Origin of the sequence: Microcoleus sp. CAWBG58 (assembly GCF_020883045.1) — a bacterium.
Taxonomy (GTDB): Bacteria; Cyanobacteriota; Cyanobacteriia; order Cyanobacteriales; family Microcoleaceae; genus Microcoleus.
Genome location: NZ_JAHRFA010000015.1, coordinates 22322 through 67732 on the forward strand (window position 1 = coordinate 22322; position 45411 = coordinate 67732).

Annotated in this window: 35 protein-coding genes; 15 read left to right on the plus strand and 20 right to left on the minus strand. The window is 45.3% G+C overall.

Translation table 11 applies throughout. The features are described from left to right. Window positions 1-993: 993 nt before the first annotated feature. The 3 genes from QZ918_RS09070 to QZ918_RS09080 all read right to left on the minus strand — a co-directional run bounded on the left by QZ918_RS09070 (window position 994) and on the right by QZ918_RS09080 (window position 3186). Complete coding sequence (locus QZ918_RS09070) at window positions 994-1215, minus strand: hypothetical protein (RefSeq protein WP_293333746.1); 222 nt, start codon at window positions 1213-1215, stop codon at window positions 994-996. Then, window positions 1212-2981: a S8 family peptidase gene (locus QZ918_RS09075; protein WP_293333749.1), complete on the minus strand. Its 1770-nt coding sequence runs from the start codon at window positions 2979-2981 to the stop codon at window positions 1212-1214. The genes QZ918_RS09070 and QZ918_RS09075 overlap by 4 nt, the downstream gene beginning before the upstream one ends. A gap of 67 nt (window positions 2982-3048) precedes the next feature. After that, window positions 3049-3186: a hypothetical protein gene (locus tag QZ918_RS09080; protein WP_293143760.1), complete on the minus strand. Its 138-nt coding sequence runs from the start codon at window positions 3184-3186 to the stop codon at window positions 3049-3051. Between the two features lie 49 nt (window positions 3187-3235). Between QZ918_RS09080 and QZ918_RS09085 the strand changes: the two genes are divergently transcribed. Both QZ918_RS09085 and QZ918_RS09090 read left to right on the plus strand, forming a co-directional pair. Beyond that, window positions 3236-3652: a hypothetical protein gene (locus tag QZ918_RS09085; protein ID WP_293333752.1), complete on the plus strand. Its 417-nt coding sequence runs from the start codon at window positions 3236-3238 to the stop codon at window positions 3650-3652. A 317-nt stretch (window positions 3653-3969) separates the two neighbouring features. Continuing rightward, window positions 3970-5697 carry a pentapeptide repeat-containing protein gene (locus tag QZ918_RS09090; protein ID WP_293333755.1) on the plus strand — a complete coding sequence of 576 codons (1728 nt, stop codon included), beginning with the start codon at window positions 3970-3972 and terminating at the stop codon, window positions 5695-5697. A gap of 198 nt (window positions 5698-5895) precedes the next feature. On the opposite strand, the gene QZ918_RS09095 is transcribed toward QZ918_RS09090, so the two are convergent. From QZ918_RS09095 to QZ918_RS09105, 3 genes are all read right to left on the minus strand, one after another. Then, a complete protein-coding gene (locus QZ918_RS09095; protein WP_293333758.1) occupies window positions 5896-6345 on the minus strand; it encodes an REP-associated tyrosine transposase in 450 nt (149 codons plus the stop codon). A 13-nt stretch (window positions 6346-6358) separates the two neighbouring features. Beyond that, window positions 6359-6565: a hypothetical protein gene (locus QZ918_RS09100; RefSeq protein ID WP_293333761.1), complete on the minus strand. Its 207-nt coding sequence runs from the start codon at window positions 6563-6565 to the stop codon at window positions 6359-6361. Window positions 6566-7053: 488 nt separating this feature from the next. Further along, the gene (locus QZ918_RS09105; RefSeq protein ID WP_293333764.1) at window positions 7054-9147 is read right to left on the minus strand and encodes a HEAT repeat domain-containing protein; all 2094 of its coding nucleotides are present in this window, start codon (window positions 9145-9147) and stop codon (window positions 7054-7056) included. A 173-nt stretch (window positions 9148-9320) separates the two neighbouring features. Here QZ918_RS09105 and QZ918_RS09110 point away from each other — a divergent pair, with 173 nt between their 5' ends. Next, window positions 9321-9482 (plus strand): hypothetical protein, encoded by a 162-nt coding sequence (locus QZ918_RS09110; protein ID WP_293333766.1) that lies wholly within the window; start codon window positions 9321-9323, stop codon window positions 9480-9482. 2 nt (window positions 9483-9484) lie between these two features. Here the strand turns inward: QZ918_RS09110 and nirD are convergent, their stop codons facing one another. Further along, complete coding sequence (gene nirD, locus QZ918_RS09115; RefSeq protein ID WP_293143783.1) at window positions 9485-9844, minus strand: nitrite reductase small subunit NirD; 360 nt, start codon at window positions 9842-9844, stop codon at window positions 9485-9487. Between the two features lie 150 nt (window positions 9845-9994). On the opposite strand from nirD, the gene QZ918_RS09120 reads away from it, so the two are divergent. Beyond that, complete coding sequence (locus tag QZ918_RS09120; RefSeq protein WP_293333769.1) at window positions 9995-10180, plus strand: hypothetical protein; 186 nt, start codon at window positions 9995-9997, stop codon at window positions 10178-10180. Window positions 10181-10357: 177 nt separating this feature from the next. On the opposite strand, the gene nirB is transcribed toward QZ918_RS09120, so the two are convergent. The 5 genes from nirB to QZ918_RS09145 form a co-directional block, all read right to left on the minus strand. After that, window positions 10358-12910, minus strand: coding sequence for a nitrite reductase large subunit NirB (nirB, locus tag QZ918_RS09125; protein ID WP_293333772.1), 2553 nt, complete (start codon window positions 12908-12910; stop codon window positions 10358-10360). Between the two features lie 39 nt (window positions 12911-12949). Next, complete coding sequence (locus QZ918_RS09130) at window positions 12950-13129, minus strand: hypothetical protein (protein WP_293333775.1); 180 nt, start codon at window positions 13127-13129, stop codon at window positions 12950-12952. Between the two features lie 150 nt (window positions 13130-13279). Next, window positions 13280-13642, minus strand: coding sequence for a four helix bundle protein (locus QZ918_RS09135; RefSeq protein ID WP_293333926.1), 363 nt, complete (start codon window positions 13640-13642; stop codon window positions 13280-13282). Between the two features lie 227 nt (window positions 13643-13869). Further along, a complete protein-coding gene (locus tag QZ918_RS09140; RefSeq protein WP_293333778.1) occupies window positions 13870-14658 on the minus strand; it encodes an ABC transporter permease in 789 nt (262 codons plus the stop codon). 398 nt (window positions 14659-15056) lie between these two features. Next, a complete protein-coding gene (locus QZ918_RS09145) occupies window positions 15057-16037 on the minus strand; it encodes an ABC transporter ATP-binding protein (protein ID WP_293333781.1) in 981 nt (326 codons plus the stop codon). Window positions 16038-16236: 199 nt separating this feature from the next. Here QZ918_RS09145 and QZ918_RS09150 point away from each other — a divergent pair, with 199 nt between their 5' ends. After that, window positions 16237-17046, plus strand: coding sequence for a calcium-binding protein (locus QZ918_RS09150; RefSeq protein ID WP_293333784.1), 810 nt, complete (start codon window positions 16237-16239; stop codon window positions 17044-17046). Here QZ918_RS09150 and QZ918_RS09155 read toward each other — a convergent pair. Both QZ918_RS09155 and QZ918_RS09160 read right to left on the minus strand, forming a co-directional pair. After that, window positions 17030-17194 carry a hypothetical protein gene (locus QZ918_RS09155; protein ID WP_293333787.1) on the minus strand — a complete coding sequence of 55 codons (165 nt, stop codon included), beginning with the start codon at window positions 17192-17194 and terminating at the stop codon, window positions 17030-17032. The genes QZ918_RS09150 and QZ918_RS09155 overlap by 17 nt on opposite strands. A 179-nt stretch (window positions 17195-17373) precedes the next feature. Further along, window positions 17374-18171, minus strand: a complete 798-nt coding sequence (locus tag QZ918_RS09160; protein ID WP_293333790.1) for an SDR family NAD(P)-dependent oxidoreductase — start codon at window positions 18169-18171, stop codon at window positions 17374-17376. Window positions 18172-18449: 278 nt separating this feature from the next. On the opposite strand from QZ918_RS09160, the gene QZ918_RS09165 reads away from it, so the two are divergent. Then, window positions 18450-19364, plus strand: coding sequence for a DMT family transporter (locus QZ918_RS09165; RefSeq protein WP_293333793.1), 915 nt, complete (start codon window positions 18450-18452; stop codon window positions 19362-19364). Window positions 19365-19634: 270 nt separating this feature from the next. Next, window positions 19635-20180, plus strand: coding sequence for a hypothetical protein (locus tag QZ918_RS09170; RefSeq protein WP_293333796.1), 546 nt, complete (start codon window positions 19635-19637; stop codon window positions 20178-20180). Between the two features lie 307 nt (window positions 20181-20487). Here the strand turns inward: QZ918_RS09170 and QZ918_RS09175 are convergent, their stop codons facing one another. Together QZ918_RS09175 and QZ918_RS09180 are read right to left on the minus strand one after the other, a co-directional pair. Continuing rightward, window positions 20488-21564 carry an RNA-guided endonuclease InsQ/TnpB family protein gene (locus QZ918_RS09175; protein WP_293333799.1) on the minus strand — a complete coding sequence of 359 codons (1077 nt, stop codon included), beginning with the start codon at window positions 21562-21564 and terminating at the stop codon, window positions 20488-20490. Between the two features lie 9 nt (window positions 21565-21573). Beyond that, on the minus strand, window positions 21574-22212 hold the full coding sequence (locus QZ918_RS09180) for an IS607 family transposase (protein ID WP_527250392.1): 639 nt from the start codon (window positions 22210-22212) through the stop codon (window positions 21574-21576). Window positions 22213-23066: 854 nt separating this feature from the next. On the opposite strand from QZ918_RS09180, the gene QZ918_RS09185 reads away from it, so the two are divergent. Beyond that, window positions 23067-23921, plus strand: a complete 855-nt coding sequence (locus QZ918_RS09185) for an Hpt domain-containing protein (protein ID WP_293333802.1) — start codon at window positions 23067-23069, stop codon at window positions 23919-23921. Between the two features lie 154 nt (window positions 23922-24075). Here QZ918_RS09185 and QZ918_RS09190 read toward each other — a convergent pair whose 3' ends face one another. Then, window positions 24076-24483 carry a hypothetical protein gene (locus QZ918_RS09190; protein WP_293143813.1) on the minus strand — a complete coding sequence of 136 codons (408 nt, stop codon included), beginning with the start codon at window positions 24481-24483 and terminating at the stop codon, window positions 24076-24078. A 487-nt stretch (window positions 24484-24970) separates the two neighbouring features. Here QZ918_RS09190 and QZ918_RS09195 point away from each other — a divergent pair, with 487 nt between their 5' ends. From QZ918_RS09195 to QZ918_RS09215, 5 genes are all read left to right on the plus strand, one after another. Continuing rightward, window positions 24971-27520 (plus strand): ATP-binding protein, encoded by a 2550-nt coding sequence (locus QZ918_RS09195; RefSeq protein WP_293333805.1) that lies wholly within the window; start codon window positions 24971-24973, stop codon window positions 27518-27520. Between the two features lie 359 nt (window positions 27521-27879). Continuing rightward, the gene (locus QZ918_RS09200; protein ID WP_293333808.1) at window positions 27880-29343 is read left to right on the plus strand and encodes a CIA30 family protein; all 1464 of its coding nucleotides are present in this window, start codon (window positions 27880-27882) and stop codon (window positions 29341-29343) included. 353 nt (window positions 29344-29696) lie between these two features. After that, window positions 29697-30575, plus strand: a complete 879-nt coding sequence (locus QZ918_RS09205; protein ID WP_293333811.1) for a carbohydrate ABC transporter permease — start codon at window positions 29697-29699, stop codon at window positions 30573-30575. A gap of 519 nt (window positions 30576-31094) precedes the next feature. Next, entirely contained in the window at window positions 31095-37361 is a 6267-nt protein-coding gene (locus QZ918_RS09210; RefSeq protein WP_293333814.1) for a hybrid sensor histidine kinase/response regulator, read from the plus strand. Between the two features lie 4 nt (window positions 37362-37365). Beyond that, window positions 37366-38865: a hybrid sensor histidine kinase/response regulator gene (locus QZ918_RS09215; protein ID WP_293333817.1), complete on the plus strand. Its 1500-nt coding sequence runs from the start codon at window positions 37366-37368 to the stop codon at window positions 38863-38865. A 50-nt stretch (window positions 38866-38915) separates the two neighbouring features. Here the strand turns inward: QZ918_RS09215 and QZ918_RS09220 are convergent, their stop codons facing one another. Together QZ918_RS09220 and QZ918_RS09225 are read right to left on the minus strand one after the other, a co-directional pair. Next, window positions 38916-39341, minus strand: a complete 426-nt coding sequence (locus tag QZ918_RS09220; RefSeq protein WP_293333820.1) for a DUF6335 family protein — start codon at window positions 39339-39341, stop codon at window positions 38916-38918. Window positions 39342-39582: 241 nt separating this feature from the next. Then, window positions 39583-39789, minus strand: coding sequence for a hypothetical protein (locus QZ918_RS09225; protein WP_293143836.1), 207 nt, complete (start codon window positions 39787-39789; stop codon window positions 39583-39585). Between the two features lie 165 nt (window positions 39790-39954). On the opposite strand from QZ918_RS09225, the gene QZ918_RS09230 reads away from it, so the two are divergent. Next, window positions 39955-40365, plus strand: coding sequence for a peptide chain release factor 1 (locus QZ918_RS09230; protein ID WP_293178309.1), 411 nt, complete (start codon window positions 39955-39957; stop codon window positions 40363-40365). Between the two features lie 299 nt (window positions 40366-40664). Here the strand turns inward: QZ918_RS09230 and QZ918_RS09235 are convergent, their stop codons facing one another. Then, the gene (locus QZ918_RS09235) at window positions 40665-42176 is read right to left on the minus strand and encodes a hydroxysqualene dehydroxylase (protein ID WP_293333823.1); all 1512 of its coding nucleotides are present in this window, start codon (window positions 42174-42176) and stop codon (window positions 40665-40667) included. A 671-nt stretch (window positions 42177-42847) separates the two neighbouring features. Here QZ918_RS09235 and QZ918_RS09240 point away from each other — a divergent pair. Continuing rightward, window positions 42848-45070: a hypothetical protein gene (locus QZ918_RS09240; protein WP_293333826.1), complete on the plus strand. Its 2223-nt coding sequence runs from the start codon at window positions 42848-42850 to the stop codon at window positions 45068-45070. The last annotated feature ends 341 nt before the right edge of the window (window positions 45071-45411 follow it).

Sequence of the window (45411 nt, forward strand, 5' to 3'; positions counted from 1 at the left end):
GCAAATCCGATTGCATAGCCCTGTATTCATGTCCATCTTCTCTCTCTGTGCCCTCTGCGCTCTCTGCGGTTAAATAATTCCGATCCAACCGGAAACGATATCAAGCCATCAATTTTGACTAATTTCCGAAACTATCCCGAAAGAGGTACGGTGCTACCGGAGACTAAATTAGTAGATGCACCCTGATTAATTAACTCCCAACCAATTTTGGCCTGGGAGTTTTTTTTTGAGCGATCGCACCTCAGAGCAAATCCGATTGCATAGCCCTGTATTCATGTCCATCTTCTCTCTCTGTGCCCTCTGCGCTCTCTGCGGTTAAATAATTCCGATCCAACCGGAAACGATATCAAGCCATCAATTTTGACTAATTTCCCAAACAGTCCGGAACGAGGTAATGTCGCGCCGGAGATTAGATTAGTAGATGCACCCTGATTAATTAACTCCCGACCAATTTTGGCCGGGTTTTTTTTGTGTTAAGGCTGATGCTGAAAAAAAATTGAGGTGATTTTCCGGATTGCGCTGGAATTCTGAGGAAGCTTAATTGGTAGATGCACCCTGATTAATTAACTCCCGACCAATTTTGGCCGGGTTTTTTTTGGCAAAAATTAGATATATAGCATTTATCAGAAAGATGAGGTATGACTGACAGCTTATATAACTACTAAACTCAGAGGGCTCTCTTCCCAACAACGTCCGCGAATCTTTGTGATAACCGCTATATAGCAATCCTAAATGATTCATCAAGATTTGTAGGGGTAGTACCCCCGTGCCTACCCCAGCACATAAGGGCGATCGCGGGGCAAGCGAGCCCCTACAGGCATTACGCGAGAAATGTTGAAAGAAACTAAGTTGTTCAAATAAATTTTCTAAATTTTCCTGAATGTGGTGCTGTCGGAGCGGAGTTTAAATTATGTAGATGCACCCTGATTAATAAACCCCAGCCAATTTTGGCCGGGGTTTTTTTTGAGCGAAAGTTGGAGGGAGTCGATCGACCTACAACAGATCGAAAGACTGCACCTCAAGCACCGGGCCGATCATCGCAAAAGTCATTACATCCTTGCGGATTTCACCTGTGACGCTGACTTTCAGGCTAGCTTTTTTCAACTCAGAAGGAGCATCCTTAAGTTCGTAAGTTTCCCCATCTTCGCCGACTAAAGCCCAAGTGCCCGGGCCTAATCCTTTGCGTTCAATTTCGCCTTTGACTGTAATACTCATGCTGACTGTGCCTCTGTTTTAATTGCCAAACGTGCCAATCCAAAACACAACAAAGCATTGACAATCAAGAATGTTTGTGCTACTAAACCAGTTCCCAATCCCCAAACTGAGGGAGAGAGAATAGCATTGACTGCTAAACAGCTAGCAAAGCCGATCGAAGTTGCGATCGCGATCCACTTCCACTCTCTGTGTCCCAACAGCAAAACAATCAAAATGCCGGGAATCAAAACGCTAGCAAATAAGGGATTGAGCATACTGCTGCCGTTAATTGCACCGCCGAGTTCGGGGATAGAACTACCCATGATTCTCATCGGCCACTGCGGCAAGTCAAATACAAACAAGTTGCGGAGGAAACAGAAGCCAGAACTTCCAGCAATCAAGCCGCCGGAAAAGCCCCAAGTCCAGGCGAAGGGGAAATAATTCCGCAAAATGAAAGCCAGCAGGTAAGAACCGAGCACCATGGCAATTTTTGGCAACAGGGCGACTGCACCGCCGTCAATCCAGAAGCGGGGGCTGAGATAGCCGTTGTCGCGCAGCCAGCGGAAGAAGTCGCGGAAGTTGATTTGTCCGCGCTGGGCTAGCTGAACTGCTGCGCCTGCGTCTAGATGTCCCGAACCAAAATGGTTTAAGGGGTCTTCTGTGACATTTCGCGAGGATTGCAAGAGTATGCTGCGAATTTGGTCTGGTTCTGTGATGCCCGAGGCTTTGATCAGGGCTGCTACGCCGGCGACGTGGGGAGAAGCCATGCTGGTGCCTTGGTAGGCTTCAAAAATTTCGTTGCCGGTTTCTGGGTCGATCGTACTTTGCAGAATTTTGCCTAGTTCTGAACCACCGGGGGCAGAAATGTCAACCCCGGCGCCGAAATTGGAATAATCGGCTTTTTCTTCGTTGGGGCCGAGGGCGGAAACGCCGATGACGTGGGGATAGCGGGCGGGATAGGAGGCGGAACTTTCGCCGGAGTTGCCTGCGGCTGCGATGATGACAACGCCTTTAGAGTGGGCGTAGTCGATCGCCTCTGCCATTAACTGACTTTCGCCGCCGCCGCCTAAACTCATGTTGATGACATCTGCGCCATTGTCTGCTGCAAATTTAATTGCTTCGGCAATGTCGGAAACTGTACCGCCACCGCTGCCGCTTAATACTTTCAGAGGCATTAAAGATGCTTCGTAGGCGATGCCTGCGACGCCGTAGTTGTTGTTAGTTGATTGGGCGACGGTACCTGCGACGTGAGTGCCGTGGCCGTTGTCATCGTAGGCTTCGGGGCGATCGTTTACAAAGTCGTAGCCCGGTACAAACTTGGTTTCTTTTAAGTCGGCAACGGGGGTAATGCCCGTGTCAATTATCGCTACTGTCGTACCGCTGCCTTTGGTTTCGTTCCAGGCAGATTCTACGTTGATGCTGCGAAGATTCCACTGCTTGGTATACATGGGGTCGTTGGGAATCTCGAAAGCGCTGTATACGTAGTTCGGTTCAATGTATTCGGTATCTTTAGCCAAATTTGATTTTCTCAGGGCGTTTAGCAAAGTGCGATCGCCCTTGACAACATACACATTATCTGATGCTGAGAATTCGCTGTTGAGTTGCGGTGCGATTTGGTACTGTTGGGCGAGTTCTTCTACTCGTTTTGCAACATTAGGATTACCGATATCTTCGCGGAAATCCAGCACAATCGAGTCGTAAGTGCCTTGAGTAGCCAGTCCTGGGAAATTTGAAATCGCCCAGCCGAGCCCGATTAAAAATAAGCACAAAAGGAAAAACTTTTTCATGGCCGATCGTCCGTTTAGGGAAGGCTTGTTCACAACAATAACCCAATTTTCAGCGCGATCGCCAGTTTTACGGGTGGCGGCTGCTGGATGACTCGCGCACAGGCGTTTGGTATTTGTCGGCCGTGGCTGTCGATCGAGGGAAAATTGCTGGAGTTTCTAGTTTAAATTTCCGAGCAAGTTTTAGGGGTTCAATCAATTGTATCATTAAAGTAGATGGCAAACAAAACCGGGAGTATTTTCAACAAGGATATTGCATGGAAAGAGGTTTAATGTGGCTGCCGCTGCTGGCACTTTTTATTGCTCTGGCTTGGGCTGGATGGAACGAGTATCAAAAGTTAGAAGCGTATCGGGTCTGGGCGGAACAATTTGCCAAGGCAAAGTACGATATTTATGCTGTACTCGGTCAGCAAGAAGACTGTTTGACTTGGGGGAAACCTACTCGCAGCGGCCCTGTGAATTTGCAAAGTTTTTCTTTGAAAAATGTGCAGTCGCTGCGGCTCTTAGTTAACGGTGCCGTGGTAGATTTAGAATCGCCGCCGAATTCTGGAAAGGCGATTGCCCTAGAATTTTTGTTGAAAGATGCTGCTTCGGTGCAGGTTCCTTTTACAGAAATTCCTCTAGCGACTAAATGGGCAAAGTATTTGCAGCAGGAATTGCAGCGCTTTCTCTAAGATTATTCAATCAGGGCAATTGCTGAATCAGATGATTTTCCGTATTAAATTGGTTTGTAGTGAGGAATGCGAGTCCGCATAAAATCCGAGGACTAAAGTCCTCACTACAAACGTATTAAATTGGTTTGTAGTGAGGACTTCAGTCCGCATAAAATCCGAGGACTAAAGTCCTCACTACAAACGTATTAAATTGGTTTGTAGTGAGGACTTCAGTCCGCATAAAATCCGAGGACTAAAGTCCTCACTACAAACGAGAGAATGGTTATTTTACCAGACTAGAAATAGTTTTTTTCCTTCCCCTTCCCCTTCCCCTGCGAATGCAAATACAGGAATTTTTACAGCGCTACCAAGAGGGAGAGCGCAACTTTGCTCATATTGACCTCAGCGGTGCTAGTTTAAGCGGTGTCAACCTTCGAGAAATAGACTTAACTGGTGCTAACTTGACGGGTGCTAATTTGAGCTGGTCTTTTTTGAGCAATGCTAAGTTAATTGGGGCTTGTTTGCGCCGCGCGGATCTCCGCAGTGCGGGGATGGCTGGGGCGAATCTGACTGGGGCAAATTTGAGCGGAGCAAATCTTGCGAAAGCAGATTTGCGTCTTGGTTGTTTGGAAGCAGCGGATCTTAATTGGGCGGCGCTGTGCGAAGCGGATTTGGGCGGTGCTAATCTTCAAGGAGTTAAATCTGACCAAATTAATTTGGAAAAAGCTAAACTCGACGGCGCGCAGTTGATGATGGCGGAATTGATGGAGGCGAATCTCAACCGCGCGAGTCTTGTTGGTGCTAATTTGACGGGTGCTAATTTGCGGGAAGCGCATTTGGTGGAAGCGAATTTGCGATCGGCAATTTTGAGCGGTGCAAATTTGATTGAAGCTGATTTGAATGGTGCGATTTTGCGATCGGCAAATCTGACGGGCGCTGACTTGCACCGAGCTGTGCTGGCGGGGGCGGATTTGACTGAGGCGGTGCTGGATCGGGCTGATTTGAGTCGAGCGAATCTGGCGGGTGCTTATTTATTGAAAGCGAGTTTTAAGCAGGCGCTTTTGCTGCGAGCTAACTTGCAAGAAGTGTATTTGCTGCGGGCGGATTTGAGCGAGGCTAATTTACGCAGTGCTGATTTGCGGAAAGCTGATTTAAGCGGCGCTTATTTGGTGGATTCGATGTTGGCTGAAGCGGATTTAAGAGAAGCTTGTTTGATTGAGTGCCATTTAATTCGGACGGATTTGGAGGGGGCGCAGCTTACGGGGTGCTGCATTCAAAATTGGCAGGTTCAAGAGGTCGATCTGTCGAAAGTTAACTGTCGTTATGTTTTTACTGACTTTGATTATACTGCAAAAGTTGTGGCAAATCGCTTTCCGGTCGATCGCGATTTTGAGTCTGGGGAATTGGGACAGCAGTATCACGAAGAAAGTTCGATTGTGGAGGTGTGTTTTGGTGAGTTTCCTAATTGGGAGGCTTTGGTATTTACGGTGCGTCGGGTGGAGTTAGAGAGTTGCGAACTTCAGTTGAACATTCAATTTTTTGAGTCTGCCCGAGAGCAAAATTTACTGCGGCTGAGCGCGAACCGTTTGGTGAATGGTAAGATTTTGGGCGATCGCATATTGGCGCTTTATCCAGATATGTTGGAAAAGGTTTTAGCTAAGGGCGCTGAAATTTTGATTTTGCTGGGATTGGCTGTTGCGGATAACGGTTCGCAGCAGGAGTCAGCAACACCGCAGCCACCGAGGCCGCTCCCAAAAGAGGTGTTGCTCAGAAGACAGGAAATCTACGAGCGAATGGTGCGCCAAATTTCGTTTATTTTGATGTCTCAGACGCCGGATAAATTCTCTGAAAGCGTACAGCGGTTGTTGGATTATTTGAAGCAGCAAGGTGTTCCGACAGAGCAGATTCAGAAGAAAGTCATCAGTCAGGCGATCGTGGAGCGGGCCAAGCAAGACGCGGGTTTTCGGGAACAGTTGTTGAGGTGGGAGAAAACGGCGTCGGCGAGTATTCGCTGTTCGATGATGGGGGAAGCGGTGCGATTTGCGATCGCCCTTTTGTGGGAATAAATAGGGAGCATCTCAGTTTTGCATTTAGAGTGCTGTCCCCATTCGCCTATTGTACACGCGAGCGGGGACGCTCGCACTACAAAAAAAGCTTTTTACAAAACTGAGATGTACCCAATGAATATAGGTGTTCTGGGAATGAATATAGGTGTTTTGAGAATAAATTGATCGCGAGCGGGGACAGCACTTTTTGTCGTCAGATTAGCTGTTTTCCCATAAAAAAGGATATTTTTCAGGCGTATCTGACAAGTTAGCTTTGACAGGATTTTGTTTAATATATTCCCAGGTATTGATAAACTGTTGGTGGCTGTTAATAATTTCGGCGTGTCGCCCATCTTGCCAAACTTTACCGATATGCTTCATTACTTTAGGGATTTCTGTAGAACTAAAGCCTTTAAGACTATGCAGCAGGCTTCCAATTGACCAGTTTTGAGAGTTAGACTTTGGAAAAGGCTGAAGCAAAAGATGTACGTGATCTGGCATAATAACGGCAGCGAATAGTTGATATCTTTGGTTGTGAAAGTGCAAGGTAGAATCTAGAACAACTTGTCGAGCTGGTGGAGTTAGTTCTAGTCTTTCCCAGGTAACGAAGGTTATGAAATGGATGTTTTTGGGAAGTGGTAATTGAATAAAATCTTGTTTGAATGACATTGATTTACCTCATTTAATTGCAAATTGGATTGAGTGCGAGGGACGGCGTGGAAAAATTGGCAAAAATCGCCGGAAATCCCACAGTGCGAGCGTCCCCGCTCGCGTGGAAAATAACCCCCGCTCGCAGGTCAAAATTGGCAAAAATTGCCGGAAATCCCACAGTGCGAGCGTCCCCGCTCGCGGGAAAGAATAGCCCCCGCTCGCGGATCAAAATTGGCAAAAATCGCCGGAAATCCTACAGTGCGAGCGTCCCCGCTCGCGTGGAAAAATACCCATCGCTCGCGTGGAAAAATACCCATCGCTCGCGGATCAAAATTGGCAAAAATCGCCGGAAATTCCACAGTGCGAGCGTCCCCGCTCGCGGGAAAGAATAGCCCACTCGCGGGCAAAAATCAACAAAGATTGTCGGAAATCCCACAGTGCGAGCGGGGACGCTCGCGTGGAAAAATACCCATCGCTCGCGTGGAAAAATACCCATCGCTCGCGTGGAAAAATCAACATCAATTCGGTGCAAGAATCAACATCAATCGTGCGGCAAAATCAATATATATAGCCTTTCTTAAAAAGATGAGGTATGACTGACAGCTTATATAACCACTAAACTAAGAAGGGCTCTCTTCCCAACAACATACCTCATCTTTCTGAGCACCGTTATAAATAGCCCGATGCCCGATGCCCGATGCCCGATGCCCGATGCCCCATGACTAATTACCAATCTTGACTCGCCAACCGGCGGCCCGCTAAAGCCCGCACTTGCTCGTCTGCATCGGAAACTGCGAGCGATCGCACCAATCGCAAAGTTTCCTCATTTTCGGGATAATGTTCGATAATTGCTTCGAGTGCTGTAAACCGGGGATTGTAAGCAAAAGAACCTGTTCTATCGTAGGCATCGGTAAGAGCTCTGTGGCGCAAAAACTCAAACATTCCCGGTTCGTCCTTCCATCCCCGAATTAACTCTACCAGAGCGATCGCCCGCACTTGCGAATCATCATCCTGCTCGGCCCTAATTTTCAGCCACTCAAAAGTTTGAGACTCATTTGTCCGCCCCCGGGCTAACTTTTGCAAAGCAATTTTCCTGACAGCCGAACTCTCATCGCCCTCTGCTTTAGCCTCCAACATCCGCAAAGTCTCAGCACCATCGGGCCAATTGCGAGCGAGTTCCTGCACCGCCACCTCACGCACCTCCTCATCCCCAGCCTCAAGCTGTATTTTCAACCAAGACAAGGTTTCCGGATCTTGTGGCCATCCCCGCGCTATTTCTCGCACCAGCACGCTCAGCAAGTGAGAATTGGGCTCCGACTCCGCTAGTTGTTTGAGAAAAGGCAGCGTCTCGCCCCGGTGTCCCCAGACTCTTCCTATCTGTTCCACCGCAGTTTCTCGGACGTTGATGTGTCTGTCTGATTGGGCCAGAATTTTCAACCATTCAAAGACTTCGAGACTGGCTGACGGTAAGGTGGCTGCGGCTGCAACTACCACTTGCCGCACAGTCCAATAATCATCTGAGTTCGCAATTTTTTGCAGCAGGGGCAGTGTCTCTGGGCTGTCGGGCCAACAGGAAGCAATTTGTTGCAAGGCTATTTCGCGCAGTTCGGCGTCGAGATCGCTCGTAGCTATATTTTGCAAAAAAGCCAGAGTTTCGGGCTTAGATGGCCAGCCAGAGGCAATTCCTTGGACTGCCGCCTGCCGGACGGTGGAACTCGCGTCGGACTGGGCGAGACTTTTCAGCAGCGGGTAAATATCTGGTTCGCCCGGCCAGCGCGAGGCCAATTCTTCGATCGCCGCTGTTCGCACTTCTTCGTTGCTGTCGGAGGTGGCTAGGGTTTTCAGCAGCAAGCAAACCTCGTCATCGGCGGGCCAGCCCGCTGCCAATTCCCGCACCGCTACTGTTCGCAGGGTAGAACTTCCTGTCTGGGCAAGGTTTTTGAGCTGGGATACCGTGCCTAAAACGCTGTGCCAACCTCTGGCTATTTCTTGCCACGCTACGACTCGCACTCCCAAATTTTCGTCGGATTCGGCGGCAGTTCTCAGCAGCAGCAAGGTATCTGTGCGATCGCGCCAATGAGAGGCCAACTGTTCCAGGGCGCAGGTGCGGACGGCGGGACTGCGATCGGATTGAGCCAGAACCGCCAGCAGCGGCAAGGTATCGCTGTTAGAGGGCCAACCAGAAGCCATTTCTTCGATTGCAGCCGATCGCACTGCCCAGCTTCGATCGGATTTAGCGAGGTTTTTGAGCATCAGATAAATTTCTGGATCGTCAGGCCAACCGCAGGCTATCGCTTTGACTGCTGTGGCGCGGACTTCGCCGCTGTCGCTGGAGTGTGCTAGTATTTTGAGCCAAGGCAGGGTTTGCGGGTCGTTTTTCCAAGTTTGGGCGATCGCGGCGATCGATCGATAGCGAATTTGATAAGTTTCCTGCAATTCTTCAGCGCTTTGATAAAGAATCAGAAAAACCGTACCGTATTGCGATAACTTTTTTAAAGCGTTTAACAGTTTTTTTTCGGTTGTTTCATTGATGCCATTTTTAACTCTTGATAGGCATTCTGCTGCTAACAATAAATTAATAAATTTTTCTTGTTGACCATTTTGAGTTATCAAATATTCTATAACTTCGCTCGCTGTTTCTTTGTCGAGCTTGGCTGCAATTTCTTGGAGAAATTCGTGCAAAGATTCGTCTCGCCAGTGCTGGCCGAAAACCTGTGTTTGGACTTGGGCCCCAGTCAGTTGACCTGTTTTGAGTTGTACCTCGATTAACTCTGCTACTGTCTGGGGATGATTTTCGGCAACAAGTTTTTTGAACAACATACTGATATCCTACCCCCTAAAGTTTGTTTGCATTGAAAATCTGAAATAAGACGCTCGCGGTTGAAAAGGCTTCTAGAGATACAAAACCCGCTTGTATAGCGGATAGAAAACCGAGTGGTTGAAATTACTCTATCTTCTTTACACCGTGCAGGCGGACGAAAGTTTGACTGTAGATGCGATTTCTACCGCTGTCCGATCCAGATTGTAGTATGCAGCCGATCGACTCTATTTTATATCAAAACTACTGGGTCGATCGCGCCCCAATGCAAAATCCGCCATCACCCAATCGGAATGTTGGGTGTTGGCGGATAAATCTCGAACAATTGGGGGGTTGAATCTAGCTAGCTGCTACTTGAACGCGATCGCCTGCAACCCGAACCCGAAAAGTCGGAATTGTTACCGTTTCATCGTCCAAACACTGGCCAGTAGCCAAGCTAAAATTCTGCTTGTAAATCGGAGAAGCAACTTTGAGAGTGCCGCTGCGATCGCCCACAAGTCCTCGGGACAACACAAAAGCCTTGCTAAACGGGTCGTAATTGCTCAAAGCATACAGTTCATCCCCGTTTCCCACTCGGAAAACAGCCACTTGTTCCCCAGCCACCAAAGCACAAACTCCTGTATTTGGGGCGATCGCATCCAGAGAGCACACATCTACCCAAGTTGTTACTGTATCGGAAACCTGTAATGATTGAACCATTTTTTTTCCTGTTAATTTAATACAATTTCCTTCCCAATTTCCAGTTAAAAACCGCTAAATTGGTTTGTAGTGAGGACTTCAGTCCTCTTAAAACTCCTGCGGACTAAAGTCCTCATTACAAACGTTATCACGGTGAATTGGTTTGTAGTGATGACTTCAGTCCTCCTAACACTTCTGCGGACTAAAGTCCTCACTACAAACCCGATCGCGCTAAATTGGTTTGTAGTGAGGACTTCAGTCCTCCTAACACTCCTGCGGACTAAAGTCCTCAAACCCGATCGCGCTAAATTGGTTTGTAGTGAGGACTTCAGTCCTCTTAAAACTCCTGCGGACTAAAGTCCTCAAACCCGATCGCGCTAAATTGGTTTGTAGTGAGGACTTCAGTCCTCTTAAAACTCCTGCGGACTAAAGTCCTCACTACAAACGTTATCACGCTAAATTGGTTTGTAGTGAGGACTTCAGTCCTCTTAAAACTCCTGCGGACTAAAGTCCTCACTACAAACCCGATCGCTGTTATTTATCCGAAACTCCAGCTATGGCCTTTTCATGCTCGTAAGCAGGGCGAGTTTGTCCCCGTTCCTCGACACGAACAATACTCGGATCTGGCAAATCGGAATTCACAAAATGCTGGAATCGCTGCACCTTTTGCGGGTCTTCAATCGTCGTTTTCCACTCGCATTGATAAGTATTCACCAAATGCTCCATCTGCGCCTCCAACTCTGCACAAATGCCCAGAGAATCCTCAACAACCACCTGCTTTAAGTATTCAATTCCGCCCTCAAGCTTGTTCAACCAAGTAGCAGTACGTTCCAAACGATCCGCCGTGCGAATGTAGAAGACTAAAAAGCGATCGATATACTTAATCAAAGTTTCCTTATCGATATCCGCCGCCAGCAAAACCGCGTGCTGCGGCTTAATTCCGCCGTTACCGCACACGTACAAATTCCAACCATTCTCAGTAGCAATAATCCCAAAATCCTTGCTTTGAGCTTCCGCGCATTCGCGAGTGCAGCCCGACACAGCAGACTTAAATTTGTGAGGAGCTCGCAAACCGCGATAGCGCAACTCAACCTCGATCGCCAAACTCGTTGAATCCTGCACCCCAAAGCGGCACCAAGTGCTGCCAACACAAGATTTGACAGTTCGCAAAGCCTTACCGTAAGCGTGGCCAGACTCAAATCCCGCATCAATCAAGCGGTGCCAAATATGCGGCAACTGATCCACCCGAGCACCAAGCAAATCGATCCGCTGTCCCCCAGTAATCTTAGTATAAAGCCCAAAATCCCTGGCAACTTCTCCCAAAGCAATCAACTTCTCCGGCGTAATTTCTCCACCCGGGATTCGCGGTATCACCGAATAAGTACCGTCGCGCTGAATGTTTGCCAAATAGTAATCGTTGGTATCTTGCAAACCGACGTGAGACTTCTCTAGAATATGGTCGTTCCAAGTAGAAGCCAGCATCGAAGCCACAGCAGGCTTGCAAATTTCGCAGCCGCGCCCTTTGCCGTGTTTGGCGATCGTCTCATCAAAGCTTTTCAGCTCTTGAGAGCGCACCAAATGGTACAATTCTTGACGGGAAAACTCAAAATGTTCGCAGAGATGATTTTTGACCGCAACCCCGGCTTTCTTCATCTCCGACTTAAAGATATCCGTCACCAAAGGCACGCAACCGCCGCAGCCCGTACCAGCTTGAGTGCATTTCTTGACACTGCCGACATCTGTTAAATTGCGATCGCGAATCGCCTCACAAATCTGCCCTTTACTAACATTATTGCAAGAACAAATTTGAGCAGAATCCGGCAGACTCTCCACACCAAAACCAGCAGGTGCTCCGCCTTCGCGCGGTGGCATCAACAAATCTTCAGGATGCGGTGGCAAAGCAATTTCATTTTGCATGAATTGCAGCAAAGTGCCGTAAGCAGAAGCATCTCCGACGAGAATCCCGCCTAAAATCCGGCTACCATCTTGATTTAAAACTAATTTCTTGTAAGTGCCTTGGAAATTGTCAGCAACAACAATCTCTTTAGCACCGGCAGAATGTGCAAAAGCATCACCAAAACTCGCCACATCCACACCCAAAAGTTTCAGTTTTGTGGACATATCCGCACCAGTGAAAGTGCTAGTGCTGTCATCCGCAGCGCTGCTCAAAATATCCGCTGCTACGCCCGCCATTGTATACCCAGGAGCAACTAAGCCGTAGATGCGATTTTGATAAAGCGCGCATTCGCCGATCGCATAAATATCAGAATCCGAAGTTTGGCAGCGATCGTTAATCGTAATACCGCCCCTTTCTCCCACTTCAATCCCGCAACCTCGGGCAATTTCATCCCGAGGGCGAATACCAGCAGAAAACACAATCATATCCGTTGCCAATTCCGAACCATCAGCAAACAGCATTTTAGTAACTTTGCCATCTTCGCTGACAATTTCAGTGGTAGATTTGCTCGTGTAAACCGAAACCCCCAACTCCTCAATTTTGTTGCGGAGAATCGCACCACCAACCTCGTCAACTTGCACGGGCATCAGCCGCGATGCAAACTCAACCACATGAGTTTTCAAACCCATATTTTGCAGAGCATTAGCGCATTCTAAACCCAACAAACCGCCGCCAATTACTACACCTGTTTTGCAATTTTTAGCATAATCTGACATCGCCTCCAAGTCATCAATTGTCCGGTAAACAAAAGTGCCGGCCGCATCTTTGCCTTTAATGGGCGGTACGAAGGGATAGGAACCCGTGGCGAGAACAATTTTGTCGTAGGGAACCTCTAAACCGTTAGCTGAAGAGACAGTTTTTTGTTCGCGATTGATGGCGACTGCTTTGTCACCGATATGAATTTGAATGCCATTTTCTTGATAAAATCCTGGTGCAACTAGAGATAAATCTCCCGCAGTTTTGCCAGAGAAAAATCCGCTGAGGTTTACGCGATCGTAAGCAACCCGTTGCTCTTCACAGAAAGTAATTAAATTCCAGCGTTTGGCAGCATCCGAACTCACCATTAACTCTAGGAACTTGTGACCTACCATGCCATTGCCGATTACAATCAGGTTTTTTTTGGCTGTCATTAGAATCTCTTTTATCTCGTTTATCCGTCGTTGGTTTTATTAATATAAGAATTTCTTGTAAACTTTTGTATTTTTGGATACAAAAAAATAAGTTTGATGCAATTGTCGGATGGTGGCGATTGCATTTTTGCATGATGCCTGGTAACAGTTGACAGTTGACAGTTGACAGTTGACATTTGGGTGCATCTGCAAGCAAATATATCCGTAGGGGCGAAGCATGACCGCAGTCAATATAAAATTATAACTAATAACTTATATGCGGTCATGCTTCGCCCTCTTCAAAAACCAGATGCACCCTGACAGTTGACAGTTGATAATTTACAGGGCAGGAGATTGTTCGGCAAATATCAACTGTTCATTTGTTCGCTGTTAACTATCATTGAGTTTTTGTTTGGTTGTTTTGATGATGCTGGTTAGTAGTTTTAGGAGTTCTTTGAGGTCATTTAAGATTGAGTCGCTTTCTTTTGGGGTGAGATAATCAGTTTCTCCAAGTAGCAATATCCAGTATTCTGTTTCGTTGGCTTCTTTGAGGGCGATCGCTAGTTTATGAATAAAATCATCTTTGCTTTCGGCTTGTTCTGCTTCTCTGACTAATGCACCGATAGCTGTTCCAGAGCGTAGTAGTTGTTTTGACAATACATATTCTTTTTTATTTATAGATAAATACTTATAAAGGTTTACAATTCGGACGGCAAAGGCAAAAGATTTATTTTTAAGGGGGGGAGTTGTCAGTCATTAATAGTTGATAATTGATAGTAGATAGTTGATAGCGCCAGAGATTGTTCGCTAAATATCCACTATCTATTGTCCGGTCTCTACTGTCAACTGTCCCGTATTCGCTGTCAAAGGTCAACTGTTTAAGTCAACTGTCCCGTATTCGCTGTCAACTGTCAACTGTCAACTGTCAACTGTTTAAGTCAACTGTCAACTGTTTAAGTCAACTGTCAACTGTCAACTGTTCACGCTCCCATACTGGAATATTGTTTCAAACCCTGCCGCCACAGCCACCGATTCCACACAAAAAACACCGCGCCCCAACCCAGCATCACCAACAAACCGCGGCCAACATCAACGGGCAATCCGATCAAAATTGAAGCAGGAAAATGAATCAAATAAGGAAACGGAGTCCACAAAACAACTGCGCGCACTGCTGGGGGAAACACTTCTAACGGCGCGATGATTCCCGATAAAAATAGGTAAATCAAAAACCAGAATTGCTCGATCGCACTTGCGCGCTCTATCCAAAAAGCAAACAGCGCAAAGGTATACTGGATCAGGAACCGCAAGCAAAAAGCCGAGACGACAACCAAGGCAAACAGCAAAAACCTGCCCAAACTCGGCACCCAAAAAGACTGCGGGTAAAGTGCAAAAAACAGCAGCACTAATCCGAATACAAACGGTAGCCTCGCAAACCTTTCGGAAACATGGGATGCGAAGTGATGCCATACTGGATCTAGAGGCTGCAACAATCTATTAGATAACTTGCCTTGCACTACTTCTTTTTCAAACTCCCAAATCACCCAAACTACATTAGTTTGTCGGACAATGAAAGCTGCCAAAAAGTAACGGGCAAAGTCGATCGCCTTTAGCCCAAACTGACCGCTTTCTGATGCTTGCATCCACACGCCCATCAAGATAAACGGCAAAGCTCCCGACAGCGCCCACAAAAATAATTCTGCCCGGTATTCGAGCATATAAGCGTAGTAAGTCAGGAGCAAGGTTTTAGCAATTCTGAGGATTTTTTTCATGTGAATTTTAGATTTGAGATATTAAATATTTCCCTATGATAATTGGGCTTCGATCCCCCCTAACCCCCCTTAAGAAGGGGGGGACTGGAAGCGGTCAAAGTTCCGGTTTTTAAGGAAGATTTAGGGAGAACCAGGCAGCCTTCAACAGTTGACAGTTGACAGTTGACAATTTTAGATCGACCTCCACCTGGAAATCCGAGGATTGAAACAGTGAATAATTTTGTTTTATTTCCCCCTATAAGTAAGGAGGCTTTAAACCAATTCTTCTTCGTCAAAGTCCCCCTTGTTAAGGGGGATTTAGGGGGATCTAGACTTCGATGCAAGTCAGAGTCTAAAAGGAATTTAGCCTTAAGTTATCACCCATAAGCCGATTATGGCAACGATAACAATGAGAATGATTACACTTTTCCCGTGCGAAAAACTCGACCGATTACCTCTTCAATTGGCGGATCTGTGACAGTCAAATCTATCACTTCCAAGTCCGCCAAAATCTTCGACACGCTCGCCGTCAGCTCCTCCCTTTTGACCAAAAACCGGACTGAATTACCTTCAATAGATTCTACCTCGCCGTAAGCAAAAGCGCTATCTTTTGCTAGCGGTTCGGCTAATTTTACCTGGACTTCTCGGTAAGGTGCAAACCTGTCGAGCAATCCGTCCAAACTGCCATCATAAACTAATTGCCCTTCATGGATTAACAAAACACGCTTGCATAAAGCCGTAATGTCAGCCATATAGTGACTTGTCAACAGCACAGTTGCTTGATAGCGCTCGTTATATTCTCGCAGAAATTGCCTGACACTAAACTGGGCGTTGATATCTAAACCTAAAGTCGGTTCATCTAAAAATAATACCTCCGGTTGGTGTAGCAGCGCCGCCATCAATTCAGCTTTCATTCGCTCGCCTAAAGACAGCTTGCGTACCGCCTGATTTAACTTGCCTTCTAGTGACAGCATTTCTGTCAATTCTCCGATTCGCTGTCGGTAATCTTTATCGGGAATGCCGTAGACTGCGGCATTGATTCGCAGAGAGTCGAGCACGGGTAAATCCCAAATTAACTGCTGTTTCTGCCCCATGACTAAGGTGATTCTTTGCAGAAAAGCTGCTTCGCGGCTAAAAGGAGTACGATCGCACACAGTGACATTACCATCAGACGGGTAAATCAAACCAGTCAACATTTTCAGCGTCGTAGTTTTGCCCGCACCGTTAGCGCCGAGAAACCCCACCACTTCCCCAGGTTCAATACTGAAAGAAACGCCCTCAACTGCTTTGATATTGCGGTAAGTGCGCTTAAAAAAGTGCTGCACGGTTCCTTTGAGTCCCGGTTCCTTAATCGCTACGGGATAAACTTTGCTTAAGTCTTTAACTAAGATAATTGGCATTGGCTCTAGTTTTAACTTTTATTTTAATGTGCGATCGCCCGATCGGGCTTGTGCCAAGCTTGAGCAAGCTGTATATTAGGCTGTAAAGTGCGATCGCGCGATCGGCCTTTACACAAAAAGTAACTTGGTTTGGGCTCACCCTACCAAAGTGTAGAATATTACAAGATATCCATTATCACATCGCACAAAATTTACAACTATGGTACTCACCCCAGATAATTCAGGCATCCCTCGCTTGGTAGGAGACAATACTGCTGAAAATATTACACTTGCACCGGGACAACTTGCCAGTTTTCCTGGGGGAGTTTGGATGCTGGGCGGCAATGATACTGTCAGGGGCGCGTCAGATGCAGAAAGGATTTTCGGCAACGATGGTAAAGACACTCTGTTTGGCGGTGCCGGCGATGATTCTATGTACGGCGGCAAAGCTGATGACGATGTTTTGGGAGAAGCTGGGAACGATTTCTTGACGGGAGATAAAAATAGTGATTTCGTTGATGGCGGTGCGGGAAATGATTTGCTGCGCGGGGGGCAAGGTGTTGATTTGTTAGTCGGTGGTGACGGCAACGATACTTTAATTGGCGACAGAGATGTGGATGTTTACAAAGGAGGTGCGGGCAACGATGTCTTTGTTTTGAGAGTCGATCAAGCTGGACTTAGATTAGTTGGAAATGAAGTTCCTGACGCCGTAATTGTCGATTTTGATAAGTCTAGCGATTCCATCGGAATTAGTACGGCATTCACCAGCAGCAATATCACTTTTGAACAAGTGAGTTATAGTTTAAACGATCCGAGACTGCTGTTACTCGATCCAGGAACTTTATCGGGGGGAACGAGTTTGTTAGCCAAGGGCGGTATCTCGCAGCAAAGTCTCGATCCAGATCGTAATGGGCGTGTGGAAGCTACTAATATTAGATTCGGTTTTACTAATGCTTTGTTAGGAACTGTGTTGAATGTGACTCCGGCAGATTTAGCCGGTCGTTTGATTGATGCTAGTTCTGTGCTTTAATTTGTAGTGTAGGGTGCGTCAACAGTTGACAGTTGACAGTTGACAGTTGACAGTTGACAGTTTTAGAGAGACCTCTACCTATAAGTCCGAGGATTGGAGTAATGAATAGTCTGATTTTAATTTCTCCATCAAAGCCAGAGGCTTTCAACTAATTCTTTCTGGTCAGGTTGTAGATTCTGAAAAAGCACGGAAAGTATAGTTTTGACGCACCATTTATTAGAGGAGTGCGTCAGTTCTGAGGTTGTTGGTTTTTGGCCAACATCGCGGTAGCTGACGCACCCTACTTATTATCGCATTATCTGTCAATTACCAATTCCCCATTACCAGTTACCTCTGCTGCATTGTCCACTGCATTAAACCGGGGAATAAGCGATAGGCTTCCGATGCCAAGAAAGCAGGGCCGACTGTGACTTCTGCACGCTGATTCTTGACAGCATCCCAGATGGCTTTAGCAATATCTTCCGGTTGATTTGCCCAGTCAGATTTTAGCATTTCACTCATTTGTTGGCGGCGCAATTCGACTGCTGGCTCGTCTCGATCGCGAAATTGAGCTCTTTCCAAGAAATCGCTGTTGATCAAACCCGGATGCACCGCGCAAACGTGAATTCCTTGGGGCGCCAATTCCAATCGCAAAGTTTCTGTCAAACCCGTTACTGCATACTTACTGGCGCAATAGGCAGTCATTTGAGGTAAGGGCATTTTGCCACCAATGGAACCAACATTGACGATTGTACCCGTTTTGCGATCGAGAAAATGTGGCAAAAGTTCTTGAATTGTGTTAACGCAGCCCCAAAAATTGGTATTCATTAATTGCTGCCAATCTTCGGAGGTGGTTTGCTCGATCGCCCCTGCGAGACAAATTCCAGCATTATTCACCAAAACATCAATGTTTTTGCACGTATCTAGGGCTTTTTGGACGATCGCCCGCACTTGTTGAATGTCACCAACATCCCCCGCAATCGCGACAGCCGAAGTGCCTTCACGCTGCACCTGAGCCGCTGCTGCTGCCAATCTTTCCGGCTCCCGAGCCACCATCACCACATCGTAACCTCGACGGGCAAATAACAGTGCCGTTGCCTTGCCGCTTCCCTGAGAAGCGCCTGTAATCAAAACTGTAGGAGCCATAGATTGTTATAAATTGTCAGTAGGAAAATGGTTTGCTGCGGTAATTGAAACTATAACAGAGGTAATCTAATTTTAGGCGCGCTCTAGATTAATATTTTTGGAGTAGGCCAATTTTTTAAGCATGGCGATCGGACTTTTTTAACGAACCGCGAAGACGCGAAGGAAGAGATGAGAAAGGACGAAAATAAAAAGTGTTGAGAATTTGTGCGAAAATTTGACCAATTATCAATGATTTGTTTGGCCAATTATCAATGACTTGCTTGGCTAATGCCTAAAAAATGAATATTCCGCAAAAACCCTCGAATTGGTCGATCGCCCTCGTCTTAACTATTGGCGTGTTAGCAGTCTCAACCGCCTCAATCTTGATCCGGCTAGCCAACCAGAAAGCAGGCGCGGGCGGCCTCGGTTTCAGTCTGGTGCTCGCCGCTTCTCGCTTGACTTTATCCGCCTTAATTCTGCTTCCGGCTTGGCCCAAAATTCAGTGGAAAGCCCTACAGCCCGGAGTTCGGCGCTATGCTGCGGCGGCGGGTTTGTGTCTCGCCCTGCACTTTGCTCTCTGGATCACCTCACTGTCTTATACTTCGATCGCAGCTTCCACAGCCCTTGTCACCACAAATCCCGTCTGGGTAGCGCTGTTATCCCGTTTCTGGTTTGGTGAAAAACTCAGCAAAATGTCGATCGCAGGCATTACTATAGCGCTTGCTGGCTCCATGGCGATCGCCCTCGGAAGCGGCGGCGCAGCCAATACCGGCAACACTCAATTATTCGGCGATTTCCTTGCTCTGACTGGTTCCTGGGCTGTCAGCTTGTATCTGTTGCTGGGCCGGGAAGCTCAACGGCGGGGATTGGAAATTGGCGGTTATATCGCGATCGCCTATACTGTTGCTGCGATCGTCCTGCTACCTCTACCCCTCGCTTTCGGTACCAGTTATATCGGTTATCCAAACATTGTATATCTGTACATTTTATTAACCGCCGCCTTCCCTCAATTAGTAGGTCACACCATTTTAAACTGGGCTGTAGCGCAAATTTCCCCAACTCTGGTAACTCTTGCCATCTTGTTTGAACCCGTTGGGGCGAGTTGTTTGGGTTATTTGCTGTTTGGGGAAATGCCCGCACCGGCCGTACTCGCAGGTGCTGCGGTACTCCTCTTCGGTGTAGCCGCCGCCACTTTCGGAACCCAAAAATCTTAGTAAATAAGTTAAAAGCAAAAAAGATAGCAAATATCTTCGCTTATCAACTGTCAACCGTCAACCGTCAACTGTCAACTGTCAACTGCTATAAAAACCTACTTTCTGTCTGTAATTGTAAAAATTGCAATTATAAGTTGCACTTTTTGCATGAGTTTGTTACGAAATGTAACATTCGTGACAAACTGCTCAAAAAAGTCTTGATATGTTTCTTTTGGTAGATGACGCAGTAAAAAAACTGCTTGTCAAAAAAACATATCGAGGAAAGAAAAAATGTCTAAATTAATTGTTGGTTTCACTGCTACTTTATTGGCATCTGGATTATTGGGAAGCTCTGGTCAATTAGTTCAACCACCTACTACTAATAATGCAATTATTGCCCAAGCCAACGAACAAACACTCATACAGCAAAATCGCGATTTGCTATTAAAAAATGGTCAAACAGCTAAAAATATTGCTGCTAAAGTAGGCGCAGCAGCTAGCAACGAGGCAGCACCGTCGGGTAGCAATCCTTTGCAAGTTAACCAACAGCTAATCTTGCAAAACAGAGCTATTTTTACCAGTATCGCTACCAAAGTAGGCGCAACTGTACCCAGCGTTGCAGGCCCAGGGAGCGGTGACTTAGCGGCAGAAAACCACAAATTATTGTTGGGTAACAGACAAATTGTCCGCGCGATCGCTGAAAAATTAGGTGTGAAACTGCCCGCTCCCCCAGAATTGAGTGGCAGCATGGTGCAGAAAAATAACACGCTCCTACAAGCCAACCGCAACGCTTTAGGCGCGATCGCAGCCAAAGTCGGTGCAACAGTCGCTAAATAGGAAAATCCGACGAGCGATATAGCCGTTGTTGCCATATCGCTTGCGCTCTCAGCATACTAAGGAATGAGAATTAAATAACTTACAATTTTTATCCTTCTTGTGGGATGGGCCCAGAACCCATCCCACTTTCAAGAGTGTAAATTATTTAATTCGCGCTCCTAATGCGATCGGGACTTACAAATGGCGATCGCTTGTTCAAACTCGCAAGCGATTGTCATAGACTTCTGCTACACAAATACTAGACAAGCCTAGACATTTGCTTCTTACTTCATCGGGAGCATGGGAGCGGTTATCCCTCAGTAAGCTTTCACGGTTTAGCCAACCGCGATAGATTAATCGCTGCATTCAAATCCCTGTCCATTGAATGACTGCAATTTCCACAGTTATAAGTTCTTTCTTTTAGTGGCATATCTTGAATATGCCCGCATTTTGCACAGGTTTTACTAGATGGAAACCATCGGTCAGCAACAATCACTTCACAACCAAACTTTTTAGCCTTATATTCTAACTGACGCTTGAATTCATAAAATCCACAGTCAGCTATTACTTGTGCTAGTTTGTGGTTTTTCAGCATCCCAGAAGTATTTAAATCTTCTACTACTATCGTTGCGTGGTTTTTGCATAAGTAAGTAGTGATTTGATGCAGAGTGTTCTTTCTGAGGTTTGCTATTTTGGCATGATGTTTTGCTATTCTTTGTTTTGCCTTAAATCTCTTGTTAGAACCTTTGACTTTTCTTGCAAGAGCTTTTGATAATCTCTTGAGTTTTGCGAGATGCTCCTTGTAGTATTTTGGGTTCGGGAATACTACGCCAGTTGAAAGCGTAGCCAACTCTTTAATTCCCAAGTCCACTCCTACAACCTCATGACTTTTGACCGTTGGTTCATGAATTTGTTCATAAGCGAACGCGATAAACCAACTGTCGGCAGTGCGTGAAATAGTAATTGATTTGCAGGTTGTATGAGGCAATCCTTCGTAGGTTTTTACCCAGCCGATTGTCGGCAACTTGATAGACGTGCCACCAACAGGGATCGGTTTACCGCCGGAGTCAATAGTGAAAGAATCGTGATGTCCCTTCTTTTTGAATTGGGGGTATCCACCTTTCTTTGAGAAAAATCTCGCAAACGAATCTCCAAGATTGTCAAAAGCGTATTGAGTTATCTTTTGGCAAATTCCCGTTTCCTTAATCCATGTAAACTCAGGCTTTACATGATTGTTAAAGAATTTCTTGAGTAGGTATTTGTTGGGCTTTAATCCATCTTGATAAAGGTGGCTCCAAGTAGCCAATCCCCAATTATAAGTAAACCGTGCTATTCCAGCGTGTTTGCTCATGACCGTTGCTTGACTCTTGCTTAGCTTTAGCTTTGTTTTGATGGATAAAAGCATTGTTCGACCTCAACACTGTATTTCTGTGTTCAATTCTGTCAGGTCTTGTTTAGGTTTGTCAATAGCATTTTTCAAATTATCCTTGATTTCCTTAGAGTAATTTCGCAAGCCGTACAAGCGACAAGAAAAGCAGTGGATGATCGCCATCAAGTCTTCCACTAATTCTTGCTGGGGAGACAGTGATTCTTGATTGGCGACTACAATTTGGCATCCAACCGATACGGCGAGTTCTTGGATGAATTCAAAGGCGAAACGACACATCCTGTCTTTATGTGCAATTACGATGATCGATATTTCACCTTTGAGCATTGACAGCATAATTGCTAGAAACTTTTTTCTCTTAAAGTTTAGCCCACCACCAATTTCTGATACCCACTCATCAACAGTTAGTCCTCTGCCCAGACAAAAAGCTTCCATTGCTAGCAACTGATTTTTGAGTTCTGGCTTTTGCCCGTTGGATGAAACTCGGCAGTAAACTACGATCTTTCGCTCTTGCTCTATGGGTTTGAGACCGTTGGCTATTAAAAGATCGTCTTCGGTGTAGAATCGATGCCCCGACAGTATGCCCTTGGCTGGTAACTTCCCGGTGGCATCCCATCGCTGAAGAGTTTTTACAGATAGTCCGAGTTTTTTGGCAAATACGCGCAAGTTTGAACATAGTACAGGTATAGGTTTGTCTATAAGTGTACTACTTTGTCTAGTTAATTGCTCGCTAGGTACAAGCTCCTCAAAATAAACTCTAGTGCAGGCTCCATGCCTACCCTACAATAATAGTTATTGAAGAAATCTATTCAATTAAAAGTCATATTTGTAGTAGGTTGGGTCAGCCATTTCTCTTGGCTCCCCACCTGAAAATTAGGCTAGGAGCTGATGCACCCTACAATATCTAAAGGCAAGCGAGCGATCGCACTGCATTAAATGTTGAGTCACCGCTCAATTAGTAGCAATATCCTAAGCACAGAAATGCCAGATATAGCCGAATTGGGTAACTCTTGTGGATTCTACTGATTTGAAAGACTCAAAGCATCAGCTATCAAGCCTTCTTTCTCCTTCCTCTGTGACTTGCCATTACCCACATCTCCTGAAATCCTTTCAGTGCCATTGGTATTAAATAGTTATTTGTCATTAGTTAAGGACTATTGATAATAACCAACGATCGACAACGATAGAATCGGAGTTGCGGAATTTGCTTGTTGAAAAAATTAGCAGGTTAAAAAATATCGGCAACCACAAGCCTGTGTGGTTAGGTATTTGCCACCGCCGTTATTGTGAGGCAGGATAGATATCAAGGACAAATAATCTGGTTTCCACTTGCATCGGCATCCTAACTTTCCGAGTCTAGCGCTTTTCGCTCGCACTGCGGTGTTGTGTCCTGTGCAACGCCGGTTTTATATCACCTTTGGGTTAAATATTGACTCAAAAGTAAAAAATATCAACATTTCTGCTTTCTGCTTTCTGCTTTCTGCTTTCTGCAATTAGGGTGCCTTTCGGAGAATAAAATTATGTTACCAGAACAACTACAGCGGATTATCGGCTACTTTCTAGAAGAAGCCGCAGAACACCTTCAAATCATGGAACAAGGCTTGCAGGGCCTGCAAAACACCGTGCAAGCTCCCCAAAGGATCCACCAGCTTATCCGAGCCTCGCACTCGATTAAAGGGGGAGCAGCTATGCTGGGATTTAGCAGCATTCAGCGCGTAGCCCATCGTTTGGAAGATTATTTAAAACTGCTCAGAGAATGTCCGATCGCCATTGATAGCAGGCTGCAATCGCTGTTAGCCGAAGTTTTTGATATTTTAGTAGCCCTCGTCTGCAAGGTTTCTAAGGGTTTTGGGCTTAACAACGAAGACGCAAATCAGATGCTGTCCCTCGCCGAACCGATTTTTGACGAACTCGACGCTTACCTGAGAGTGCTGATTCCTACTCGCCTGACTGTGAGAGCAGTAACCGACGAACACATTCACCTTTTCTGCGGTTACTGCACCTTGGCTGGGGAATTTTCCTCCGCCATTACGTCGCGCGTCGGTTTGCTCGGAGGCAATATTACCCGCCACGAGTACGAAGACGACGGCATACGCCTTTATATTGACATTTACCTGCCACCTTACACCAGGCTCGAAAACATCCGCCAAGCTGTCGAACTTTCAGGCGCTATTATCGGGACTGTTCAGACGCAGCGCGACTTCTCACTGCTGGCTATGGATTATCCGGTTTACCAAAGCGCGATCGAACCTCCGGCAATTTGCACGGGATGTCGCTACTATTACGGCAGAAGTGACGGCGGCCACCTGCTCAACTGCACGATCCATCCCAGCGGCCCGGAAGATGAAGATTGTCGCGATCGCGAACCGGAATAAGGGTTATAAAATCACGACTCAGAACTAATAGGTGGAACGAGGGAACAGATTAGTAAAAACTAATATTCTCCCAGACATCTTTCAGACTGCCAGATGCCAATTTCTTTCTGCTTCCTTATTTCCTAGATCGCTAAAATTTTATTCGTTACACCCGTTACAAAATCCGTTGCCGAACTTCCGACTTCACGCTTGAATTCTTCCTTTTTCCTGCTTCTAAAACTTCCCTAAAAGCTGATACCGCAACTCTAATTAATTGCATCATGCTCGCCGGATGTCCCACGGCCCAGATATTGATAGCCAGACAAGCGATCGCCATAGCTAACAAGATATATGTCGGAGGCATTACTACTCCGATCGCGAACCAGGTAAAAACGTGAAATATCATTGCTGTAGCCCAAAGGCTGGCCACAGCCGCAGACGCCCAAACTTGCATTCGAGGTCGGTTTAGTCCTGTCAAAATCCCTGTCTGCAAAGTAGTCAGCAAGTTTGCCGGAACTAAAAAGGCACAGATAGCTATGCAGTGGGTATGAGAAAACTCAGTAACTGTATTGAAGTCGAGCATCAGTATAATTGTCGGGCCTGTTGGATATACTTAAAGAGCTTAACGTGACTTGACTTTCAAATCTTGTCACCCTTACCTTAACTTAATCTTTTCGTCAGTCGGCCGGTCTGAAGACACATTTATCTCCCCTTTTTTATGATGGTAAAATATTACCACAAATATTAAAATTGTGGAAAAACATTAAAACGACTTGAAGAAAGGGAACAATTGCTGCGATAATTAATATCGGGGATCGCTCGAATAGAATAGCTCAGTTCGTAAAAAAAAACCAGAATGCTCGCGCCAGTCTAGCAGCAACACAACGGTAGGCTAATTTTCGACTCCATCATTTTCGATTCGCTGATTTTCGGATAATGCCTTGTTAGTGTCGGTCAAGGGATCGGGCCATTATGCGATCGAACAATATGAGATTATTGAAAAGCAAATTTGAGATCAAATCTAAAATCGATAGAACCCTCTCGAAATTTTACAGCGGAAAATAGAGACAATGGATCGACAAAGCACAATCCCAGCACTCGCAGAAGTTGACTTGACAAACTGCGACACAGAACCCATTCACATATCGGGGCACATTCAGCCTCACGGGATTCTCGTGGTTGTACGAGAACCTCAACTAGAAATACTGCAAGTCAGTGAAAATACGCAATATTTATTGGGAGTCGATGCCAAAAGTGCGATCGGTCAAGATTTGAGCTTATTCTTCGATAAAGTTCAGTTAGAAAAACTCAATGCCTGTTTGCAGAACGAAAACTTAAAAACCGTCAATCCCATTAAAATCTCTGTCAACAAAGCAGACAAGTTTTTAGAATTTGACTGCATCCTCCACCGACAACAAGGAATTTTGATAATTGAGCTAGAATTAGCAACCACCACAGAAAATCTTTCCGTTTTTAGCTTTTATCATTCAGTCAGATCCATTGTCAGCCAAATTCAAAGCGCCAAAAATCTCAAAGAATTATGTCAGCAGACTGTGGGAGAAATCCGGAAAATTTCGGGATTTGATAGAGTTATGACCTATCAATTTGACGCAGAAGGTAACGGTGCTATAGTGGCTGAAGACAAACTAGAAAACCTGAGTTCATTCCTGGGCTTAAACTACCCCAAGTCAGATATTCCCAAACAAGCCAAAAAACTGTATTTGTTAAATTGGTTGAGGTTAATACCAGATATTAATTATCAACCAGTTCGCATCATTCCCGAAAAAAATTCTGTTACGAAGCAGTCCCTAGACCTCAGTCTCAGCGTGTTGAGAAGCGTGTCTCCCATTCACATAGAATACCTGCAAAATATGGGCGTTGCAGCTACTTTATCAATCTCTTTAATCAAAGATAGACAACTGTGGGGATTGATTGTTGGCCATAACTATACACCAAAATACCTCAACCATGAAGTGCGAGCCGCTTGCGAGTTTATCGGGCAAGTAATGTCCTTAGAATTGCAGTCAAAAGAAGCCAACGAAGACTACGACTACAAACTACACTTAAAATCTATTCAAACCCAGATTTTTGAAGACATATCTACCTCCGAAAACTTGTCAGAAGTGTTAGTTAAATGCCAGCATAATTTGCTGGAAGCAGTCAACGCCCAGGGAGCATCAATAGTATTTGGAGAAAATTGCTATCGAGTCGGGGAAACACCTCACGGAGAAGCGCTTAAATCCTTAACTCAGTGGGTGCAAAACAGCCTAAGAAAAGAAATTTTTTATACAGACTCGCTGACTAAATGCTATCCAGAAGCTGAGGAATTTAAAAACACGGCTAGCGGGTGTTTGGCAATAGCAATATCGCCGAGTCAGAAAATATACGTCTTGTGGTTTCGCCCGGAAGTAATTAAGACCGTAAATTGGGCCGGAAACCCCAACAAAGCAGTTCTAATAGATGAAGATGGCAGCCACAGACTGTCTCCTAGGAAATCCTTCGAGCTGTGGAAAGAAAATGTGAGGTGCAAATCTTTGCCGTGGAAGCAATGCGAAATAGACGCTGCATTGGAACTAAAAAAAGCAATAATCAATATAGTGCTGCGCCAAACCAAAAAACTCGAAAAATTAAATAGAGCACTAGAAGCCTCAATCGCCAGAGAACGCGAAAAAAGCGAGCATTTAAAAGCAGCGATGTACGAGCTTCAGCGGACGCAAACTCAATTGGTGCAAAGCGAAAAAATGTCAAGTTTGGGACAGTTGGTGGCGGCGGTAGCCTATGAAGTGACTAACCCGATTAACTTCATATACGGAAATCTTAACTATGCCGACGAATACAGTCAAAAAATGATCGATTTATTGCAGCTTTACGAGCAGCACTATCCGTCGCCTTCGCCAGAAATTCAAGCAGAAATAGAAGGAGCAGAATTAGAGTTTATAGTTGAAGACTTGCCGAGGTTGCTGGGTTCAATGAAAGTAGGAGCTAACCGCATCCGCGAGATTGTTCAGTCGCTGCGAAATTTCTCTAGAATTGACGAAGCAGAGATTAAAGAAGTTGACATTCACGACGGATTGGACAGTGCTTTGCTGATTTTGAGCAACCGATTCAAACCGAAGCCCGTTAGCGTAGCAGGTACGCAGTACCATCGCCCTGCAATTCATCTCAACAAAGAATATGGCTCTCTACCGTTGGTTGAGTGTTACCCAGTTCAAATCAACCAAGTATTTATGAATGTGCTGACAAATGCGCTTGATGCTTTAGAAGATGCCTTTGTTAACAAAAATTTATCGCCGCACTCTTGGCACGAAGCAGAGACAGCCAAGAGCGGACAAATTCGGATCGTGACTGAAGTTTGTCCGGGAGAAACAGCCGTAGCAGTTCGGATTAAGGACAATGCTTGGGGTATGGAAGAAACAGTTAGACAGAAAATATTTGAGCCGTTTTTTACCACAAAACCGGTAGGGAAAGGTGCGGGGATAGGTTTGGCGATTGGCCGCGAAATTGTGGTGGAACAACACGGCGGCAAATTGAGCTGTGTTTCAGCCCCCGGAGAGGGAACCGAGTTGATTATTGAGATTCCGTTGAGGCAAACTCATCTCAAACCGATTTTAAACAGTTGACAGTTGACAGTTGACAGTTGACAGCGAAGTGATAAGAACGGAGATTTAAACTCCGTTCTTATCATAATCTGCCGACCTGCTGGGACTTCAAACCCCTGCTATTCGGTGAAGTGAAAAAAAGTGCGCTTATCGACAAAATGCACAAATCTAAAATTCGATTAAAATACAAAAGCAGCTATAGCAACCGCCACATCGGTTAGGATATTCAAGAACTCATCAATAGAGTCTAAAATCCTTGCTTTATAAACGGTTAGATTCGGATACCATAACTGTCAACTGTAAGGGCGGGCACGGGGACACCGCCCCTACCAACTGTCAACTGCTATAAGTAGATTTGAGCCAACTCTGAGGAAGCGACTGTGACTGAAAAAAATACCGCCCAATGGGATGCTGGGAGATTTGTCAAAACCTTGGCTTATTTCGGGGTGATTCCCTTCATTGGCAGCATTAGCTGGCTGCAACAATTGTTCGGAAGCAGCAGCAACAGTAAAAAAGACAAGCCCAAACTCGTACTGGTAGCCGGTGCCACAGGCGGCGTCGGGAAGCGAGTTGTCAAGCGGCTGCAACAGCGAGGATATCAAGTCCGCTGTCTCGTGAGAGATACCAAAAGAGCAACCGAAATTCTTGGCAAAAATGTCGAATTAGTCGAGGGAGATATCACTATCGCCGAGACGCTGACACCGCGCGTCACTGAGGGCGTAGAAGCAGTCATCTGCTGCACGGGCACCAAAGTTCAACCTGTAGAAGGAGACACGCCAACTAGGGAAAAATACTATCAAGGCATCAAGTTTTATATGCCGGAAGTTGTGGATGTTCCCGAAATAGTCGAATACAAAGGCCTGAATAATTTAGTGCAAGCTGTTCGCAGCCAGCTAATTAAATCAGGCGAAAAAGTCATTTTTGATTTCACAAAACCTACCCAAGATTTAAAGGAAACTTGGGGCGCCCTCGATGATGTTGTGATGGGCGGAACTAGCGAAAGTTCGATCGTACTTACAGACAGTACAGCTATATTCACGGGCAATGTTTCCACTGCCAACTCGGGCGGCTTTGCTTCTGTCCGCACCCGCAACTTCGATCCTCCGGTCAATCTCGCAGGGTTTAGCGGTCTCCTGCTCCGGGTCAAAGGGGATGGTAAGCGCTACAAGTTGATCGTGCGTAGCGAGGCTAAATGGGATGGTATCGGCTATTGCTATTCGTTCGATACTGTGTACAATACCTGGATTACGATCGTAGTTCCCTTCGATAAGTTGATTCCAGTATTCCGCGCCAAGACGGTTAAGGAGGGCGCGAAATTCGACCCAACCAGTATTTATTCTTTTCAGTTAATGCTGAGCAAGTTTGAATACGACGGTGCGCTGAATCCGAAATTTACACCGGGTGTTTTTCAACTGGAATTAGAATCTATTAAAGCTGATGGCGGCCAGACTTTGCCGCGATTTGTGATGGTGAGTTCGGCGGGAGTTACTCGCCCGGGCCGCCCGGGACTTATTTTGGAAGATGAACCGCCGGCTGTCAGAATGAATGATATGTTGGGGGGAATTTTGACTTGGAAGTTGAAAGGGGAGGATTGCGTGCGATCGAGCGGCATACCTTATACTGTTGTCAGACCTTGTGCTTTGACTGAAGAGCCTGGGGGTAAAGCTTTGATCTTCGAGCAAGGTGATAATATTCGGGGCAAAGTTAGTCGGGAAGATATTGCGGAATTGTGCGTGCAGGCTTTGTCGGAACCGCAGGCTTGTAATGTTACTTTTGAGGTGAAAGAGGGGGAAAGTTCTGCTTCTGGGGGAGATTGGAAGGGTTTGTTTTCTGGGGTTAAATAGGTATTGTTTGTAGGGCGAGTTTTTGATTTAGGTTCGTAGTGAGGACTTTAGTCCGCATAAAAAAAACTAAAATCCTCATTGCGAACCTATAAATGCGGCTTGTTGACGAAGGTTTGTAGTGGGACTTTAGTCCGCAACAAGAAGGACTGAAGTCCTCACTACGAACCTAGACTAATTACCAATTACCAATTATTATATATTTGGACTTTAGTCCGCAACAAGAAGGACTGAAGTCCTCACTACGAACCTAGACTAATTACCAATTACCAATTATTATATATTTGGACTTTAGTCCGCAACAAGAAGGACTGAAGTCCTCACTACGAACCTAGACTAATTACTAATTACCAATTATGTATTTGAATTTCTTTCGCCGCTATTCAACGCCTTATTTGTTTTTGTTTCCGGCTTTGTTTGTTTTGACTTTGACTGTTTTGTGGCCTGCTTTACAAGCTTTTTATTTGAGTTTTACGAGTTACGAATACGATCTAACTCAAATGCCGCAGTGGGTGGGTTTGAAGAATTTTGAGCGGTTGTGGGGCGATCGCACTTTTTGGCAAACTTTGACCAATACGCTGCTGTATCTGATCTGTGTTGTGCCTGTATTGGTTGTTATACCGTTGGGAATGGCAATTTTGTGCAATCAAAAGCTGCGGGGGATGAACTGGTTCCGCGCAGCATATTACACGCCGGCGGTGATTTCGATGGTTGTGGCGGGGATTGCTTGGAAGTGGCTGTTTGCTGAGACTGGATTGCTAAATCAGTTCGGAGAATTGTTGGGTTTGCCTCCGGTTTCTTGGCTTGCCAATCCGAAGGTGGCAATTTTTAGCGTGATGGCAGTTACTGTCTGGAAAGGCTTAGGTTATTACATGGTAATTTATTTGGCTGGACTGCAATCAATCCCGGGAGAACTTTATGAGGCGGCTGCAATTGATGGTTCGGAAGGTTTGCGAAAACACTGGGATATTACTGTGCCGCTGATGAAGCCTTATTTGGTTTTGGTGGCGGTGATTTCGGCGATTTCTGCTACTAAGGTTTTTGAAGAAGTTTATATTATGACTCAGGGCGGCCCTCGCAATAGTTCTAAGACTGTTGTTTATTATCTTTACGAACGGGCTTTTAAGGATTTGGAAATTGGTTATGCTTGTACCATCGCCCTAGTTTTGTTTTTGCTGATTTTGGGTTTGTCGGTTTTGCAAGTTAGCCTTCAGGGTTTGACTCGCAATGATTAGTTGACGTTGACAGTTGACATTTGACAGTTGACATTTGACAGTTGACATTTGTAGGGGCGGTGCCAAGAGTGCCCGCCCTCTTCTTTGACATTTGACAGAAAAAAGAGAGAAGGAGATTAAGAAGGCTGTTAAAACCCTTGGCGCGGAAAATGTTATATAAAACACAATTTAATCAGTAACAATACGTATTAATCAGTAAGAATACGTAAGTGCGATCGCCTTAAAGATTAAGCCAAATAGCCAATGCCAAAGCTGTGACCTCTGCACTAACGTTGATTATGCCTCGGAATTTGTTTCACCGAATAGCAGCGGTTTGAAGCCCCTGCCTTCAGGCAGATTGTGATAAGAACGGAGTTTAAATCTCGGTTCTTATCACTTCGCTGTCAACTGTCAACTGTCAACTGTCAACTGTTTAACCAACCTGTGCCATCACCCCTCTAACACGGGCGATCGACTTCCGCCCACAGCACAACTCGGGTAAATTTGCAGTCAACCCTTTAAATTTAAATTGATTAAACTATGATTTTACTAACAGGCTATCAAATCACGGAACAAATTTATTCTGGTATCAATACTGCGATCTATCGGGGAATCTGGGAACAAGAAAACCTACTCGTCATAGTCAAAACCCTGAAAAGCGAGTATCCAACTCTCGAAGAGATTACTCGCTTGAGACACGAATATAAAATCCGAAAAAATCTAAGAAATATAGAAACTATTGTTAATTCATACCGCCTAGAAACGCATCAAAATAGTGTAGCACTCACATTAGAAGACTTTGGTGGCTTGGCTTTGTCAAAATTCCTAACTACTCAAAAAATTAAATTAAAACATTTTCTCGAAATAGCCGTGCAGCTAGCTCAAAGTTTGGGTGAAATTCATCAAAATCAAATAATTCACAAAGATATTAAACCGCACAATATCATTATCCATCCCGAAACCTATCAGGTCAAAATCACTGACTTCAGCATCTCCTCGCGCTTGGTTAGAGAAAACGCAAGTCCCAGCTATCCCAATTTGCTCGAAGGTACGTTAGCTTATATTTCGCCGGAACAAACTGGTAGAATGAATCGGGCGATCGACTATCGCAGCGATTTTTACTCGTTAGGTGTCACTTTTTACGAGATGCTGACGGGTGAATTGCCGTTTAGTGCGATCGACCCTTTAGAATTAGTTCACTGTCACATCGCTAGAATCGCCCCCACGCCCCGCAGTTTGAAGCCGGAAATTCCCGAAGCAATCTCTGCCATCGTGATGAAGCTGTTGGCGAAGACGGCGGAAGACAGGTATCAAAGCGCCGACGGGCTGAGGTTCGATCTCGAAACTTGTCTGGCGCAACTGCAAGCTGGCGGCAATATATCTGATTTTACTGCCGGAAATGCCGATCGGGCAGGTCAACTCCTCATCCCCCAAAAACTATACGGTAGAGAAGCCGAAGTCGCCGCTTTGCTAGCCGCTTTTGAGCGAGTTAGCGGTGTAGAACCCCCCCAACCCCCCCTTACCAAGGGGGGGCTTTCGGAGCGAATTCCCGTTGCTCAGGGGGGGCTTTTGGAGCGAATTCCCCTTGGTAATGGAGGGCTTTTGGAACCTTCCCAAAGCACCGGAGAACCCCCCCAACCCCCCCTTGGCAAGGGGGGGCTTTCGGAGCTTTCTGGGCTTTATTCACCCCCCTTAGCAAGGGGGGCCGGGGGGGTCGAATTAATCCTGGTTTCTGGTTACTCAGGTATCGGCAAATCCTGCTTAGTAAACGAAGTTCAAAAACCCATAGTTCGGCAGCGCGGCTATTTTATTTGCGGCAAATTTGACCAGTTTAAGCGCAACATTCCCTACGCTTCCGTGATTCAAGCATTCCAATCATTGATTCGGCAGTTGCTAACAGAAAGTAACGCATCTATCCAGACTTGGAAACAAAAACTGCTAGCCGCTATGGGAGTTAACGGGCAAGTTGTTGCAGACGTGATTCCCGAAGTCGAACTAATTATCGGGAAACAGCCGGAAGTCCCGGAATTGGGGCCGACAGAATCACAAAACCGATTTAATCGGGTGTTTAAACAATTCATTAGCGTGTTTACTGCAAAAGAACACCCGCTAGTAGTTTTTCTCGACGATTTGCAGTGGGCTGATTCGGCATCGCTGAAATTAATTGAACTGCTGGTGACAGATTCAGACAGCAAATATTTGTTGCTAATTGGAGCCTATCGAGATAACGAAGTCAGCCCTACTCATCCGTTGATTCAAACCATCGAAAATATCGAAAAAGCAGGGGCAGGAATACCCGAAAGAGTTAGCAATATTGTTCTCGCTCGTTTAGAGTTGAGTCATGTTCAACTCTTAATATCCGAAACTTTGAAAAGCGGAATTTCGGAAAACATTCAACTTTTCGCCGAGCTACTTTTCAACAAAACCCAAGGCAATCCCTTCTTTCTAACTCAGTTACTCAGAACTCTTTATCAAGAAAATCTGTTAGCTTACGATTTTCCATCCAGTACGTGGCAGTGGGATCTCGGACACATCCAAGCCATTGGCATTACTGACTGCAATGTCGTAGAGTTAATCGCTCGCAATATTCGGAAGTTGCCTGTCTCGGCGCAGTCAGCATTAAAATTAGCTGCTTGTATTGGCAACCAGTTTAATTTAGAAGTGCTGGCAATTGTCAGCGAAAAATCTCAGAAGGAAACAGCATTAAACATCTGGGATGCGCTTCAGGCAGGTTTGATTTTGCCGCTGAGCAACGATTACAAAATTCCGCTGGTTTTTGAAGGATTAGAAACAGGGCTGGCTGGGCTGCAAGATGTGAAGGTTGATTATAAGTTTTTGCACGACAGAGTGCAGCAAGCAGCTTATTCTTTGATTCCCGATAACGAGAAACAAGAGACTCACTTAAAAATAGGTCAATTGCTGCTACAAAATACCGTTCCAGAAGCACGGAAAGACAATATTTTTGCACTGGTAAATCAACTGAATTTCGGAATCGATTTACTGACTTCGGAACCGGAAAGATGCGAGTTAGCGGAACTCAATCTGATTGCCGGTCAAAAAGCTAAAGCTGCAATGGCTTATGAGTCGGCAGTAAAGTATTTGAATATCGGTTTGGGGCTGCTGGGAGAAAATAGCTGGCAGAGCCAGTACCAACTGACACTCAATCTGCATACAGAGGCGGCAGAAGCAGAGTATCTCAATACTAATTTTGAGGGTGCAGAAACCATGATTGATGCCATCTTGGAACAAGCTATAAATATACTAGATAGAGTAAAAGCATACGATTTAAAAATCCAGATGTATATAGCTAAAACCCAAGGACTAAAAGCTATAGACGCTGGGTTGCAAGCTTTGGAAATGATGGGAATTTCTCGCTCGCATATTTTGGAATGTGGGCGTCTGGAAGTACAACTGCCACAACTGGAAGAAGTAGATACTTTGCCACAAATGACAGACCCGGAACAACTGGCTGCTATGCGATTTCTAGTGTCTATTACTTCTGCGGCATTGATTAATAAGCCAGAAATTTTATTGCCGATTATCTTGACTCAAATCAATCTCTGCATGACACAAGGTTATTCACCACTTTCTGCTTCTTCATATACTTGGTACGGTATGGTTTTGTGTGGGGGAATGGCAGAGATCAAAAAAGGATATCATGCTGGGGAACTGTCTGTAGAACTCTTCAAGAAGTATGGTGTCAATTCAATTAAATGCCAAGTTTTTAATATGTTTAATGCTTTTGTTAAGCCTTGGAAAAAGCATCTGAGAGAAACTCTGGCTAGTTTGCAGGAAGGGTTTCAAAGTGGCCTGGAAGTTGGAGATTTGATTTATGCTGGATATTGCGCTTTGAATTATTGCACTTCTTTGATTTTCATAGGAGAAGAACTCGATGGTTTAGAACAGAAACAAGGGCACTATATTAATTTATTCACTCAATTTAAAAGCGAATATATTACCTCCAATTTCAGTATATGGAGACAGATGAATTTAAATTTACGGGGTTTATCGGCAGATAAGTATCGCTTGGTTGGGGCAAGCTTTGATGAAGAGATGATGCTCCCGCAGTGGCTGGTGGTTAAAAATGGTTGGTTGGTGTTTAATGTCTATTTGGCTAAATCGATGATTTTATATTTATTTAAAGACTTTAATAGTGCTATTAATAGCGCTGCTTTGGGTGCAAAATACCTGCAATCGGTGGGCGGGTGGATGCCTATTGCTGCTCACAATTTTTACTATTCGCTGGCTTTATTAGCTGTATATCCAACTGCGGATACTGAACAACAAGCACAGTATTTGGAACAGGTGGAAGCAAATCAGAAAAAAATGCAGGATTGGGCTTTTCACGCACCGATGAATTACCTGCACAAATATGAGTTGGTTGAGGCTGAGAAAGCGCGGGTGTTGGGAGACAAAGATAAAGCAATAGATTATTACGATCGCGCAATCCAACATTCCCGCGAACAGGGATACATTCAGGAAGAGGCTTTGGCGAATGAATTAGCTGCTGAGTTTTACCTGTTTGCGGGGCGCCAGAAGGTGGCTAAGGTTTACATGACGGATGCTTACTACGGTTACATCCGTTGGGGCGCGAATGCGAAAGTTGCAGATTTGGAGGAACGCTATCCGCAGTTGATTGTACGGATGCCGGAAAGTGATAGTCTCACAATTAGCGATCGCCCGACTGTGACTGCAACTTCTGCAACGGTTACTGAGACTCACAAAGCTTTGGATTTCGCTACTGTGATGAAAGCATCTCTGGCTATCTCCGGCGAAATTGTCCTCGATGCTTTGCTGGACAAATTGATGCGGATTTTGTTGGAAAATGCGGGGGCCCAAACTGGGTGTCTGATTGCACCCAAAAATGGTGAATTTGTCGTTGAAGCTGCGGGAGAGGTTGGCGGCGATGTGCAGGTACTCTCAGGCGCCGGCTTGGATTGTGCGTATCCTCGATCGCTAATCAATTTTGTCGATCGCACCCAGCAAGATATCGTCTTAAATGACGCCCGTAACGAGGTTATTTTCAACACTGACCCCTACATCGCCCAATACCAGCCCAAATCGGTGTTATGCGCGGCGATCGTCTATCAAGGCAAATTAACCGCGATCCTGTATTTGGAAAATAACTTGACAACGGGCGCTTTTACAGGCGATCGTTTGGAAGTTTTGAAGCTGCTTTCTTCCCAAGCTGCGATCGCCCTGGAAAATGCCCGCCTTTACACAAACTTAGAAACTGCCAACAAACAACTCGCAGAATACAACTTTACCCTAGAAACAAAAGTAAAAGAACGCACCCAAGAATTACACGAAAAAAACTCGCTACTTTCCGAAGAAATTAAAGAACGCCAAAAAGCCGAAGCCGTCGCCCGAGATGCCAGCCACGCCAAAAGCGAATTTTTAGCTAACATGAGCCACGAATTGCGAACACCCCTCAACGGCATTTTAGGTTACACCCAAATCTTTAAGCGCGACAAACATTTGACCTCGCAACAACAGAATGGAATTGGCGTTATTCACCGCTGTGGCGAACACTTGCTCGCTTTGATAGAGGATATTTTAGACCTTTCTAAAATCGAGGCTAGGAGAATGGAACTCGTGCCAACAGAGTTTGATTTTCCCGATTTTATTCAAGGCATTAACGCTATTTGTAGCATTCGGGCAAGTCAAAAAAACATAGCTTTTAATTGCGAATATCTTTCGTATCTCCCCAGTGCAATCTCGGCAGATGAAAAGAAGTTGCGCCAAATATTGATTAATTTAATTGGTAATGCTGTTAAGTTTACTGAAAGGGGTGGGGTAACATTTAAGGTTTCAGTAGTGGATTGTGCAACCGATGAAAATAGGACTGAAGTCCTCACTACGAAGGTGAGGATTCGGTTTCAGGTTGAAGATACAGGAATTGGGATCTCTGCTGATGAATTGCCAAAGATATTTACACCTTTTGAACAGGTAGGCAATACCCGCCGCCATACCGAAGGAACCGGATTGGGATTAGCAATCAGCCGGGAATTAGTCGAGATTATGGGCAGCGAATTACAAGTAGAAAGCACTTTAGGCAGAGGTAGCATTTTCTGGTTTGAGTTAGATTTGCTAGCAGTTGACAGCCCAGAAATCAATAAAAAATATTCCCAAAAACTTATCAAAGGTTTCAATGGTACTAACAAAAAAATTCTGGTGGTTGACGATCAGTGGGAAAATCGCTCGGTTTTAATTCACCTGCTAGAACCGTTGGGTTTTGAAATAATTGAGGCTACAGACGGTCAAGATTGTTTGAATAAAGCCCTGGAATTTCAACCGGATTGTATCTTGATTGATTTGGTAATGCCGGTGATGGACGGATTTGAAGCGATGCGGCAAATTCGCAAGTTGCCGCTCTTTAAAAATGTGGTTGCGATCGGCACTTCTGCTAGCATTATGGAATTGGAAAAGCAAGGAAGTTTAGCAGCAGGATGCAATGCTTTTCTCCCCAAGCCGATCCGGGCTGAGGAACTTTTAAATTGTTTGCAAGTTCATTTAGAGCTAGAATGGATTTATGAGAAGTTGCAGGACGAAAATTATGAATCTGAAGATTCCGACAACCAATCTAAAATTCCCGATGAAAAAATTATCCCTCCTCCGGCAGAGGAGATAGCTGTACTTTTTGAATTAGCAATGATGGGTGACTTAGGAGGAATTCAAAAACAAGCAGAACAATTGGCAAAGATAGATGCAAGATATGTCTCTTTTGCCAGCCATCTCAATCAATTAGCTAAAAATTTTGAAGAAGCAAAGATTTTAGAATTCGTAGAACAATATAGGAAGCATTGAAAGCATGAGCATCTTACCTTGGGAAGAGAGCGTTATCTTGATCGTCGATGATAACCAAAATAATTTGGCAGTGCTGTTTGATTTTTTGACGGAATCGGGGTTTAAAGTGTTGGTGGCACGGACGGGAGAGAGCGCTATCAAAAAAGCTGAATACTCGCTGCCAGATTTGATATTGCTGGACGTATTAATGCCGGGAATTGATGGGTTTGAAACTTGTCGGCTTTTGAAGGCTGGCGATTTGACAAAGGAGATTCCGGTGATTTTCATGACAGCGCTGGATGAGACGGAAGATAAGGTAAAAGGATTTAGTTTGGGGGCTGTTGATTACGTTACTAAGCCGATTCAAAATCAAGAAGTTTTAGCTCGGGCTAAAGCGCATTTGAGCATCCGCCAACTGACTCAAAAACTTCAGGAGCAAAATGCCCAGATGCAGCGTGAAATTGTCGATCGCAAACAAGCTCAAATTAACCTGGAACAACTGGCTGCCGAGTTGGAAAAACGGGTAGAGTCGCGCACTGTGGAACTTTCTGTAGCCAACGAGCGGCTACAGGAAGAGGTGAACCAGAGACAGCAAACACAGGAGAATTTACAGCAGTCCCTGCACAAGCTCCAGCACGCCCAGTCGTTGTTAATTCAGAGCGAAAAAATGTCGGCTTTGGGGCAAATGGTGGCGGGAATTGCTCACGAAATTAACAATCCGGTAAATTTTATCTGCGGCAATCTCAATTACGTTCGCGATTATACTGAAGATTTGCTCAAGGTACTCAATCTTTACCAGCAGCACTATCCCGAGCCCGCAGCGGAAATAACATCAACAGCAGAAGCGGTAGAGATTGAATTCATCAAGGATGATTTGCTGAAAATGCTAGACTCGATGCGGCTAGGTGGCGATCGCATTCGGGATATAATTCTATCTCTGCGGTATTTTTCGCGGCAAGAAGGGCGAGAAATGGAGCTGATTGATATTCATCAAGGTATTGACAGCACGCTGATGATTTTGCAAAATCGGCTGAAATTTAAGGCGAACCGTCCCGCGATTCAGGTGATTAAGGAGTACGATCCCAATTTAAAAAATGTAGAGTGCTGCGGCGGGGAGATCAATCAGGTATTTATGAATATTTTAGCTAATGCCATCGATGCGATAGAAGAATCATGCGCTGAAAAAACAATGGAAGAAATTAAAATAAATCCCTACCAGATTCGGATTTGTACGAAAGTCCACAACCCGAACACGGCAATTATTAAAATTGCTGACAGCGGGCCGGGAATCAGCGAGGATTTGTGCGATCGTATTTTTGACCCGTTTTTTACAACAAAGCCTGTGGGAAAAGGTACGGGAATTGGCCTGTCAATTAGCTGGCACATTGTCACAGAAAAGCACGGTGGCAGTTTGCGGTGTTGTTCGACACCAGGCCAAGGAACCGAATTTGCGATCGAGCTTCCAATCAGACAAAAAGTGCGAGAAATGGCGCTCTCAGGTTCCAAAACAGGAGGCGGCGGTTGAAACCGCTACTACACAAGCAAAGTCCCTCTCTAAGAGACTAAGAAATAAACCTATAAATCCGGTCGTTCCTCATAATCTTCCGCAGAATTCGGGTCTAATTCCCAGCGACTTTCATCTCGGTTGTCGAGCATATGTGCGGTGTGCAAAATAGCTCCATCGGGCATTTCTATTCCCGCAGCGGCGCCGAGTTCATCAACCATATCTTGGTCGGGAGTTGGAGCGCTTCCGCCTACCAATTTCTCACCAGTGGCGCTTTCTTGTTCCGCAGCAGCAATATCACCATCCCCACCACGAATCTGAGAATTGGTTGAAGTATATTCAGAACTGCTATCGTCCAGAGTTGTGATTCCGTCTTCGCTCAATCCCGGCTCAGTGATAACGCCGGTGCCGTAAGATTCGGTAATTTCTTGAGGCAAATCGCCAGAATTATTGCGTTCTTCTCTTGTTTTCTTAGATGGTTTCTTTGGTTGTGCCACGATACTTGCTCCTGAGTCTTTTTCACTCAATTCAATTAAATACTTCGTAATTTAACTATTGGCTTTACTTAGATTCTGGTTATCGATTGCCAATGGCTGTAATTAAGTGGCATAATAACTCCTATTTAAGCTTTGAGCTTCTATCCCAGGAAATATATTAATTTCGATCGGCTCTTTCATTAGGAATACAAAAAACATCGCCCTTTAAAAAGGGCGATGTTTTTTGTAAGGAGCGGTAATTCTATTCAGGAAAATCAGGGATTACCCATTTGGGAGGTTCCGTCCGTTTCCTTCTCACCGCTTCCTCTGCCATTTCTAGCATTTTGTCGAGAGAAGTATTTTCAATAAAGCTTGAAGTTGCTTCTGCGTATTCCCGCTTCGGGCACTTGTCGCCCAAAACGCAGCCGTTGACGCAAGCTACAGCACAATCGACAGTGTTCTCCACCATAACTCTTTTCCTTTCACGGTTCCAACAACTAGCAGGCAGACGCTCTGGGTGAATTTGTCAAGAGACTGCCTTCTATGTTCATTTTACTTGACAAACTCGCCTCAAATGTCGATCGCCAGCGCAAAACTGTTATAAAATCAAAGCAACCTACCAAATTTGCCGATTATGAGCAATTTTCTGCGCCGCTTAAAACTTTTCCCCTGGCGAGAAATGCTGCAAATTGCCGCCCTCGTCAACTCCATCGTGATTGGACTGGAACTATTTTTAGCCTGGGGTTTCACGCAATCGCGGGTAATCCGCAACATCCTGACACTTCTCTACGGCTCCTCCCTCGGAATATTGATACCTTTTGTTACAGCCGTGGGAATGGGAGCTTTAGCAGTGTACTTTTTGGAGTATTGGCAGCAGCAATTTTTGCTCAACCGGACTAATTTGTGGGTTTTAGTTTTGTGCGTAATCTTGGGTTTGGTATTAAAGTCATTCCTGCCCATACCTGCTTTTTTAGCAAGTTTATCGGAAGCTGCGCTAATAGGCATTACCGTGGGAGTTTTTTGGAAGGGCCGGCCTTATTGGTAATAGTCAGTTGACAGTTGACAGTTGACAGTTGACAGTTGTCATTGGGCATTGGGAATTGGGCATTGGGAATTGGGCATTGGGCATTGGTTATTGTAGGATGCGTATTTTTTGGGTTGAGTTGTACATTTGTGATTGTAGGGTGCGTCAGGGTTGAATGTCTTGAGTATGAATTAATGATTTTTGCCCTGACGCACCCTACGATTAGTTACTTCTTCCCTCTTCCTTCTTCCTTCTTCCCTCTTCCCTCTTCCCTCTTCCCTCTTCCCTCTTCCTTCTTCCTTCTTCCTTCTTCCCTCTAATTATGGCAGCCAAAAATCGGGAATAACAGCTTTAGTCAAACTGCGAGCAAACTGATTAATCTGTCTGCCGATTTGAATGTGTGGTTCGTCAGCCTCCACCGGAATAATTGTCGCTTTCTTGCCGATTCCGAAACGCGAAACTACCAAATTTGCAGCCTCCAAACCAGTAACATAAGCCTTTTCCTGCGACCAAGAACCGTGACGGGTCACAACCCAATCGCCGCTCATAAATACATTATCATAACTTGTGACCGCAGGCAACAAATACTGATAACTTCCCGGTGCAAAATGCGTCACCGCGCGCGATAAACGAATCGCGCTGCTGTCGATTACTTTAGCCTCCCGAAAAGCCGGAATACAAGTCGCCAAATCCCGCTGAACAAGAGCAACAATTTCCTCATCTTTCAGGGGAATTAATTGATTGGCATGATAAAAATCAGCTTCCACAACTGTTCCCGGTTCGGAGCGGAATTCGTCGTGCAAAGCATTCAAATCAAAAAACGTCCATCCCGTAGTCGAACTAAATCCAAAACAGGCATTTGAAGGCAGCGGAATATCAATTTTTCTGTCAAACCACAGGCGGACAGCTAACACGTCAACAGCGCCCAAATTCATCACGTCCCGAAACTCTTGGCGGCTTTGCAAAGCGGGGCTACTGCTGATAATTTTTTGCATTCCCGTGACGCCAACTGCAAAAATAACTGCATCTGCATCGAAGGTTTCGTCGCCGCATACAACTGCCTTGGCTTGATTGTTGCTGTCAACTATGACATCAGTAACTCGCCGTTTTGTCAATACTTTGGCGCCGATTTTTTCGAGGCGTTCTACCCACGGACGAAAGATTTTTTCTCCGACAGTGCCGCGACACCAAACTACATCAAAATCTGCTTGGTGTGCTAAAATGAAATAATACAACATTCCCAAAGCTGCGGCAGCAGAACATTGTTCTCCGGGCGCAAATAAACCTACTAATAACATCGGCTCAAAAGCATCGCGGTACAGCCTTGCAGATACGCCAAACTGTTTGAACAATTCGCGGGCTGTAACGCGATCGTACCGCTGCCAAGCTTCGTCGGAGTTGTCGAAATCTAGGACGGCGTAGAGTAATGGTAAGGCTGAAAGCCGATCGACTAATGGCAGTCTTTTAAATCGCGTGTACAGGAATGTTCCTAACGGCGTGGGAAGTCTGGGTTCGTCCTGAAAAATGGGCGATTCTACTTCTAATCCGGCGGGGGAATACTGACAAGAACGAGTCCAAGGCGTGAAGGGATCTAGTCCTAATTGCTTGACTAATGAAAAGATGTTTTTGTAAGGATACCAGAAGCCGTGAATGCCTGCTTCTACGGAACGCCCGCCTGCGGTTTTCCACCCCGCAACTAAGCCTCCTGGCTGATGCCCTGCTTCTAATAAAGTTACGTCATAGCCTTGTTGGGCTAGGTGATACGTGGCGCCTAAGCCGGCCCATCCGGCGCCGACTACAATTATTTTTCGGGTTGGCGATTCTGCTGACATTGTGTACCTCTTATTTTTTTATTTATGATGACATAATTGATAAAATAAAGCGAGATATAGCCTTTCTCAGAAATATGAGTTACTGATGGGAATTGGGCATTGGGAATTGGGCATTGGGCATTGGGCATTGGCGATGCCTCACTTTTTTGATAACCGCTATAACTTTGATAACCGCTCTAACAATCCTCCGATCGTTTGCATAATTGTTGTAGGGGTTCTTCAAGAACCAGGTTGTCCCGATAGATAAGGGGTAGGCACGGGGGCACTACCCCTACAAATCTTGATGAATCATTTAGGATTGCTATATAGCTTTGCTCATTTAGGTGAAATCTTTCTGGTAATGGGGAATTGGTCGCGCTTGAATAAGCTCATTTTATCAGCTATGTATAAACTCGAATACCTGAAGGTTAGACGAGGTTTTTGTACCAGAAATAATTTCTTGAAAACCTCTCCCTTTGAGGGAGAAATTAAAAGCAGACTATTCATTGCTTTAATCCTCTTACTTCTAGGTAGAGGTCGCTATCAAACTATCAACTAAGAGGGCAGGCACGGGGGCACTGCCCCTACAACTGTCAAATGTTTACGGCGATAGTTGTTATATTACAACGTTAAGGTGAGTTTTTCTAGCATTGAGATTCGAGTAAAATACACAAACATAACGGGTTGTCAATATGCAATTGATTAATTATTTGACTGCTGTTTTTGGGGTGATTTGGCAGAATAGCATTTTTCACTGGGCGGCGCTAATTTTGCTGTGCGCGGCTGTTTGGGGCGAGTACACTTCTGTGAAGCAGTACCAGCGTTATGTGGGCGCCAAAAGCCGATCGACTTTTGAGGCTGTCAACTATTTGAGCTCGAAGTTAGAAAAGGGTACCTCAGGGGCGATCGATCTACAGCAACCGGAAACAGCAACAGACTCTTGGAAACTTCTCCTAGACTGGTTTAGCGAACACTTGACGGGGGAAATAACCGCCGGTGGCGAGGCTTACAGGGCTCAGGTAAAATCCGGCCGCTTTCTATTATTTCAGTATCCGGCCATTTTAGTGCGATCGGCACCTCGGAGTCAGTGGCGGTTTGTGCCCAGCGTCTTAGTAGCCCTGGGGGTTTTAGGTACATTTTACGGCATTCAAACCGGATTGCAAGATGTTAACTTGGGTTCGCTGGAAGATACCAAACAATTGCTACCCTCGATTAGCACCTTGCTGGAGGGGATGAAAACAGCGTTTTCCACTTCTCTGATGGGTTTGGGTTCATCTAGCGTATTTACGATCGTGTTAGCTTGGGGCGATCGCGCGCGCGTTGCGAATCAATCCAATTTGCGCGCCAAATTAGATAAAATCGCGAAATTACAAACCCCCGAACAACTGTTTTCCCGTGCCAATTCCAGCGGTGGCGAGGTTGCGGAGGCGATCGCAAGCGCGATCGAGACAATGAAAACCGGATTTGGTCAAATCGTCGAGGCACAAAGCAATGTGAACTCCCAGGCGATCGGACAGCAAATCGGTTTAGCAATGACCCCAGTTTTCCAAGACATTCGTCAAGAATTATCCGCACTCCAACAAATTAAATCAGACCAAGGCGAACAGATATTAAACAATCTGCTTTCAGACCTGCGCGCCGAAGTAATTGAACCAGTAGTCGGGCGGTTAGATCAAAGTGCTCAGTTAACTCAAGAAGCATCCGAAGCTGTCAGAGAACTCAAGAACGAATTAGGCGGAATCTCATCTAGTTTAGCACAATCAATCCTGACAATTCAAACTTTCCAGCAAGATACATTAGTACAGTTGCAAGAATTTGCCAACAACTTGCAGCAAATTTTAGGACAGTTTCAAACCGACACCCACAGCGTTTTGCAAGAAATGGCCACCGAAATACGATCGGGAGTTGGAGAAAGCATTGAAGGGATGAAAGCGCAAAGAACAGCCTTTCAAGAAAGCGCCCAAGAAGCCGCCAACACCTTTAGAGGAATCCAAGATAACTTGCAAGCATCTCTCCACACTCAAGCCGAACAAGAAAGAGAAATGCTGCAAGGTGTCGAAACCCGGATGACAAATATTTTAAATGCCACCCACTCCGCCTTTCAAACTCAGTCTGACACTCTCAAAGTAGTAGGCGATGAAGCTTCTGGATTGATGGATAAAGCCCGAGAAAATCTGGTAGGTAGCTTGCAGAATGTTGACTCAATGCTCCAAAACACCCGCGTCACAGTCCAGGAAGAATTAGACAAATTCCGGGTAACGTATCAAGCCTCACTCCAGCAATTCTTTACCCAACAAAACAATTTATTAGAAGGAACATTAGGCAAACAGCAAAAAGGTTTAGCACAGGTTGTACTCGGCTTGCAGAAAGTTTTTCAAGAAGAATCAGAGAAACGCAAATTGATGTCGCAGCAAGTTGACCAAAGCATGAGCCAAATTTTGACAACAGCCGCAGAAGTCAGTCAGTTTGCTAATTCTGTAGGCTTGAATTCCAGCCAGCGTTTAGCACAGTTGCAGGAATTAGCAAAGATAACCGGACAAGAAGTGCTGCGGGTAGAAAGCGTTTATGAAAAAATGGCAAATCAGTTCAATACAGAAGGAGAAAGATTGCAAACTACCTATACAAATTTGGTGAATCAATTAAATGCAGCTTTGCAAGCGGAACAAGAACAAGTGCGGCGAGTTGAGGGTGCCTATCAAAACATGACAAATCAGTTCGATCGCGCGCTGGAGTTGGGCAACAATCAATTAGTTGGATATTTGGAAAGAACTACTTCATCGCAGCACAAGTTTTTTGAAGAAGCAGATACTTCAATGGCGAAAGTGTGCAGTGGGTTGCAAGAAAGTTCCGACGGTTTGATGCAGGTTGCTCATTATTTGGTAGCCGCTGCTGACAATTTGGGGACGAAGAAATAAGCTATCAACAGTGAGGTTTGTAGTGAGGACTTTAGTCCGCAAAAAGAAGGACTGAAGTCCTGACTACGAACCTCAGATTAAGGTTTGTAGTGAGGACTTTAGTCCGCAAGAAGAAGGACTGAAGTCCTCACTACAAACCAGGAAGTGAGGTTTGTAGTGAGGACTTTAGTCCGCAAGAAGAAGGACTGAAGTCCTCACTACAAACCAGGAAGTGAGGTTTGTAGTGAGGACTTTAGTCCGCAAGAAGAAGGACTGAAGTCCTCACTACAAACCAGGAAGTGAGGTTTGTAGTGAGGACTTTAGTCCGCAAGAAGAAGGACTGAAGTCCTGACTACGAACCT

What these genes read in the sequence shown, in the direction of transcription:
- QZ918_RS09090 (WP_293333755.1), top strand. Translation starts at nt 3,970, where the DNA reads ATGCAAATACAGGAATTTTTACAGCGCTACCAAGAGGGAGAGCGCAAC.
- nirB (WP_293333772.1), bottom strand. Translation starts at nt 12,910, where the DNA reads ATGACAGCCAAAAAAAACCTGATTGTAATCGGCAATGGCATGGTAGGT.
- QZ918_RS09145 (WP_293333781.1), bottom strand. Translation starts at nt 16,037, where the DNA reads ATGCCAATTATCTTAGTTAAAGACTTAAGCAAAGTTTATCCCGTAGCG.
- QZ918_RS09195 (WP_293333805.1), top strand. Translation starts at nt 24,971, where the DNA reads ATGGATCGACAAAGCACAATCCCAGCACTCGCAGAAGTTGACTTGACA.
- QZ918_RS09175 (WP_293333799.1), bottom strand. Translation starts at nt 21,564, where the DNA reads ATGCTTTTATCCATCAAAACAAAGCTAAAGCTAAGCAAGAGTCAAGCA.
- QZ918_RS09230 (WP_293178309.1), top strand. Translation starts at nt 39,955, where the DNA reads ATGAGCAATTTTCTGCGCCGCTTAAAACTTTTCCCCTGGCGAGAAATG.
- QZ918_RS09170 (WP_293333796.1), top strand. Translation starts at nt 19,635, where the DNA reads ATGTCTAAATTAATTGTTGGTTTCACTGCTACTTTATTGGCATCTGGA.
- QZ918_RS09080 (WP_293143760.1), bottom strand. Translation starts at nt 3,186, where the DNA reads ATGATACAATTGATTGAACCCCTAAAACTTGCTCGGAAATTTAAACTA.
- QZ918_RS09210 (WP_293333814.1), top strand. Translation starts at nt 31,095, where the DNA reads ATGATTTTACTAACAGGCTATCAAATCACGGAACAAATTTATTCTGGT.
- QZ918_RS09205 (WP_293333811.1), top strand. Translation starts at nt 29,697, where the DNA reads ATGTATTTGAATTTCTTTCGCCGCTATTCAACGCCTTATTTGTTTTTG.
- QZ918_RS09215 (WP_293333817.1), top strand. Translation starts at nt 37,366, where the DNA reads ATGAGCATCTTACCTTGGGAAGAGAGCGTTATCTTGATCGTCGATGAT.
- QZ918_RS09070 (WP_293333746.1), bottom strand. Translation starts at nt 1,215, where the DNA reads ATGAGTATTACAGTCAAAGGCGAAATTGAACGCAAAGGATTAGGCCCG.
- QZ918_RS09190 (WP_293143813.1), bottom strand. Translation starts at nt 24,483, where the DNA reads ATGCTCGACTTCAATACAGTTACTGAGTTTTCTCATACCCACTGCATA.
- QZ918_RS09165 (WP_293333793.1), top strand. Translation starts at nt 18,450, where the DNA reads ATGAATATTCCGCAAAAACCCTCGAATTGGTCGATCGCCCTCGTCTTA.
- QZ918_RS09160 (WP_293333790.1), bottom strand. Translation starts at nt 18,171, where the DNA reads ATGGCTCCTACAGTTTTGATTACAGGCGCTTCTCAGGGAAGCGGCAAG.
- QZ918_RS09105 (WP_293333764.1), bottom strand. Translation starts at nt 9,147, where the DNA reads ATGTTGTTCAAAAAACTTGTTGCCGAAAATCATCCCCAGACAGTAGCA.
- QZ918_RS09235 (WP_293333823.1), bottom strand. Translation starts at nt 42,176, where the DNA reads ATGTCAGCAGAATCGCCAACCCGAAAAATAATTGTAGTCGGCGCCGGA.
- nirD (WP_293143783.1), bottom strand. Translation starts at nt 9,844, where the DNA reads ATGGTTCAATCATTACAGGTTTCCGATACAGTAACAACTTGGGTAGAT.
- QZ918_RS09240 (WP_293333826.1), top strand. Translation starts at nt 42,848, where the DNA reads ATGCAATTGATTAATTATTTGACTGCTGTTTTTGGGGTGATTTGGCAG.
- QZ918_RS09185 (WP_293333802.1), top strand. Translation starts at nt 23,067, where the DNA reads ATGTTACCAGAACAACTACAGCGGATTATCGGCTACTTTCTAGAAGAA.
- QZ918_RS09075 (WP_293333749.1), bottom strand. Translation starts at nt 2,981, where the DNA reads ATGAAAAAGTTTTTCCTTTTGTGCTTATTTTTAATCGGGCTCGGCTGG.
- QZ918_RS09140 (WP_293333778.1), bottom strand. Translation starts at nt 14,658, where the DNA reads ATGAAAAAAATCCTCAGAATTGCTAAAACCTTGCTCCTGACTTACTAC.
- QZ918_RS09085 (WP_293333752.1), top strand. Translation starts at nt 3,236, where the DNA reads ATGGAAAGAGGTTTAATGTGGCTGCCGCTGCTGGCACTTTTTATTGCT.
- QZ918_RS09095 (WP_293333758.1), bottom strand. Translation starts at nt 6,345, where the DNA reads ATGTCATTCAAACAAGATTTTATTCAATTACCACTTCCCAAAAACATC.
- QZ918_RS09150 (WP_293333784.1), top strand. Translation starts at nt 16,237, where the DNA reads ATGGTACTCACCCCAGATAATTCAGGCATCCCTCGCTTGGTAGGAGAC.
- QZ918_RS09110 (WP_293333766.1), top strand. Translation starts at nt 9,321, where the DNA reads ATGCGATTTCTACCGCTGTCCGATCCAGATTGTAGTATGCAGCCGATC.
- QZ918_RS09130 (WP_293333775.1), bottom strand. Translation starts at nt 13,129, where the DNA reads ATGCTTCGCCCCTACGGATATATTTGCTTGCAGATGCACCCAAATGTC.
- QZ918_RS09120 (WP_293333769.1), top strand. Translation starts at nt 9,995, where the DNA reads ATGACTTCAGTCCTCCTAACACTTCTGCGGACTAAAGTCCTCACTACA.
- QZ918_RS09225 (WP_293143836.1), bottom strand. Translation starts at nt 39,789, where the DNA reads ATGGTGGAGAACACTGTCGATTGTGCTGTAGCTTGCGTCAACGGCTGC.